This window comes from Candidatus Allofournierella merdavium, assembly GCF_944382735.1.
In the GTDB taxonomy this organism is placed as follows: domain Bacteria; phylum Bacillota; class Clostridia; order Oscillospirales; family Ruminococcaceae; genus Allofournierella_A; species Allofournierella_A merdavium.
Genome location: NZ_CALWND010000015.1, coordinates 1 through 49,250 on the forward strand (window position 1 = coordinate 1; position 49,250 = coordinate 49,250).

The following is a 49,250-nucleotide window of genomic DNA, read 5'->3' on the forward strand; positions in this document are numbered from 1 at the left end:
GGGGATGCCCTTGAAGTACCAGATGTGGCTGACGGGGGCGGCCAGCTCGATGTGGCCCATGCGCTCGCGGCGCACCTTGGCCTTGGTGACCTCCACGCCGCAGCGGTCGCAGATCTTGCCCTTGTAGCGGATGCGCTTGTACTTGCCGCAGTGGCACTCCCAGTCCTTCGTGGGCCCGAAGATGCGCTCGCAGAACAGGCCGTCCCGCTCGGGCTTCAGGGTGCGGTAGTTGATGGTCTCGGGCTTTTTCACCTCGCCGTAGCTCCAGGCGCGGATCTGATCGGGAGAAGCCAGGCCGATTTTAATCGAATCGAAATCGTTGTATTCCATTCAATGAACCCTTCCTTATTACTGTTGTCTCGATGTTGACGGGCATTCCGGAACAGCCGCGATCAGAAATCGTCGCCCAGGCCGGCGTCGTCGAAGCTGTCGTCCTCGGTGAAGAGGTCGTCGGGCTCGGCGTCAAAATCCTCGGGCTCGGCGGGCTCGCTGTCCGTGTCCGCCTCCTCGATGCTGTAATCGTCGTTCAGTTCGCTTTCCATCAGCACGTCCTCGCCCATGGGCAGGTCGCGCACATCGAAACCGGCTTCTTCGTCGTCAAAGTTCTGCTTCAGGTCCACAGGGTCGCCGTTGGAATCCTGCACCACAACGTCCAGGCCAAGGCTCTGCAGCTCCTTGATGAGCACGCGGAAGCTCTCGGGGATGCCGGGCTTGGGCACGTCCTGACCCTTCACGATGGCCTCGTAGGTCTTGACACGGCCCACCACGTCGTCACTCTTGACGGTGAGGATCTCCTGCAGGGTGTAGGCGGCGCCGTAGGCTTCCAGCGCCCACACCTCCATCTCGCCGAAGCGCTGGCCGCCGAACTGGGCCTTGCCGCCCAGAGGCTGCTGGGTGACCAGACTGTAGGGGCCGGTGGAGCGGGCGTGGATCTTGTCGTCCACCAGGTGATGCAGCTTGAGGTAGTACATGTAGCCCACGGTGACCCGGTTGTCGAACTTCTCGCCGGTGCGGCCGTCGTAGACGGTGCTCTTGCCGTCCTCGTCCAGTTCGATCTTGGAGAAGTCGATCACATGGCCATTGGTGGGGCTCATGATCTTATCCAGCTTGGTGGGGTACTCCTTGATGTTGTCGCCGCTGCTGTTCTCCTTGGCCAGGCGGAAGCACTCGCGGATGTCCTCCTCGTGGGCGCCGTCGAAGACCGGGGTCATGACCTTCCAGCCCAGGGCCTTGGCGGCGTAGCCCAGATGGACCTCCAGCACCTGACCGATGTTCATACGGCTGGGAACGCCCAGGGGGTTCAGCACGATGTCCAGCGGGGTGCCGTCGGCCAGGAAGGGCATATCCTCCTGGGGCAGGATGCGGGACACAACGCCCTTGTTGCCGTGGCGGCCGGCCATCTTGTCGCCCACGCTGATCTTGCGCTTCTGGGCGATGTAGCAGCGCACCACCTGGCGCACGCCGGGCTGCAGCTCGTCGCAGTTGTCGGGGGTGAACACCTTCACGTCCACGATGATGCCGTACTCGCCGTGGGGCACACGCAGGCTGGTGTCGCGCACCTCGCGGGCCTTCTCGCCGAAGATGGCCCGCAGCAGGCGCTCCTCGGCGGTGAGCTCGGTCTCGCCCTTGGGGGTGACCTTGCCCACCAGGATGTCGCCGGCGGTGACCTCGGCGCCGATGCGGATGATGCCGCGCTCGTCCAGGTCCTTCAGGGCGTCCTCGCCCACGTTGGGGATGTCGCGGGTGATCTCCTCGGGCCCAAGCTTGGTCTCCCGGGCTTCCAGCTCGTACTCCTCGATGTGGATGGAGGTATAGACGTCCTCGCGCACGATCTTCTCGTTGATCAGCACGGCGTCCTCGTAGTTGTAGCCCTCCCAGGTCATGAAGCCGATGAGGGCGTTCTTGCCCAGGCTGATCTCGCCGTTCTTGGTGGAGGGGCCGTCAGCGATGACCTGACCGGCCTTGACCTCCTCGCCCTTGGAGACGATGGGCCGCTGGTTGATGCAGGTGCCCTGGTTGGAGCGCATGAACTTGATCAGTTCGTACTCGTCGGTGGTGGTCTTGGAGGTGCGGATCACGATCTTGTCGGCGTCCACATGCTCCACCACGCCGTCGTTCTTGGCCAGGATGCACACGCCGGAGTCACAGGCGGCCTTGTACTCCATGCCGGTGGCCACGATGGGCTGCTGGGTGATCATGAGAGGCACGGCCTGCCGCTGCATGTTGGAGCCCATCAGGGCGCGGTTGGCGTCGTCGTTCTCCAGGAAGGGGATCATGGCCGTGGCCACGGACACCACCATCTTGGGGCTGACGTCCATGTAGTCCACCTTTTCCCGCTCGATCTCCATGATCTCCTCGCGGCGGCGCACGTTGACGCGGGCGTTGGCAAAGCGGTGCTGCTCGTCCAGGGGCTCGTTGGCCTGGGCCACCACATACTCGTCCTCCACGTCGGCGGTCATATAGACCACCTCGTCGGTGACCACGCCGGTGGCCTTATCCACCTTGCGGTAGGGGGCTTCCACGAAGCCGTACTCGTTGATCTTGGCAAAGGTGGCCAGGTAGCTGATCAGGCCGATGTTGGGGCCTTCAGGGGTCTCGATGGGGCACATGCGGCCGTAGTGGCTGTAGTGCACGTCGCGCACCTCGAACCCGGCGCGGTCACGGGACAGGCCGCCGGGGCCCAGGGCGGACAGGCGCCGCTTGTGGGTGAGTTCGGCCAGGGGGTTGTTCTGGTCCATGAACTGACTCAGGGGGCTGGAACCGAAGAACTCCTTGATGGCCGCCACCACCGGGCGGATGTTGATGAGGCTCTGGGGGGTGGCCTCGCCGGCGTCCTGGGCCTGCAGGGTCATGCGCTCGCGGATGACCCGCTCCATGCGGGAGAAGCCGATGCGGAACTGGTTCTGCAGCAGTTCGCCCACGCTGCGGATGCGGCGGTTGCCCAGATGGTCGATGTCGTCGGTGACGCCCACGCCGTGATCCAGGCCGCACAGGTAGTTGATGGAGGCGAAGATGTCGTCGATGGTGACGGTGCGGCTGATGAGGCGGTCGTGGTTTTTCTCCAGCGCCTCCTTCTGGCCGGCCTCGTCCAGGTTTTCGTCCAGGATGGCGCGCAGCTCGGCAAAGCTGACCTTCTCGTTGATGCCGCACTCGGCCACGTCAAAGCTGAAGAAGGGGGCGGCGTCCACGGTGCCGTTGGTGATGATCTTGACCTCTTTGTCGTCGATGGTCAGGTACACCACGCTCACGCCGGCAGCCTCGGCGGCCTCGGCCGTCTCGCGGGTGATCTTTTCGCCGGCGGAGATCAGCAGCTCGCCGGTGAGCGGGGCCACCACGTCCCGGGCGGCAGTGAAGCCGGCAATGCGCCGGGCCAGGGCCAGCTTCTTGTTCATCTTGTACCGGCCGAAACGGGACAGGTCGTAGCGGCGGGGGTCAAAGAACAGGTTGTTCAGGTGGGTCTGGGCGCTGTCCACCGTGGGGGGCTCGCCGGGGCGCAGCTTGCGGTAGGTCTCCAGCAGGCCCTCCTCGGTGTTGTTGGTGGTGTCCTTCTCCAGGGTGGCCAGGATGCGCTCGTCCTCGCCGAAGAACTCGCGGATCTGGACGTCGGAAGACAGGCCCAGCGCGCGGATGAGCACCGTGACCGGCAGCTTGCGGTTCTTGTCGATGCGCACGTAGAACACATCGTTGGAGTCGGTCTCATACTCCAGCCAGGCGCCCCGGTTGGGGTTCATGGTGGCGGTGTAGAGCTTTTTGCCGGTCTTGTCGTAGCTGGCGCCGAAGTAGACGCCGGGGCTGCGCACCAGCTGGCTGACGATGACGCGCTCGGCGCCGTTGTTCACAAAGGTGCCCGCGTCGGTCATCAGCGGGAAATCGCCCATGAAGATCTCCTGCTCCTTGACCTCGCCGGTCTCCTTGTTCAGCAGCCGCGCGGTGACCCGCAGGGGCGCGGCATAGGTAGCGTCCCGCTCCTTGCACTCTTTGATGGTATACTTGGGCTCGCCCAGCCGGTAGTCGATGAACTCCAGCGCCAGATTGCCGGTGAAGTCCTCGATGGTGGCCACGTCGTGAAAGACCTCTTTCAGGCCCTGGTCCAAAAACCATTTGTACGAGTTTTTCTGCACCTCGATGAGGTTGGGCATATCGATGACCTCATCGATGCGGGAAAAGCTCATACGCTGGGTCTTACCGAGGGTTACGGGCTTGACCTTCATCATAAAAAGCGTCCACTCCTATCCTGTATCTTATACTTATCGGATCCGGGACCCCCCGCCGCCGGTTTTTCGCGCAAAATATTTTGTGCATTTTTCACAAACTTTCAAAAATATTTTGTGGGAAAAGTCGGTTTTAGGGCGTTCTAATCCATTATGCTATATTACAACAGTATAGCCGGGGAAAACCGCGCTGTCAAGCCATTTTCGCCAATTGCGCAAAAAAAGTTCCCGGACGTTAAACGCCCGGGAACGTGTGCTTTTGTTTTGCCGATTTTGCCCGTCCGGGCGTTCCGGGGGTCAGCCGGCGGAGCCCGCCAGGGGGAAGGAGACGCCGTTCACCTCGATCGCGGTGTACTGCGCCGGGTCGATGGCCCGGAACAGCTGGAACACGGTCTTTTCGCCCGAGGCAAAACCCAGGGCGGGAATGCCCTGGCCCGTCTGCTCATACTCCCAGTCGCTCACCAGTGCCTGACGGCTGCCGTCGGCGCCGATGAGAACGACGGAAGCGTCGAAGGCGGGGTTCATCTCATCCTCAGGCAGGCCGTCCAGTTCCAGGTACACCGACACCGGCGAGAGTTCCAGCCGGGCCAGGGGCCAGCCCAGGCCCACATCGGTGCTTTGGTCCGAGACAAGAACGGAGCGGTCCTCGTAATCCAGCCGGAAGGAGAACTCGAACCGGCCGGGCACCACCGCGTCCTCATCGTGGAGGCGGCTGGTGTCGGTGGGGTAGCTGAACAGGTTCCACACGGTCGCCTCCGCCGTTTTGCCCCGCAGTGGCTCGGTGCTGGAGGCCATCATCACAAAGCGCAACTTGTTGTCTGTGGGGTCGTCGTCCGGCAGCATCTGCACATGCTGGACCATGCCGTTGGAGGCGTCGGAGTACAGGGTGCAGTTGTCGAAGCCGTAGTCCAGCGTGCCGTCCAGCACCTGCCCCTGGGGGGCTTCCACGGTGAAGGGCAGATAGATGCAGTAGTCGTCGCCCAGAACGCCCTCCAAGGTGACGGTGCCGCCCGGCAGGGTCTGGCTGAGGCCCAGGCCCTTGCTCATGTCGCCCAGGCTGTCCGCCCCGCCGCCCAGACCCAGGAAGGCGGCGAAGTCGCCGCTCCAGGCGTGGGCGGCCCCCGCGCCCACCGCGAGGCAGGCGGTGAGGGCCGCGGCGGCCGCCAGCACGGCCCACCGCCGGCGGTGGATGCGCACAGCGGGGCGCGGCCCCTTTTCCGCCGCCAGCAGGCGGCGCACCTGCCGTTCTTTCTCCCCTGCCGTTAGCGGCACGGGGGTGTATCCGTCCAGATCCATGGAAACGTGATTCAGCGCGTCGTAGATATCGTTCACTGTGTTTCTCTCCTTTCCTGCAGCTGCCGTGCAAGGCGCTGGCGTGCCCGGCTGAGGCGGGTGTTCAGCGCCCCCACCGTGATGCTGTGCCGCGCCGCCAGCCCTTCGGCGGTCTCTCCGTAATAGTAGCGGGCCAGAAGAAGATCCCGGTCGGCGGTGCTGAGCCCCCGGAACAGGTCCTCCAGTTCCAGCGCCAGATATTCGTCCAGCGTGCCGCCGCCCAGGGCCTCCAGCTGGGCGGCGTCGCCGGCGGGCCGGCTGCGCACCGCCCGGCGCACCGCGTCGATGGCGCGGTAGCGGGCCACTGCCGCCGCCCAGTTTTTGAAGCTGCCCTTTCGGTCGAACCTGTCAATATTCTGCCAGACGGCCAGCAGCGCGTCCGCCAGCACATCCTCTTCGTCCAGCCCGGGGGCGTGGCGGCGGATGACCGACCGCAGCAGCCCGCCGTACTGTTCCACCAGCGCCTCGGCTGCCGCCTCGCTGCGGCGGGCGATGCCCTCCACCAATTCCTGTTCGTTCATGCAGTCCGTTTCGGCCGCCTCCTTTCTTTCTTTTGAGAAGCGCTTTCGCCCCTTAGTACGGCCCGGGGGCCCCGTTTCTTACAGGCGGGCAAAAAAAATGCCGCGGGCAGAACGCTGCCCGCGGCAAGAAGAGATGATGGGAAATCAGTCCAGGAAGTCCTTCAGCTTCTTGGAGCGGCTGGGGTGGCGCAGCTTGCGCAGAGCCTTGGCCTCGATCTGGCGGATGCGCTCGCGGGTGACCTCGAACTCGTGGCCCACCTCCTCCAGGGTGCGGGGACGGCCGTCCTCCAGGCCGAAGCGCAGCCGCAGCACCTTCTCCTCGCGGGGGGTCAGGGTGGACAGCACGCTGGACAGCTGCTCCTTCAGCAGGGTGTGGCTGGCGGCCTCGGCGGGCACAGGGGCGTCCTCGTCGGGGATGAAGTCGCCCAGGTGGCTGTCCTCCTCCTCGCCGATGGGGGTCTCCAGGCTCACCGGCTCCTGGGCGACCCGCATGATCTCCCGCACCTTTTCCACCGGCATGTCCAGCGCCTGACTGATCTCGTCCGCCGTGGGGTCGTGGCCGTTCTGGTGCAGCAGCTGGCTGGACACCTTCTTGACCTTGTTGATGGTCTCCACCATGTGCACCGGGATGCGGATGGTGCGGGCCTGGTCGGCGATGGCGCGGGTGATGGCCTGCCGGATCCACCAGGTAGCGTAGGTGGAGAACTTGAAGCCCTTGGTGTGGTCGAACTTCTCCACCGCCTTGATGAGGCCCAGATTGCCCTCCTGGATCAGGTCCAGGAACTGCATGCCGCGGCCCACATACCGCTTGGCGATGGACACCACCAGCCGCAGGTTGGCCTCGGACAGGCGCTGCTTTGCCTTTTCGCCCTTGCGCAGCACCTCGTCCAGCGCGTCCAGATGCGCGATCTGCTCGGGGGTGAGGCTCTTGCGGGCCTCCTCCAGCTGGGCCTTGCGCTGGGGCTCGGTGAGTTTGATGTTTTTCTCGATCTTCCAGATGTCGGGGAAGGCTTCCTTCTTCTGATCCTCCGCCTGGGAGCCGGCCAGGATGTCCAGCGCCAGCTGCACCTCCTCGTCGCTGCTGAGCAGCGGCACCCGGCCGATCTCTTTTAAGTACACTTTTACAGGGTCGTCGATGGCCACGCCTTCGGCGGACAGGGAGTTCTCGAACTCGTCCACGCTGTCCTCGGTGAGGGTGAACGCGTCGTTGTCCGGCTCGTCGGCGATCTCGATGCCGTGGCTCTCCATGGTCTCGTAGAGCTTGTCGATCTGCTCCACGTCGAAGCCGCTCTCCTCGATGGCGTCGTTGATCTCCTTGGTGGTCAGCTTGCCGTTGCGCTTGCCGGTCTCGATCAGTTCGCGGATCAGATTCTTCTTTTCTGCCATAATGGAACGTCCTCCTGGGTTTTCATCCTTTTTTGGGTGCTATCGCAGGGCCGCGCGGCCCGTGGGATCAATGTTCAGGCGTTTTCAGCCCTTTTTGCGGCGCAGCTGCTCCATGTATTCCTCCAGCTGTTCACCGGTCATGCCGCCGGCCGAAGCGCTCTTGGGCACGCTCTGCTCCAGCCGGTCCAGGTACATCTCCACATCCCGCCGGCCCAGGCCCACGTCGTAGTTGCGGGCCAAGAGCAGCGAGAGGCGGCTCACCGTCTCCTCCGGCAGGGCGGCGGCCAGAGAGGCCAGATCGGGCTGGAGGCCCTGGCGGTGCTCCTCCAGCACGGCGGCGTAGGCGGCCGCCATGTCCTGCATCAAAAACTGCTCCGGCTTCACCCGGTCCTGGGCCAGGGGGATGAGGGAGGGGTCGCGGATGAGGGCTGCCACCAGCTGCTGCTCGGCGCTGGCCACGCCCAAAGCCTTTTCGCCTCCCGGCGCGTTGTAGGGCAGCTTGATGTCCGCCCCGGCGCCGGTGTTCAAAAGGTCTTGTTCCCGCTGGCGCTGGGCCCGGCGCCGGTTTGTGCGCACCGCCGCCTCCAGCTGGGCCATCACGCCGGCCTTGGCCACATCGGTCTCCTCCGCCAGCCGCCCGGCGTAGACCTCCCGCTCGGTGGGGGTAAGCCGGCCGGCCAGCAGGCGGATGGCTTCCTTGATGTACTCCACCCGGTCCGCCGGGCGGGCCAGGTCATACTTTTCCCGCACCTTGGCCAGTTTATACTCGATGGCGTTGGAAGTGCCGTTCAACAGCTGTTCGAACCGCTCCCGGCCGTACTTTTTGATGAACTCGTCCGGGTCCTTCGCGCCGGGGATGTTCAGCACCGACACCTTCACCGGGCTGTCGGCAAAGAGGCCCAGGCTGCGGGCGGTGGCCTTCTGGCCCGCCTCGTCGGAGTCGTAGCAGAGCACCACCTCGTCGGCGTACTCCCCCAGCATCCGCACCTGGTCGGGCGTGAGGGCGGTGCCGCAGGCGGCCACCGCGGTGTCGAAGCCCGCCTGGTGCAGGCTGATCACATCCATGTAGCCCTCGCAGAGGATGTAGCGCCGGCTGGTGCTCTTTTTGGCGATGTTTAAGGCGAACATCGCCTTGCTTTTCTTATAGACCAGCGTCTCGGGGCTGTTGATGTACTTAGGTTTTTCGTCCCCCAGCACCCGGCCGCCGAAGGCGATGACGTTGCCCCGCAGATCGAAGATGGGGGTCATCACCCGGCCCCGGAACACGTCGTAGACGTTGCCCTTCTCGCTGCGCTTTTCAAGGCCGGAGGCCAGCATCTCCTCCTCGGTGTAGCCTTTATTCCGCAGATGGCGGCGCAGCGCGCCGAAATCGTCGGGCGAATAGCCCAGACCGAAGCGGCGGATGGTGGCGTCGGACAGGCCCCGCCCCCGCCAGTAGGCCCGGGCGGTGCGGGCGGCGTCGTTGTCCGCGTTGAGCTGCTCGTAGAAAAAGCGGGCGGCCTCCTTGTTGATGGCCAGTACCCGGCTGCGCAGCCGGCCGGTCTTGTCATCCTCCTCGGGCATGGGCATGCCCGCCCGGCCCGCCAGCATCTTCACCGCTTCCACATAGTCCAGGTTGTTGATCTTGCGCACGAAGGTGATCACGTCGCCCCCCGCCCCGCAACCGAAGCAGTAAAAACTCTGGGTCTCGGGGTAGACCACGAAGGAGGGGGTCTTTTCGCTGTGGAAGGGGCACAGGCCGGTGTGGGTGCGGCCCCGGTGGCGCAGCTGCACATAGCCGCTGACGATGTCGGTGATGTCACTGCGGCGCACCACCTCGTCGATGTATTCCCGCGGGATCATCCGCCCTCACCTCCTCCGCGCGGCGCTTTTGTCAGAGAATATGCCACTTTTTCGGCACGAACAGATCTTCGAACATGCGGATGGCGAACTCGTCGCTCATGCCGCTGATATAATCGGTGACGGCCCGGTCGGCCCCCTCCTGGTAAGCGATCTGCAAAAAGCCGTCGGGCAGAAGGCCCGGGTCCTCCAGCATCCGCTCATAGAGCTCGGCGATGACCTTCTCCACCTTCTGCTCCTCCCGCTTGGCCTCTTTGTCCACATAGACGGTGGAGTACATGAAGTCGTGGAGCGCCTCGTAGGCCTCCCCCACCAGCGGGCTAAAAGCCAGGCCCGCCGCGCCGCTGTTGGCCACCAGGTCCTGAATGAGGGTGGAGATGCGGCGGCTCTTGGTATCACCCAGCACCTGCACGATCTCGACGGGCAGGGCCTGGGGCGAGAGCACCCCGGCGGTGATGGCGTCCTCGATGTCGTGGTTCATGTAGGCGATGCGGTCGGCATAGCGCACCGCCTGGCCCTCCAGGGTGGCGGCCCATTTGCCCTTGGTGTGGCAGATGATGCCGTTGCGCACCTCCCAGGTGAGGTTGAGGCCGTGGAAGTTCTTTTCCAGCTTGTCCACCACCCGCACGCTCTGGTGGTAGTGCTTGAAGCCCCCCGGGCACAGCTTGTTCAGCGCCCGTTCGCCCGCGTGGCCGAAGGGGGTGTGCCCCAGATCGTGCCCCAGGGCGATGGCCTCGGTGAGGTCCTCGTTGAGGCGCAGCGCCCGGGCGATGGTGCGGGCGATCTGGCTGACCTCCAGCGTGTGGGTGAGCCGGGTGCGGTAGTGGTCCCCCTCCGGCGAGAGGAACACCTGGGTCTTTTGCTTGAGGCGCCGGAAACTCTTGCAGTGGATGATGCGGTCCCGGTCCCGCTGGTAGCAGGTGCGCAAGGGACACTCCTCCTCCGGCACAAGGCGGCCGCGGCTTCGGCTGCTCTGGGCCGCCCAGGGCGCAAGGGTCTGCGCCTCCACCTGTTCGGTGTATTCCCGCGGGTCGTTTGGCATGGGGTCACCCTCCTTTCTGCCAGGGGCAAAACTTGTGGTATATTTTATATACGATGCAATCGGGCAAAACCCTTTAAAAAAATCAAAATTTTTTCGCGCCGGCCCCGTTCACAGCGGAGCGTAAAAGGGCGGGGTGATCTGCGGCGCCGCCGCGCCCCGGCTGAGCTGGGCAAAGGCGGGCAGCAGCGGCTCTTCCGCCCCCGCGGGCAGCAGGGCGGTGAGGGTGACCCGGTCGGCGAAGACAGGCTCGTCCAGCCGGCCGCCCGCGCCCTGCAAAAGCTGGACCGCCCGCTCGTAGAGGGCGTAGTCCACCGACACCGTGAGGCGCACGCAGGCCCGCACCGTGACCACCTTCGCGGCGGCCAGCGCGGCGGCGGCGCTGGCGGTGTAAGCGCGCACCAGGCCGCCGGTGCCCAGCAAAATGCCGCCGAAGTAGCGGGTGACCACCACGATGCAGTCGGTCAGCCCCGCGTGGCGGATGGCCTCCAGCACCGGCAGGCCGGCGGTCTTGGCAGGCTCGCCGTCGTCGGAATAGCGGGTGCGGGCCCCCTGGCGCAGCACATAGGCGTAGACGTTGTGGCGGGCGGTGCGGTGGGCGGCGCGCACCTCTTCCAGCACGGCCAGGGCCTTTTCCTCGCTGTCGGCAAAGGCGGCCAGAGCGATGAAGCGGCTGTGCTTTTCCTCCACCTCGGCGGTGGAGCGCCCGGCGATGGTGCGGTAGTCCTCCATGAACGCTCTCCCCCTCAAAAGGCGACAAAAAAGGCGGTTTGTGACCAAACCGCCTTTTCACTGGATTGCTTACTTCTTCAGGCCGAAACGCTTGTTGAAGCGGTCCACACGGCCGCCGGTGTCCACCAGCTTCTGCTTGCCGGTGTAGAAGGGATGGCACTTGGAGCAGACTTCCACATGGATCTCCGGCTTGGTGGAGCGGGTATGGATGACCTCACCGCAGGCGCAGGTGATGGTGCAGTCCATATACTTGGGATGGATGCCCTGTTTCATTACGGTTCACCTCTTTCTGGTTCATGACTCAAGGGGCCATGCTCTTTACATGCGCCCATCACAACCTTCAATGGGAGGCTACCAGCGTGCGCCATCCTGTGCGCACGGAGCAGCCATCGGAACGATTGCCAAAGAATTATAGCACAAGCCGGAGGGCGTGTCAAGCGGTTTTGGGCCGGGCGGCGTCCTCACCGGCTCCTTGTGCCGCTTCGGCAGGCGCGGGGCGGCCGGCGGCCTGCCGCCGGGACGCTTCATCGGCCATCTGCAGACCAACCAGATGAACAAGCCGGTTTGGCCCGCCGGGGCCCGTCAGGCGATGGCGAAATCCCCCCGCCGGTACTCCCAGGCGCCGTCCCCGCTCTGCCGCGCGGTGCAGCCGGCGTAAAGAATGGCCGCCAGGCCGCCCCGCCATTTCTGCGCGTCAAAGCACAGGTCCTTCCCCGCCCCGGCGTCCTGTGCGGCCCTCAGTTCCAGGTAGCAGCCCTTTTCCCAGGAAAGGGTCTCTTCGTCCACATAGCCCGCCCGGCACAGTTCCTGCCAGCTGTAATCCATGGGCGGGGGCAGCCGGTGCAGTTCGGCAAAGCGCCAGGCCGCGGCGGCCCGTTCGGCGGCATTGGGCACCAGCGCCTCGTCGATGTACACCGACAACTGCTCGATGCCCTCGTTCAAGGCCGTGTCCTCACTCCAGAGGTCCTCCAGCGCCTCGAGGGCAAGGCCCACCCGGTCGTCGGCTCCCTCGCGCACCGCCGCCAGCCGGTTGACCTGATAAAAGCCGCCGGGGTAACTCTCCTGTATCCCGCCGGTAAAATACACCGTGACCAACATACCGTCCCGAAGGTCGGCGGCGCTCGCATCCTCCCCGTCCAGCGTGACAGGCACATCCGCGGCGCTCATGCGGTAAAGGCTTCCCCCCTCCCGCTGTTCGGACAGCATCAGACTGCCGCTTTCCGCCCCGTCGGCAATGCGGCAGACCATTGACTCCTCCCCCGCTTCGGTGGCCGGTGCCGGCGAGCCGGCGCCGGGCGCCGGGGCGGCGCAGCCCGCCAGGCACACCGCGAGCAGCAAAGCCAAAAAACGTCTCACAGGCAAAGCCCCCTTTTATTGTATATTTTCCAGTGCGCCATTCGCATAGCGGCTCAAGGCTTCACAGGGTTCGTATTTTGCTTTATACCCTGTTCCATTGATCACAACGAACAGGGCGCAAACCATGACTTCCTGCCGGGAGCCGTCCGCCATCGCCAGGGTAAACGTGACAGACTGGCCGCTGTACGCCCGGAATGCGTCGCTTTTTTGCCAGACCACCAGTTGCCGGAGGCATCCGGCCAGTTCGCCGCGGTCTTTGATCTCCACCGTCTCGTCCGGCGGGGTCAGATGCACCGTCGCCGAGACGATATCCGCGGCGTTCAGGTCTTTATAAGGTCTCCAGCCCCTCAAAGCAAACAGCAGCACGCCCGCCGCGAGCAGGCCGCCCGCGATGAAAGACCATCGTCTCTTCACAGCACATCCCCCCTTCTGTAAAGGAAACGCCCGCGCGCCGTCCATTATTGCGCAAAGAAAGGAAAAACCGCCCCGCAAAAAGGCGGGGCGGTTCGATGGTGCAGGTCAGGTTCAGGCCAGCAGGGGCTTGAGGGCGGCGGCCAGGGCCTCCTTCTGGGCCTCGGCCTCGGCCAGGTCCTTGCCCAGGGTGGTGAAGTAGGTCTTGATCTTGGGCTCGGTGCCGCTGGGGCGCACCACCACGGTGGCGCCGCCCTCCAGCGCATAAATCAGCACGTTGGCGGCGGGCAGGTCGATGGGGGTCGTCTTGCCGGTGGCGACCTCGGTGAGGGTGCGGGCCTGGTAGTCGGCCACGGTGACTACCTTGTGGCCGGCAAATTCCGTCGGGGGCTCGCTGCGCAGCTTCTGCATGATGCCGGCCATCTTGTCCATGCCGGACAGGCCGGGGAACTCGTAGGAGTCCACCTTGTTCAGGTAGCGGCCGTACTGGGCATAGATGCGCTCCAGTTCCTCCTTGATGGAGGAGCCGACGCTGCGGTAGTAGGCGGCCATCTCGCAGATGAGCATGCTGCCGATGATGGCGTCCTTGTCCCGCACATAGCTGCCGGCCAGGTAGCCATAGCTCTCCTCAAAGCCGAAGATGAACCGCTCCACCTCGCCCGCGGCCTCCAGCCGGGCGATCTGGTCGCCGATCCACTTGAAGCCGGTGAGCACGTTGCGGCACTCCACGCCGTAGTGGGCGGCCACCACGTCCGCCAGCGGGGTGGACACGATGCTCTTGACCATCACCGGCTTTTCGGGCATGGTGCCCTTCTCGATGCGGCCGGCGCAGATGTAGTCCAGCAGCAGCACGCCCACCTCGTTGCCGGTGAGCAGCTGGTAACTGCCGTCCTTGCAGCGCACGGCAATGCCCACCCGGTCGGCGTCCGGGTCGGTGGCCAGCATCAGATCCGCGCCGGACTTTTCCGCCAACTCCAGCCCCAGGCGCAGCGCCTCGAAGATCTCGGGGTTGGGATAGGGGCAGGTGGGGAAGTTGCCGTCCGGGTTTTTCTGCTCGGGCACCACGGTGATGTCGGTGATGCCGATGTCGCCCAGCACGCGGGTCACCGGCACAAGGCCGCTGCCGTTCAGCGGGCTGTACACCAGCTTGAGCCCCGCTTTGGCGCACAGGCCCGGCCGCACCTGGCGGCTCTCGATGGCGGCATACAGGGCCTCATAGCAGTCCTCGCCCACATACTCGATCAGGCCGGCGGCCATCGCCTCGTCAAAGGGCATGGTCCTGGCGCCGCTGAGCACGTCGGTCTTCTGGATCTCGGCGTAGACCACGTCGGCGGCCTCGTCGGTCATCTGGCAGCCGTCCGGTCCGTAGGCCTTGTAGCCGTTGTATTTGGCCGGGTTGTGGCTGGCGGTGACCATGATGCCGGCGTTGCAGTGGTAGTAGCGGGTGGCAAAACTCAACGCGGGCACCGGCATCAGCGCCTTGTAGATGCGCACCTTCACCCCGTTGGCGGCCAGCACCTCGGCGGCGGCTTTGGCGAACACGTCGCTCTTGATGCGGCTGTCGTAGCTGATGGCCACCGTCTGGCTGCCGCCCTGGGTGCGGACCCAGTTGGCAAGGCCCTGGGTGGCCTGGCGCACCACATACACGTTCATCCGGTTGGTGCCGGCGCCGATGACTCCCCGCAGGCCGGCGGTGCCGAACTTCAGCGCCACGGCGAACCGATCCTTGATGGCATCGTCGTCGCCGGCGATGCTCTCCAGTTCCGGCTTGAGGTCGGGGTCGTACAGAGGATAAGCGAGCCAGCGCCCGTACTCGTCTTTATACATAACTTCCACCTGCTTTTTAAAGTTTTCGACACTTTTTGTGGAAAGTATCCAGTTGTATTTATTGTAGCTGTGGCAGCGTGGAATGTCAACAAAAAAGGGGGCGTTTTCCGCCGCTGTCCCGGTGGCATTTGGGGGGCCGGTGTGCTATACTTAACAAAGAATTTTTCCACTGGGAGGCGGAATCTTGAAAGAGTATTTTGATCTGTTCTGGACCTTTGCCAAGATCGGCGGGGTCACCTTTGGCGGCGGCTACGCCATGCTGCCCATTCTGCAGCGGGAATGCGTGGACAAGCGCGGCTGGGCCACCGAGGAGGAAATGGCGGACTATTTTGCCATTGGCCAGTGCACCCCGGGCATCATCGCGGTGAATGTCTCCACCTTCATCGGCAACAAGCGCAAAGGCGTACTGGGCGGCATCGTCGCCACCGTGGGCTTCACCTTCTTCCCCATCATCCTGCTGTCGCTGGTGGCGGCGGGCCTGGGCTACCTGCTCACCTACCCCATCGTGCGCAGCGCCTTCGGCGGCGTGCGGGTGTGCGTGTGCGTGCTGATCCTGAACGCGGTGCTGCGGCTGTGGAAGAAATCGGTGCTGGACAAGCGCACACTGGGCATCTTCCTCGTGATCTTCCTGCTCTCGGTGTTCGGCGGGCTCTTGCCCGTTGCCATCTCCCCCGCCGTCTATGTGGTGGCGGCCGCCCTGGCCGGCCTGGTGCTGGCCCCGAAAACCGCGCAGAAGGAGGGTGAATGACCATGATCCTGACCCTTTTGCGGCTTTTTTACGAGTTTGTCAAGGTGGGCCTGTTCGCCATCGGCGGCGGGCTCGCCACCCTGCCCTTCCTGTATGACATGGCCGACACCATCGGCTGGTTCACCGCCTCCGACGTGGCCAACATGATCGCGGTGAGCGAGAGCACCCCCGGCGCTCTGGGCATCAACATGGCCACCTATGCCGGCTACATCACCGCCGGCGTGCCCGGCGGCATCATCGCCACCCTGGGCCTCATCAGCCCCTCCATCGTCATCATCCTCATCATCGCCCGGATGCTGAACAAGTTCAAGGACAACCCCCTGGTGCAGAAGGGGCTCTACGGGCTGCGGCCCGCCTCGGTGGCGCTGGTGGCCGCCGCGGGCGTGAGCGTGGCCGAGGTGACGCTGGTGAGCCTGCCCTCCATCCAGGCGGGCGCATGGGGCAGCGCCGTGGTCTGGCCGGCGGTGATCCTGGGCGCGGTGATCTTCATCGGCCAGCGCAAATTCCCCAAGATCCACCCGGTGGCTTTCATCGTGTTCGCGGGCATCGTGGGGGCGGTGTTCCGCTTCCCCGCCTGATCCATTCCTGTTTCAATGCCCAGAGGAGGCGACGGTATGTTTGCACGGGTGAACAGCTTCGGGGTGCAGGGCCTTGCGGGCTTTGCTGTCACCGCCGAGGCGGACATCAGCGGCGGCCTGCCCCAGTTCAGCATCGTGGGCCTGCCGGACAGCGCGGTGAAGGAATCCGCCGACCGGGTGCGCAGCGCCGCGAAAAACCTGGGATACACCTGGCCGGCCAGCCGCATCACGGTGAACCTGGCCCCGGCACGGCTGCGCAAGACCGGACCGGTGTACGACCTGCCGGTGCTGCTGGCCCTTTTGTGCGCCAGCGGCCAGCTGCCGGCTGTGGACGCCGGCTGCGCCTTTGTGGGGGAGCTTTCGCTGAGCGGGGCGCTGCGCCCGGTGACCGGCATGCTGCCCATGGCGCTGGCCGCCGCGAAGGCGGGCGTGACGACCCTGTTCGTGCCCGCCGAGAACGCCGCCGAGGCGGCGGCGGTGGAAGGGCTCACCGTGCTGGGCGCCGCCACCGCCGGCGAGGTGGTGGCTCACCTGCGGGGGGAGGCGCGGCTCTCCCCCACTCCGCCGCAGCCCTTTGTGCCGCAGGATACATGGGAAGGGCTGGACTTCGCGGATGTAAAAGGCCAGCTGGCGGCCCGCCGGGGGCTGGAGATCGCCGCCGCGGGCGGCCACAACCTGCTGATGATCGGCCCGCCGGGCACCGGCAAAAGCATGCTGGCCAAGCGCATGCCCGGCATCCTGCCGCCGCTGACCCCGGAGGAGGCGCTGGAGTGCACCGCCATCTGTTCGGTGGCGGGCCTTTTGCCCGCGGGCACCGGCCTTGTGCGCCAGCGGCCCTTCCGCAGCCCCCATCACAGCGTCAGCGCGGCGGCGCTGGCGGGCGGCGGCGCCAACGCCCGCCCGGGCGAGGTGAGCCTGGCCCACAACGGCGTGCTGTTTCTGGACGAACTGCCGGAGTTTCACCGGGACGCGCTGGAGGTGCTGCGGCAGCCGGTGGAGGACGGCAAGGTGACGGTGAGCCGGGCCGCGGCCACGGTGACCTGGCCAAGCCGGTTTATCCTGCTGGCGGCCATGAACCCCTGCAAATGCGGCTATTTCGGCCACCCCACCCGGGCCTGCACCTGCACCCCCAGCGCCATCGAGCGCTACCGCCACCGGGTGAGCGGCCCGCTGCTGGACCGCATCGACCTGCATGTGGAGGTGGGGCCGGTGCAGTACGACGAACTGGCCGGCAGCCAGCAGGCCGAGTGCAGTGCCGACATCCGCAAACGGGTCATCGCCGCCCGGGCCGTCCAGTCCGCCCGCTACGCCGGCGAGGGCATCCGCTGTAACAGCGAGTTGTCGGGGCGGCTGCTGCGCCGCTACTGCCAGCCGGACGCGGCGGCCGCCGCCCTGCTCCAGGCGGCCTTCGACCGGCTGGGGCTCTCCGCCCGGGCCTACGACCGCATCCTCAAGGTCAGCCGCACCATCGCCGACCTGGCGGGCTGCGAGCAGATCGGCGCGGTGCATCTGGCCGAGGCGCTGCAATACCGCTCGCTGGACCGCAAATACTGGTACGACAAATGAGCGTTTCGCCGCGCGCCTTGCCTTTTGCCGGGGAATGTGCTACTATATGAGAACGGTCGGTTCCGGCCGGATCCTGCCACCGGGTAGAGAATGCTGCGGCATTCGTTTGCGCATCGTTAGGTCTTTGAAGATGCGCAGGCGGATGCCGTTTTTTTGGAGGGTACCGATTGAACGCACTCGCTTTGCACAACTATTTTTCCCGGGCGGAAAAGCTGCTCTGGCTTTCCTCCGTGACCCTGATCCTTGCCGCCTTTCTGGCCTTTGACCGGGGAAACCTCACCGCGCTGGCGGCCTCCCTCATCGGCGTCACCTCTCTTTTGTTCAACGCCAAGGGCAATCCCGTGGGGCAGGTCATCGGCATCGCCTTCTGCCTGCTCTACGGCTTCATATCCTGGCACTACGCCTATTACGGCGAGATGATCACCTATCTGGGCATGACCTTCCCCATGTCGGTGGTGACGCTGGTGATCTGGCTGCGCAACCCCTACAACGGCGACCGGATGTGTGTGCAGGTGAACCGGCTGCGGCCGTTGGACCTGCTCTGGCTGGCGGTGGTGACGGCGGCGGTCACGGTGGTGTTCGGTTTCCTGCTGCGGGCGCTGAACACCGCGAACCTGGTACCCAGCATCGTGTCCATCTCCACCAGCACCATCGCGGTGTACCTCTCCTGGCGGCGCAGCCCCTGGTTCGCCGTGGGCTACGCCCTCAACGACCTGGTGCTGATCGTGCTTTGGGCGCTGGCCGCGGCCGAGGACCCGGGGGCGGTGTCCATGCTCATGTGCTTTATCGCCTTCCTGGCCAACGACCTCTACGGGTTCCGCAACTGGCGGCGGATGCTGCGCCAGCAGACCGCCTGATCCTGGCAGTCAAAACGGCCGCCGGGCCGTCCCCCCTTCCCGAGGGACGGCCCGGCGGCCTTGCTTTTTATGTCAGCGGGCGTAGCCGGTGGCGGGATCCACCACGCTGCGCAGCGGCTGCCCGGCGAAAAACCGGCGCAGATTTTCCTCACACAGTTCCACCACCCGCTCCAGCGTCTCCGGCTGGGCGTACTGCCCCGACACATGGGGCGTGAGGATGGTGTTGGGGGCGCTCCACAGCGGGTGATCCGCCGGCAGCGGCTCCGGGTCGGTGACGTCCAGCGCGGCCCCGCCGAGCCGCCCCCTCTCCAGGGCGCGGCAGAGAGCGTCGGTGTCCACCGCGCTGCCCCGGCCCACGTTGAGCACCACCGCCCCCTGCTTCAAAAGGCCGATGCGGCGGGCGTCCAGGGTGTGCCGGGTGGCGTCGCCCCCCGGCAGGCACAGGGCCACCACGTCGGCGGCGGGCAGCAGCTCGTCCAGCCGGTCGGGGCCGTACACCCTCAGGACCCAGTCAGGGGCTGCGGCGGGGCGGCGGCGCACCCCCACCACCTCGGCCCCCAGGGCGGCGGCCCGCCGGCCAAAGGAGCGGCCGATGTCCCCGAAGCCCACCACCAGCACCCGGCTGCCGGCCAGCAGCCGGATAAAGCCCAGGGGCTGCCACCGGTGTCCCCTCTGGTTTTCCAGATAGTCCGGCAGCCGCCGGAACAGCGCCAGCAGCGCCGCCAGCATATACTCGGCGATCACCGTGCCGTAGGCCCCGGTGGCGTTGGTGAGCACCGCCCCCGCCGGCAGCCGGCCGGGGACGCAGTAGCCCTCGGTGCCGGCGTTGTTCAGCTGGAGCCAGCGCAGCGACCGGCAATGGCGCAGCTGGGCGGGGTCGGCCAGGTTGCCCAGGATGATCTGCGCCCATTCCAGGTCGGCGGGGCCCGCCGCCGCCTTTTCCACAAAGCGCATCGGATGGCCCGGCGCGGCGGCGGCAAGACGCGCCCGCTGGCCGTCGTTCAGCGGCAGGGTGACAAGGATGTTCATGGATCGCACTCCTTCTGCGGTTTGCCTGCAAAAGCGCCGCGGCCAGCGCAAAAGGTCCGGGCAGAAACCCCTGCCCGGACCCGGCGGCGCGCAGGCGCGCTCATTGTTTTTCCTGTGTTGTTTCGTCCCGCTTTTTCTCGCCGAAGCGGTATTCGGTGCCGTTCAACAGGCGCCGGATGTTGGCCCGGTGCATCCAGACCACCAGCACGGCCATGGCCAGGGCGCACAGGGTGGTGAACAGCACGTCCCGCCCGGCGTACCAGCTGTAAAGGCCGGTAAAGACGGGATAGAGCACCGCCACCGTCACCGAGGCGAGGCTGACGATGCGGCTCGCGAAGGCGATGGAAAAGAAGACCACCGCCAGCGCCAGCAGCACCACCGGCTCGCTGGCCAGGATGGCCCCGGCGGCCACCGCCACGCCCTTGCCGCCCTTGAAGCCGAACCACACCGGCCACAGATGGCCGCACACCGCGCCGATGGCCGCCAGATACCCGGCATAGACGCCGTTGACCGCCACGCCGCCGGTGAGCAGCGTGCCCGCCCAGCGGCAGAGCATCACCGCCGCCACCCCCTTGAGCATGTCGCCCGCCAGGGTGAGGGCCGCGGCCTTTTTGCCGTAGGTGCGCAGGATGTTGGTGGTGCCTGCGTTGCCGCTGCCCTTGGTGCGGATGTCCTCGTGGTAGAGGCAGCGGCTCACCACCACGCCGAAGTTGATGCTGCCGAAGAGATAGCCCACCAGCAGCGGGATGGCGCCCATAAAGAGCACCGCCTGGGTCAGAGTCATGGTCTGCACCCTCCTTTGCGTTGATGCGCGGGCATCACTTGGTGCTGCCGTCGCCCCGCTCGCGGACGATCAGCCGCACGGGGGTGCCCTCCAGCCCGAAGGTCTCCCGGATCTGGTTCTCGATGTAGCGCTGGTAGGAGAAGTGGAACAGGTCCTTGCGGTTCACAAAGCACACAAACGTGGGCGGGCGGGTGGAGATCTGGGTCATGTAGTAGATCTTCAGCCTCCGGCCCTTGTCGCTGGGGGGCTGCACCCGGGCGGTGGCCCGGGCCAGCAGCTCGTTGAGCATGCCGGTGGTCACCCGCAGGGCGTTCTGCTCGTCCACATACTTGATGAGCTGGAACAGCCGGTCCACCCGCTGCCCGGTCTTGGCGCTGATGAAGATGATGGGCGCGTAACTCATGAAGCTGAAGTCGTTCATCAGCTTCTTGCGCACGGCGTCCATGGTCTTGTCGTCCTTTTCCACCGCGTCCCACTTGTTCACCGCGATGATGCAGGCCTTTCCCTGCTCGTGGGCGTAGCCGGCCACCTTGCTGTCCTGCTCGGTGAAGCCCTCCACCGCGTCGATCATAATCACGCACACCCGGCTGCGCTCCACCGCCGCCAGGCTGCGCAACACGCTGTAGCGCTCCACGCCGCTCTCCACCTTGCCCCGCTTGCGCAGGCCGGCGGTGTCGGTGAAGACAAAGCTGCCGTACTGGTTGTCCACCCGGCTGTCGATGGCGTCGCGGGTGGTGCCGGCCTCGTTGGCCACGATCATCCGCTCCTCGCCCAGGATGTAGTTCACCAGGCTGGATTTGCCCACGTTGGGCCGGCCGATCACCGCCACGGTGATGCGCTCGTCCTCCTCGGCGCCGTCCTGGGCGTCGGGCAGGTGGGCGCACACCGCGTCCAGCAGATCGCCGGTGCCGTGGCCGTGCACGCTGGACACCGGGAACACCTCGCCCAGCCCCAGGCTGTAAAAATCGTAGAGTTCCAGCGGCGGCTCGCCCACCTTGTCGCACTTGTTCACCGCCAGCACCACCGGCTTGCCGCTGCGCATGAGCATGGCGGCCACGTCCCGGTCCTGGGCGGTGACGCCGGCGTTGATGTCGGTGACCATGATGATGCAGTCCGCCGCGTCGATGGCCACCTGGGCCTGCTGGCGGATGTGGGCCAGGATGCCGTCCGCCTCGTTGGGGTCGATGCCGCCGGTGTCCACCAGCAGAAATTCCCGGTTCTGCCACTCGCACTCGCCGAAGATGCGGTCCCGGGTGACGCCGGGGGTGTCCTCCACGATGGCCAGCCGCTGGCCGACCAGTTTATTGAACAGGGTCGATTTGCCCACATTGGGGCGGCCGACCACTGCCACGATGGGTTTTCCCATATTGTTTCGCCTCCGTTCGTCGGTTGGGATGGGTGCGCTTTACGACAGCCGGAAGCCCAGCAGCGCCCGGGCCAGCGCCCCGCCGCCGCAGGGCAGCAGGTGCACCTTCACCCCCAGGGCCTTTTCCAGCCTGGGGATGGTCCAGTCGTCCAGAAAGCGGTCCTTCTCGTCCCGCAGCATCACCTCGGGCACGCCCAGATGCCGGCTTTTCAATTTCCCCTTGCACTGGGCCACGATGTCGGTGGCGGTGACAAGGCCGGTCACGCTCACGTTGCCGCCGAAAAAATCGTTGCGCACCGGGTACACCGTCAGCCGCACCTGGGGGTAGCGCCGGCTCAGCGCATCGGCCGCCTGGCCGATGAGGGGCGCCGCCAGCGTGCCGGTGACCAGATCCATTTTGCGGGGCAGCACCGGCCAGCGGGGCCGGTGGGCGCGCAGTTCCTCGAAAAACTCCTCGTGGAACAGCCGCCACATCCCCACCCCGTTTTCCAGCTGGGGATAATCCTCGTAAAAAGCGTCCGGCGGCACGGGCCGCCCGGCGCAGAGGTACCACTCGTCGCCGGGATACACCAGCCGGCAGCCGTACTGCTCCTTGCAGCGGTTGCCCCAGCGCTCCAGGATGTCCAGCACCTCGCGGCTGGAGGCCGCGTCGTAGGCCGTCAGCGGGTAGAGGCCCTTGCGGTAGCGGGTCAGCCCGCTGGGCACCGCGGCGATGCTGGCCGCCGCCGGGTACAGCCGGCACAGATCGCTCAGCGTTTTCTCCAGCGCCGCGCCGTCGTTGATGCCCCGGCAGAGCACCAGCTGAAAGTTCATCTGGATGCCCGCCTGGGCAAACCGGTCCAGATACTCCAGCACCCGCCCCGCGTTCTTGTTGGCCATCATCCGCACCCGCAGGTCCGGGTCGGTGGTGTGCACCGAGATGTTGATGGGCGAGATGTGCATCTTGACGATGCGCTCGGCCTCCCGCTCGGAGAGGTTCGTGAGGGTGATATAGTTGCCGAACAGAAAGGAGAGGCGCTCGTCGTCGTCCTTGAAATAGAGCGTTTCCCGCAGGCCCTTGGGCATCTGGTCGATGAAGCAGAACATGCAGTGGTTGGCGCAGGAGTGCTTTTTGTCGATCAGATAGGTCTCAAACTCACAGCCGAAGGGCTCATACTCCCCCTTCTCCGCCTGCAGGTATTCCAGCTTCCCGCCCCGCTGCACCGCCAGGCGCAGCGAAGGGCCGGAGGTGTAGAACTGGTAGTCCAGCATGTCGTTGATCTCGTTGCCGTCGGCGCTGAGCAGGGTGTCGCCGGCACGCAGGCCCAGTTTTTCCGCCGCCGAGCCCTTGTCCACACTTTTGATGCGAACCGCCATTTCCTTCTTGCCGCCTTTCTGCCGGATTTCAAAAGAAAAAGGGGAAGGCGCTGCCCTCCCCTTACTTCTGCGGGAAGCGGATCACGCTTCCTTCTTGACGATTTCCTTGCCCTTGTAGTAGCCGCAGTTGCCGCATACCTGATGGGGGAGCTTGTACTCGCCGCACTGGCTGCATTTGACCAGAGCGGGGGCCTCCAGCTTCCACACAGAGGAGCGACGCTTGTCGCGCCGTGCCTTGGAAACCTTTCTCTTGGGTACTGCCATTTTAAGCACCTCCTCTAATGTGAATCTTCGCTTAGCAGTTGTTTTAATATAGCAAGCCCTTGGTTTGCGGCAGGCGTTTCGGCCTCTGCCGTACAGCAGGAACAGCCTGCCGCTTTGGGTTGTCCGCAAACGGGGCATAGCCCTTGACAATCCGGGCTGCAAAGCAGCACGGTGGGGAACTCCAGCACCAGTTCCTGAAAGGCGAGCTCGTCAATGTCAAGCACGCCCTGTTCGCTGATGGGAAGTTCCAGCTCGTCGCTTTCGAGATCGGCCTGGCCCACGGACCAGTGCCGCTGGATGCTGCACGAGCAGGACGCGGGCGCAAGGCACCGCGCGCAGGGGGCGGTCACCTCAGCCTGGAGGGCAAGATGCAGCTGCGCTTTGCCGTTTTCGTCCAGCGCGGCGCCAAACTCGCCGGTGACCGGCCCGACCGGTTCATAGCCCGGCCAGTCCCAACCGGAAAGGTCGCATTCCAGCGCCGCCGTGTAGGGCACGCGCCCGGTGCGCAGGAACTGTTTCAGGTCAAAATGCATACTTCACCTCAAAAAGACCGCCTAACTATTATATCCAATGCGCCCTTCTTTGTCAACACATAATTTTAAAGCGGGGGCCATTTTTTTGACCCCCGCCCCAAACGCACCTCTGCGCGCCTTACAGGTACTTCTTCACGTCTTCGGGCAGGTCCTCGGCCGCCGCGGAGATGGTGATGGTCACGTTGGTGCCGGCGGTGGCGGCCAGGCCCTCCACCTTGGCCAGGAACGCGCCCAGGCCGGCCAGGTCGTGATTGCAGGTCTTCATGATGCCGTCGATGAACAGCTCGGTGATATCGTAATTGCCGGCCAGTACGCCCGCCACAAAACCATAAAGCATCTCGTAACCGCTGATGCCGTATCCGTCAAGGTCCACCAGGCGGGCGGCATGGTCGATGTCGTAGGTCAGCTGCATGGACTTCTCAAGCACGACCACGTTGCCGGCGGTGCTCTTGGTCACGGCATTGATGTGCTCGATCATCGTCTTGGTCTTGCCGGTGCCTTTGGTGCCAACGATCAGTTTAATCATATAGAGGGTACCTCCTTTATTTTTCAGGACGCGGACGAATGGGCCCGCGCCCATACGGCTCATGTGTTATTGCAGCTTCGCTTCCAGTTCGGCCTTGCGGTCCTCGTAGCCGGGCTTGCCCAGCAGCGCGAACATGTTCTTCTTGTAACTCTCCACGCCGGGCTGATCGAAGGGGTTCACGCCCAGCATATAGCCGCTGATGGCGCAGGCCCGCTCGAAGAAGTAGATCAGCCAGCCCAGGTCGTACTCGGAAAGGCCGGGCACCTCCAGCAGGATGTTGGGCACGTTGCCGTCGGTGTGGGCCAGCACGGTGCCCTGCATCGCCTTCTGGTTCACCACGCTCATGTTCTGGCCGGCCAGGAAGTTCAGCCCGTCCCGGTTCTCGGCGTCCTCCTCGATGAACAGGTCCTTCGCGGGGGCGGCGATGTTCACCACCGTCTCGAACATAATGCGGCTGCCCTCCTGGACGAACTGGCCCATGCTGTGCAGGTCGGTGGAGAAGATCACGCTGGTGGGCATCAGGCCCTTGTTGTCCTTGCCTTCGCTCTCGCCGTAAAGCTGCTTGTACCACTCGTTCATCATGGTAAAGTTTGGCTCGTAGGCGGCCATCAATTCAACGCTCTTGCCCTTGCGGTACAGAATGTTGCGGGCGGCGGCGTATTTGTAGCAGTCGTTGTCCGGCGTGCAGGCGGAATACTCGGCCCGGGCGTCCGCCGCGCCCTGCATCAGCCGGTCGATGTCGCAGCCGGCGCAGGCGATGGGCAGAAGGCCCACGGCGGTGAGCACCGAGTAGCGGCCGCCCACGTCGTCGGGCACCACAAAGGTGGGCCAGCCCTCCTCGTCCGCCTCTTGTTTCAGGGTACCGCGGGTCTTGTCGGTGGTGGCGTAGATGCGGTTTTTGGCCTCCTCCTTGCCATAGCGGTCCTCCAGGTACTTTTTGAAGACCCGGAAGGCCAGCGCCGGCTCGGTGGTGGTGCCGGACTTGGAGATCACGTTCACGCTCACCCGTTTGCCCTCGCAGCAGGCCAGGATGTCGTTCAGATAAGCCGGCGAGATGGAGTTGCCGGCGAAGAAGATCTGGGGCGTATCCTTGCAGGTGCAGTTGTACATCTGGCCCTTGATGGCCTCGATGGCGGCACGGGCGCCCAGGTAGGAGCCGCCGATGCCGATGACCACCAGCACGTCGGAATCCGAGCGGATCTTGGCCGCCGCGGCCTTGATGCGGGCGAACTCCTCCTTGTCGTAGTTGACGGGCAGATCCACCCAGCCCAGAAAATCGTTGCCGGGGCCGGTGCGCTCCTCCAACAGTTTGTGGGCCGTTTCCACCTGGGGCCAGATGGCGCCCCACTCGCCCTCGTTCACAAAGCCCTTCAGGTGTTTTCCGTTGAATTTCACGCTCATGTTATGCTCTCCCGTCCTCTTGCCCGGCCCGCCGCCGGGGCTGTCTGTCCGGGCGGCAAAAGCCGGGTGTTTGTTTGTAATAACTATACCGTTTTGCCCGTATAAAGTCAAGGTGGGCAGGCCGGGATTTGCCAAAAAATCAGAGGGCGATCAGCGCGCTCAGCAGCCGCTCAAACCCCAGGCGCGCCGTCATGGGCTGCACCTCTTCAGCCGCCGTGACCGGCCAGGCGCCCAGCGCCGTCTCGCCGGAATACACCGTCACCGTGCCCACCTGCTGCCCCTCGGCCAGCGGGGCGGCGAGGGTCTGGGGCAGTTCCAGCACGGCGGAGAGGGACGCGCCCTCCCCTTTTTTTACCAGCAGCTTTTCGGGCGCCGCGTAGCGCAGGCCCACCGTCTCCCGGGCGCCGCCGGTCACCGGCAGGCTGGCCGGGGCGTTTTCCGGCGCGGGGGCGGCGGCGTTTTCAAAATTCGCAAAGCCGTAGTCCAGCAGGGCGGTGGCGGCGTCGAACCGCTCGCCGCTGGACGCCGCCCCCAGCACCACCGCCAGCAGGTCAAGGCCGTCCCGGCTGGCGCTGGCGGAGATGCACACCCCCGCGCCGCTGGTGGTGCCGGTCTTGAGGCCGGTGATGCCCTGGTAGCGCTTGAGCAGCTTGTTGGTGTTGAGCAACTGGGTGGTGCCGCCCCGCAGCGTGTCCATCCAGATCGTTGTGTACCCGGTGATCTGCGGGTGTTTCAGCAGCATCTCCCGGCTCATGATGGCCACGTCCCGGGCGGTGGACAGGTGCCCCTCCTCGTCCAGCCCGCAGGCGTTTTTAAAGGTGGTGTTCGCCATGCCCAGCGCCGCGGCCTTCTGGTTCATCTGCTCCACAAAAGCCGGCTCCGAACCGCCGATGAACTCCGCCACCGCCACCGCCGCGTCGTTGGCGCTGGACACGCAGATGGCCTTGATCATCTCGTCCAGGGTGAAGGTCTCCCCCGGCTCCAGCCAGATCTGGCTGCCGCCCATGTTGTAGGCGTGGTCGGAGACGGGCACCGTGTCCTGCAGGCTCACCTTCCCCGCCTCGATGGCCTCAAAGGTGAGCAGCAGGGTCATCACCTTGGTGATGGAGGCGATGGGCATGGGGGTGTCCGGCTCCTTTTCATAGAGCACCGTGCCGCTGGACAGGTCGATCAGCAGCGCGGCGCGGCAGGGCACGTCGAAGTCGGGCAGGGCAAAGCGCCCGGTGGAGAGCGTCTCGGCCGAGGCGGGCAGACACATCGCCGCCGCCAGCACCAGGCACAGCGCCAGGGCCAGCAGTCTTTTTTTCAGCATAAAGACATCTTCCTCTCTTTTCACAGGCCCGGGGGCCGGTTTTGTCTATGGTATGTATATGCCGCCCGGGGGGAGATATAGCCCCGCGCCCTTGCGAATTTGCCCGCCGGGCCGTATAATAGGCCCAGAACACCCGCCGTTTTCGGCGTTTTGCAAAGGAGACACATTCATGCGCGTGAGCTTTTACACCCTGGGCTGCAAGGTGAACCAGAACGAGACCGGGGCGCTGGAGCAGCTGTTTTTGCGCCGGGGCTATACCCTCGCGGCCGAGGGCGAGGCGGCGGACGTCTATGTGGTGAACAGCTGCACGGTCACCGCCGGGGGCGACAAGAAGAGCCGCCAGTGGCTGCGGCGGGCCAAGCGCCGCAACCCGGACGCGGTGACGGTGCTGGCGGGCTGCTACCCCCAGGCGTTTCCCGAGGAGGCCGCGGGCCTGGAGGAAGCGGACGTGGTGGTGGGCAACGTGGGCCGGGCCGCCATGCTGGAGGACATCCAGAAAGCGCTGGACAGCGGCGAGCGGGTGGTGGACGTGCGCGCCCACGAGAAGGGCGAGCGGTTCGAGGAACTGCCCATGGAGAGTTTCGAGGGCCACACCCGGGCCTTCATCAAGGTGCAGGACGGCTGCAACCGCCGCTGCGCCTACTGCGTCATCCCCCGGGCCCGGGGCGCCAGCCGCAGCCGCAGCGAGGCCAGTGTGCTGGCGGAACTGGCGGCGCTGGCCTCCGCCGGTTATAAAGAGGTGGTGCTCAGCGGCATCAACCTGCCCAGCTACGGCAAAGACACCGGCACCGATCTCGTGAGCCTGATCGAGGCCGCGGCCAAGGTGGAGGGCATCCAGCGCATCCGGCTGGGGAGCCTTGAGCCGGACCTGCTGGACGACGAGTCCATCGCCCGGATGGCGGCGGTGCCTCAGCTGTGCCCCCAGTTCCACCTCTCGCTGCAGAGCGGCTGCACCGCCACGTTGCGGCGGATGCGCCGGGTGTACACCGCCGACGAGTACGCCCGGGTGGTGGAAAAGCTGCGGGCGGCCTACGGCGGCGCGGCCAGCTTCACCACCGACGTGATCGTGGGCTTTGCCGGCGAGACGGAGGAGGAGTTCTGCGAGAGCCTGGCCTTCGTGCAGGCCCAGCGCTTTTTGAAGGTGCATGTGTTCCCCTACTCCCGCCGGGCGGGCACGCCGGCGGCGGATTTCCCCGACCAGCTCACCGAGGCGGAGAAGGCCGACCGGGTGCACCGGATGCAGACGGCGGCGGACGCGGTGCGAAACGACCTTGCCCGGGCAATGGCGGGCAGCGAGGACACCGTGCTGCTGGAAAAGCCGCTGAGCGCCAGCCTTTTCACCGGCTACACCCGGCTGTATCTGCCGGTGGCGGTGAAGGCCCCCGGCGCGGCGGCGGGGCAGATCCTGCCGGTGCGACTGCTGGACTGGGACGGCGAGCGCGCCCGGGCCGAGGCCCTTTGACGGAACAGACAGAAAGCGGCGCTTTCCCTTTGGCGTGGAGGGAAGGCGCCGCTTATTATCGTTATTGCCGGTTTCCCGCCGGGGCGCGGCGGGCGGCCAGCACCTCCCGCAGCTGACGCCCCGCCCCCAGGGGCAGCAGAAAGAGGCAGAACAGCCCGCCGGTGGCCGCACCGCTGCACGCCACCTGCCACAGATCGCCCGCCGGGGCCGCGATGCGCACCAAGGTCTGCCCCAAAGCCGCCGCCGCGGCAAAAAGCAGCGCCGGCTGGAAAAACCACTCGAACCACCGTGTGCGGATGCCGGTGACCTTGCGGATGCGGAAGATGTTCAGCAGCGCCGAGGTCACGTTGGAGGCCCACATCACCGCCAAAAAACCCGCCATGCCCAGGCGGGGCATGAGCAGCAGCACCAGCGCGATGCGCAGCACCGAGTCCCAGAGGCTGAAGCGGAAGGTGGCCACCTCCTCCCCCAGGCCCTTGAGGATGGAGTCGCCCATGGCGTCCAGATACATCCCGGGCAGCACCGGGGCCAGCACCAGCAGGTAAAGGCCCACGCTCTCGTCGTGGTAGAGCAGGCGCGCCAGCGGCGCCGCGTTCAGGGCGATGAGCCCGCCCGCCAGCACCGAAAACAGGTTGGTGAACAGCATGATGCGGCCCACCAGCGTCTCCAGCGTGCGGCGCTGGCCCAGGATGTGCGCCCGGGTGATCTCCGGCAGCAGCAGGGTGGCCAGCGGCGTTAAAAAGGAGAAGGGAAAGAGCAGCACCGGCATGGCCATGCCCTTGAGCGCGCCAAACTGGGCCAGGCTCTCCGCCCGGCTGCCGAGAAAGGCCAGCAGACAGGCGGGCACCAGCATATTCTCCGCCGTGTGGAGGGCGCTGTCCAGGCAGCGGCCTCCCTCCACCGGCAGCAGGATGTGCCGGATGCGCCCGCCGGTGTCCGGCGGGGGAACGGGGTGCACATCGCCGAACAGGCGGCGGGCATCTTTGCGGCAGTCGTGCCAAAGCAGCAGGCAGGCCAGCGCCTCGCTGACGGTGTTGCCCGCCACCAGCGCGGCACAGGCGTACTGCGCGCCCCACGCGCCCGCCGCCGGCAGCACCGCCGCCGCCATGGCGATGCGCACCGCCTGCTCAAAGACCTGGCTTTTCACCCCGGGGCCCACCCGCTGCCGGGCGAAGAAATACCCCTTGTACACCGCCGCCAATGCCATGAAGGGCAGGCTGGGGGCCAGCACCAGCAGGCTCAGGGCGGCGCGCGCGTCCCCCAAAGCGAGGCGGGCCAGCGGCTGCGCCAGAGCCCCCTGGGCCGCCCCCGCGGCAAGGCCCAGCCACAGCGCCAGGTGTGTCAGCCGGGCCATCACGCCGGCGGCCCGGGCGGGCACCGGGCGGGCCAGTTCCTCGGCGGCCAGGCGGGTGGCAGCCACCGAGATGCCCGCCGTGGCGGCGGTGATGCTCATGCCGTAGACCGTGAAGATCAGCTGATAAAGGCCCATCCCCTCGGCTCCCAGCAGCCCCGCGATGTACACCCGCAGCACCATGCCCGCCGCCCGCAGGCCCAGGCCGGTGACCGTGAGGATCGCCGCGTTTTTCAGATAACTGCGCACACCGGCCATGGATCCGCCCCCCTGTTTGTCTCGCTCCATTCTTATGCGCACGGCGGCAAAAAGTATGCCCCGCCACCTTTTCTTCCCCGCCGGTTTGTGCTACTATTAAGAGGACTACAACAGGAGGTTTTTGTATGATCGAAACGATCCGACAGGCGGCCGCCTTCCTGCGGGAGAGGCTGCCCGCCGCGCCCCAGGTGGGGCTGGTGCTGGGCAGCGGCCTGGGCGGCCTTGCAGACCGGCTGGAAAACCCGGTGTACATCCCCTATGCCGAGATCCCGGGCTTTGCGGTGTCCACCGCGCCGGGCCACGCCGGGCGCTTTGCGGCCGGGCTGCTGGCGGGCAAACAGGTGCTGTGCATGCAGGGCCGGCTGCACTTTTACGAGGGGCACTCCATGGAGGACATCGTCTTCCCCGTGCGGGTGATGAAGGAGCTGGGCATCGGGGCGCTCATCCTCACCAACGCCGCCGGGGGCGTGAACCTGGACTTTGCGGTGGGCGACCTGATGGTCATCGAGGACCACATCAACTTTATGGGCCGCAACCCCCTCACCGGCCCCAACGACGAGGCGGTGGGCCCCCGCTTTTGCGACATGACCTTCGCCTACACCCCCGCGCTGCGCCAGCTGGCGCTGGAGGTGGCCGCCCAGCAGGGCATCCAGGTGCGCACCGGCGTGTATCTGGGCTATATGGGCCCCAGCTATGAGACCCCGGCGGAGATCCGCGCCTTCCGCACCCTGGGTGCCGACGCGGTGGGCATGAGCACCGTGCCCGAGGTGATCGCCGCCAGCCACTGCGGCCTGCCGGTGCTGGCCATCAGCCTGATCACCAACATGGCGGAGGGCATTGAAAAGAAGAAGCTTTCGGGCGAGGAGGTCATCGCCATCGCCGACCGGCGCGCCCAGGTCCTGCAGGGCCTGGTGCAGGGCGTGGTGGCGCGGCTGTGACCCGTCGTTCCGCGAGATAAAGGAGAGGAAAAGCCAATGAGCGAATGCACCCATGATTGCAGCAGCTGTTCCGCCAATTGCGCCAGCCGCCAGAACCCCCAGGACTTTCACGAACCGCCCCACCAGCTGAGCAGCATCAAAAAGGTCATCGGCGTGGTGAGCGGCAAGGGCGGCGTGGGCAAGAGCATGACCAGCGCCCTGCTGGCGGTGGAGATGCGCCGCCGGGGCTACCGGGTGGGCGTGCTGGACGCCGACATCACCGGCCCCTCCATCCCCAAGCTCTTCGGCATCCACGGCCGGGCGCTGGGGGATGAAAACGGCATCTGGCCCATCCAGAGCCGCACCGGCATCGACGTGATGAGCGTGAACCTTTTGCTGGAAAACGAGGAGGACCCGGTGGTGTGGCGCGGGCCGGTGATTGCCGGGGCGGTGAAGCAGTTCTGGCAGGAGGTCATCTGGAAGGATGTGGACTTCCTGTTCGTGGACATGCCTCCGGGAACCGGCGACGTGCCCCTGACCGTGTTCCAGACCCTGCCGGTGGACGGCATTGTGGTGGTGACCAGCCCGCAGGAACTGGTGAGCATGATCGTGGGCAAGGCCGTGAAGATGGCCCAGATGATGAACATCCCCATCCTGGGCGTGGTGGAGAACATGAGTTACCTGGTCTGCCCCGACTGCGGCAAAAAGATCTCCGTCTTCGGCGACAGCCATCTGGAAGAGACTGCCCAAAAGTTCGGCGTGAAGGTGCTGGCGAAGATGCCGCTGGACCCGCAGCTGACCGCCTGCGCCGACGGCGGCGCCATCGAGACCTATGTGACCGACGCGCTGAGCGGCGCGGCGGACGCGGTACAGGCCTTGCTGGGTGACGCGCAATGAAAAAGCGTCCCGGCCTGTGGCGGCAGCTGCGCCAGGGGCTCAGCCCCCTGCTGGTGATCACTTGGCTGGTGGTGCTGGCGGTGGTGTTCGGCCTGGCCGTTTTCAGCTGGCAGGCGTTCCTGTAAAACGAAACGGGCGGGGCTGTGTTCCGGCACAGCCCCCTTTTTGAGCGCGCGGCCGCATGCGGCGGCGCTTCCGTCCCCGGGAACGGCCGGGCGCTGCGGCGCCGCGCAGAGCGGTCCGCCGCGGTCCCCGCACTTTTGGAGCGGGGCCAACCAGTAAAAAAAGCCCTCGTGCCATGGCACGAGGGCTTTTTTTACTGGTTACAGCGCAAAGCTGTTTGTTCTCGTTCTCCGGAGCAAAGGCTCAGCCGTATGCCCGCATCCTTTGGAGAATGTCGTAAATCTGTTCAAAAGCCTCCGCCTTGTGGGAGGGGACCCAGTTGTTCCGCTCCTCGTCGTAGACCTTCCACGACTTTTCCTCCTGCGCCCAGGCCCAGAGATCGACCCGGCTGGCGCCATGCTCAAACTTGGGCACGAAGCCTCCGGCGGGCAGGTCCTCCCAGTTGAGGGTGGTGCAGCTGAAGGCGTTTTCCGCCGTGAGTTTCACCATCCCCTGATAGGCCGAGTGGCCCAGGATCTGCAGGTCCTCGGCGTTGATGGCCCCCATCTCCCGCAGGTCATCCAGAAACGCGTCGTACTGCGCCCGGGTCATGGAGCGGGGATCGTACTTTTCCGCCAGAGCCTTCCATTCCCCGGAGGTCATGGTCTCATCCAGATCGGGCTGTTCTTCATGGGTGCCGGGGTTGCGGGCAAAGTAGTCCGCGAAATACGCGTTCATGGCCGCCCGATCCTCCTCGTCCCTGGGCACCACAATGCTGGCCGTTGGCGCGGTGCCGTTCACGACCTCGCTCCAACTCACGGTTTTCAGTTGGGAGGCATCGGCCGTATTGGGGGTGTTGGCCGCGTTTTTGTGGGATGTGCGGAGCGTTCTGTCATTCAAAGGCATCATTCCGATGGAACCGATCATAGCTGCATTCCTCGCTTTTCTTCAAAACATATCTCCTGTATTTTTATCGGCACAACTCCCGAAACATATAAGAGAGCCGGGAAATATTTTCAAATTCACTCTGCGGGCATATAACAGCACGCAACGGCGGCACGCGCCTCTCGCACCGTTCCGCTGGCGGCATGCCCCAGAACGCAAGCGCTTTTGGGCAGGGGCCTCATTCCCTTTCGCAAAAGCGTCCGCAACAAAAACAACCGCAGATCATCGCCCTGGATGACCTGCGGCTGTTCTGTTTGTTCCGCGCTTTATTCCACGCCGGTCACTTCGTAGCCCGCGTCGGTGACGGCGGCGGTGAGGGCCGCGTCCTCCACCGGAGCGGACAGGGTGACCTTGGCGCACTTACCCTCCAGGTCGGCCTTGGCGGAAGCCACGCCGGCCACCGCGGCCAGCGCCTTCTCCACCCGGGCGGTGCAGTGGCCGCAGGCCATGCCCTCGATGTGAATGGTCTTTTCAGTCATGGCAGGTTCTCCTTTCGGCTGCGCCGGTGCGGCGCAGGATTCGTTATTTTGCGGCAGGCGCGGCGCGCCCTCGGGCGCGTCGGCCTGTTTCGGCTGGAAGAAGTTGAGCCGCAGCGCGTTGGACACCACGCACACGCTGGAAAGGCTCATGGCGGCGGCCCCGATCATGGGGTTGAGCACCAGCCCGAGGCTGTAAAGAGCCCCCGCCGCCACCGGGATACCGATGCTGTTGTAGAAGAAGGCCCAGAACAGGTTCTCCCGGATGTTGCGGATGGTGGCCCGGGAGAGGCGCAGGGCGTTCACCAGGTCCCACAGGTCGCTCTTCATCAGCACCACGTCGGCGCTGTCGATGGCCACGTCGGTGCCCGCGCCGATGGCGACGCCCACGTCCGCCCGCACCAGGGCCGGCGCGTCGTTGATGCCGTCGCCCACCATGGCCACCCGCCTGCCCTGCTGCTGCAGGGCGCGCACCTGAGCCTCCTTGTCCTGGGGCAGCACCTCGGCCACCACCTGCCCGATGCCCAGCTTCGCCCGGATGGCCTCGGCGGTGCGGGCGTTGTCGCCGGTAAGCATGATGACCGAAAGGCCCATGGCCTGCAATTCCCGGACGGCGGCGGCGCTGGTGGGCTTCACCGGGTCGGCGGCGGCCACCAGCCCCAGCAGTTTACCCTCGGCGGCAAAGTAGAGGGGCGTTTTGCCCTCCTGTGCCAGCCGCTCGGCCTCGGGGGCCGCCCAGGCGGTGTCCACCCCCTGCTCCTCCATCAGCCGCAGGTTGCCCGCAAGGCACTGCCGGCCCTCCACCACGGCCCGCACGCCCCGGCCGGGCAGGGCTTCGAACTGCTGTGTCTCGGGCAGAGCCACCTCCTTCGCGGCGGCCAGGATGGCCTCCGCCAGCGGGTGCTCGCTGGGCTTTTCCAGCGCGGCGGCCAGCCGCAGCAGCTGCTGTTTGTCCACACCGGGTGCGGGCAGCAGGTCGGTGACGACGGGCCGGCCCTCGGTGATGGTGCCGGTCTTGTCCAGCACCACGGTGTCGATCTTGTGGGCGTTCTCCAGCGCCTCGGCGTTTTTATACAGGATGCCCATCCGGGCGCCTTTTCCCGTGCCCACCATGATGGCCACCGGGGTGGCCAGGCCCAGGGCGCAGGGGCAGCTGATGACCAGCACCGAGATGGCACGGGCCAGGGCGAACTCCATCGTCTGCCCCAGGGCCAGCCAGACGCCAAAAGCAACAAGGGCGATGGCGATGACCACCGGCACGAACACGCCGCTGACCTTGTCCGCCAGCTTGGCGATGGGGGCCTTGGTGGCGCCGGCGTCCTGCACCAGGGCGATGATCTGGGCGAGGGTGGTGTCCTGCCCCACCTTTTCCGCCCGGAAGGTGAAGCTGCCCGCCCGGTTGATGGAGGCGGCGATGACCCGCGCGCCCGGGGCCTTTTCCGCCGGGATGCTCTCGCCGGTGACGGCGGATTCGTCCACGCTGGAAAGGCCGGTGAGCACCGTGCCGTCCACCGGGATGCGCATGCCCGGCTTGATGACCACCGTGTCCCCCACGGCCACTTCCCCGGCGGGGATCTCGGTCTCCACGCCACCCCGCAGCACCAGCGCGGTGTCCGGCGCCAGATCCATCAGGGCGCGGATGGCGGCGCCGGTGCGGCCCTTGGCCCGGGCCTCCAGAAACTTGCCCAGGGTGATGAGGGTGAGGATGGTGCCCGCCGACTCAAAGTAGAGGTCCATGCGGTAGCGGTCCACCAGCGCCAGGTCCCCCGTGCCCAGGCCCCAGCCGATGCGGTAGAGGGCGAACAGGCCGTAGACCACCGCCGCGGCGCTGCCCAGGGCGATGAGGCTGTCCATGTTGGGGCTGCGGTGCCACAGGCTCTTAAAGCCGGCGGAATAGAACTTGCGGTTCACATACAGGATGGGCAGCACCAGCAGAAACTGGGTGAGAGCAAAGGCCACCGCGCCCTCCCGCCCGTGGAAGAAGGCGGGCAGCGGCAGGCCCATCATGTGCCCCATGGAGATGTACATCAGCGGGATGAGGAAGGCCAGCGACACCGCCAGCCGTTTTTTCATCCAGCGCAGCTCCGCCTCGGCGGGGTCCTCCCCCGCCGGGGCCGCCTTGGCGGGGGAGGCACTGCCCGCCTGGGCCATCGGGCAGGCGCCGTAGCCCGCCTTTTCCACCGCGGCGCAGATGTCCGCCTCGCTCACGGCGGCGTCGTCGTATTCCACCTGCATGGAGTTGGCCAGCAGGTTCACCTGGGCCGTCTCCACGCCCTCCAGCTTGTTCACCGCCCGCTCCACCGCCGCCGAGCAGGCGGCGCAGCTCATGCCGGTGACGTCAAATTTCTGTTTCATCCCTTGGTTCTCCTTCGCATGCACAGCAGCAGCCCGCCTGCGGGGCGGGCGCGCCGAACAGTTCCTTCAGTTTTCGGGCCTGCCCCTCCAGCCGTTCCGCCTCCGCGGCCTGGCCCTGAGCCCGCCGGGTGGCGGCAAAGCTGGTGAGGGTGTGGTCCAGTGCGGCCAGCTGGGCGGCCAGGGCGCTCTCCTCCAGACGGGCGGCCCCGGCAAGGTCGCCCATCCGCCGCAGGATGTCCGCCCGCAGGCCCAGCCCCTCCTGGTTGCAGCTGGGCAGGTTGCCCAGCGCCGCCAGCGCCCGGTCGTATTGTTCCCGGTCGGCGTAGAGTTTCGCCAGCATCCGCCAGGCGGCGCGGCGCTGCTCCTCGTCGGGCAGTTCCACCGCCCGCTCAAAGGCCTCGGCGGCGGCGTCCCGCAGCTGCGCGCGGGCCGCCTCGTCATCGGTCTTATCCCCGAAGCCCGCCAGCAGAAAGCCCAGCCGGAACCGCAGCGTCAGGTCACCGGGGTACTCCCGCAGCCGCCGGCGGCAGTATTCCAGCGCGCCGCGCCAGTCGCCGCCGGCGAACATCTCCCGCGCCGCATTGCACAGCGCGTCGATCTCCTCGCCAGTGAGCTCCGGCCGAAAGCCCAGCAGCTCGTCGGCACTGCAGCCCAGCGCCCGGGCCAGCGGGCAGAGCAGGGCCACGTCCGGCAGCGCGCCGCCGGTCTCCCACTTGCTCACCGCCGCGCTGCTGACCCCCAGCTGCGCCGCCAGCTGCCCCTGGGTCAGGCCCTTCGCCCGCCGCAGCCGCTGCACCGTCTCGCCGATGGTGTTCATGCCCGTCACGCCCCTTTCGTTCCTTTCCCATCTTACCACAGCCCCCGCCGGGGCACAATGGAGCCGCCTTCAAACCGGTGGATGATTTTTTCAACCATTATTTGAATCGTGTAGCAAAAAACGGCGCGGGCTGAAACTCAGCCCGCGCCGCCGTTGGCTCTGCGGTTTGATCAGGTGTCCTGCAGTTCGCCCTTGCTGGCGGCCTTCAGGTAGGCGTTGATGAAGCCGTCCAGATCGCCGTCCATCACCGCCTGCACGTTGCCGTTCTCGTAGCCGGTGCGGTGGTCCTTCACCAGGGTGTAGGGCATGAACACATAGCTGCGGATCTGATGGCCCCAGGCGATCTCCTTCTGGACGCCCTTGATGTCGCTGATCTTGTCCAGATGCTCCTGTTCCTTGATCTGGTACAGCTTGGAGGCCAGCATCTTCATGGCGGTGTCCCGGTTCTGGAACTGGCTGCGCTCGGTCTGGCAGCTGACCACGATGCCGGTGGGCTTGTGGATCAGGCGCACCGCGCTGGAGGTCTTGTTGATGTGCTGGCCGCCCGCGCCGGAGGAGCGGTAGACCTGCATCTCGATGTCCTCGGGGCGGATCTCCACCTGGATGCTGTCGTCCAGTTCGGGCATGACCTCCAGGCTGGCAAAGCTAGTCTGACGGCGGCTCTGGCTGTCGAAGGGAGAGACGCGCACCAGCCGGTGCACCCCGTTCTCGCCCTTCAGCAGGCCGTAGGCGTTGGGGCCCTCCACCAGGATGGAGGCGCTCTTGAGGCCGGCCTCGTCGCCGTCCTGGTAATCCAGGGTGCTCACCTTGAAGCCGTGGGCAACGCCCCAGCGGTTGTACATCCGGAAGAGCATGTCCGCCCAGTCCTGGGCCTCGGTGCCGCCGGTGCCCGCGTGGAAGGTGAGGATGGCGTTGTTCTTGTCATACTGGCCGCTGAGCAGGGTGATGAGCTGCAGCTCCTCCACGGCTTTCGCCACCGCGTTCACCGACTCCTCCGCCTCGGGGATGAGGGAGGGGTCGTTCTCCTCCTCGCACAGCAGCACCATGGTGTCCGCGTCGTCGCACAGGGTCTTGAGTTTGGCGTACCGCTCCAGCTTGCCCTTGAGCGCGCTCATCTCGCTGAACACCTTGCCGCTGGCCTCGGTGTCGTCGTAAAAGCCGGGCATGGTCATCTTGTGCTCCAGCTCGGCCACCCGCTTTTCGCTGGCGTCGATGGCCAGCGCGTCGCCCAGTTCCGCCACGGCCTGCCGGTGCTCGCCCATCTGCATTTTCAGTTCGTCAATGGTGATCATATCGCAATTCCCTTCTGTGTGCTCTAAACATATCCCATAGTAGTATAGCCGAAACCCGGCGCAAAGTAAAGGGTTTTGCCCTCCGCCCCATTTGCATTTTGCCCCTGTTTGCGCTACAATAGCATCAAATACCGTCTGCCGGCCACCGGGCCGGCGAAAAGGAGTTTTTATGGCTGATTACACCGGCTGCAAGTGCCCTGTCTGCCAGCAGCCTTTTGCCGAGGGGGACGACCTGGTGGTCTGCCCCGAGTGCGGCACGCCCTACCACCGCGCCTGCTATCAGAAAAACGCCGGCTGCCTGTTTGCCGACCGGCACGGCGCCGGCTTCGAGTGGAAGCCCGCCCCCGGCGAGATGCCGGGCCGGGACGGCGGGCCCGGCGCGGGGGCGGAGATCCCCTGTCCCGCCTGCGGGGCGATGAACTCGGCGGGGGGGCTGTTCTGTGAGAGCTGCGGCGCGCCGCTGCGCGCCGGCGGCCCCCGGTACGCTCCCGGCGGCCCGGCCCCCTCTTACGGGCCGGCCTCCTACGGGCCGCAGACCGCGCCCCGGCCGGACCCCTTTCAAAGCCCCCAGGCCGCCATGGGCCAGCTGCATCCGGAGGACGATCTGGGCGGCGTGAAGGCGCGGGACTGGGCGGCCTTTCTCGGCCCCAACGCCGGCTATTACCTGATGAATTTCAAGCGGATGGCTGTGACCGGTCAGAAGCTGGCGGTGTCCTTCTCGGCATTCTTCTTCGGGCCCTTCTATTTCTTCTACCGCAAGATGTGGCTGCCCGCGGCCGTGTTCCTGGCCACCGACGTGCTGTTTGCCTACATCCCCCAGCTGATTCAGTTTATGGTGCTGGGCGGCAGCCCGCTGGTGGCAGGGCTCGACCTGGATCTCTTCTCCCAGGTGCTGAACGTGCTGCGGGTGGTGAATCTCGCCATTCAGTTCCTGGAGGGGCTGCTTGCCGTGTACTGGTACCGGCGCATCGGTGAGCAGCGCATCGCCCGCGTGCTGCAAAGCTGCGACTCCGCCACAGCGCCCGCCGCTCTGGCCAGGGCGGGCGGCGTGAGCCTCACCGCCCTGGTGGTGAGCCTGTCGGTGGTGCTGGGGATTTACTTCGTGCTCTCCTTCACCGCGCTGGCGCCCCTGATGGCCACCCCGCTGGCGGGCATGGCGGTCTGACGCAAAAAACCCCGAAAACCCGTCAAACAGCGGTTGACAGCCGCCGCTTTGATTGGTATAATAAATTGCTGCCCTTTAAAAGGGTGGCTATCCTTGCCCCGCAAGGGGCCATATGTCCAAAAGGAGGTGCACAGAAATGGCAAAGTACGAGACCATGCTGGTTACCAGCGCCGCCCTCGACGAGGAGGCTTCCGCCGCTCTGGTGGGCAAGTTCAAGACCCTGATCGAGGCGAATGGTACCATCGATTCTGTTGACGAGTGGGGCAAACGCCGCCTGGCCTACCCCATCAACGACGAGGAAGAAGGCGTGTACACGGTGATCAAGTTCACCAGCGAGCCCGCGTTCCCCGCCGAGCTGGATCGCGTTTACAAGATCACCGACGGCGTTCTTCGCACGATGATCGTGGCCGAAGCCGAATAAGGAGGCCAACCCATGCTGAATGTTGTAGCTTTGATGGGCCGGCTGGTGGCCGACCCGGAACTGCGCCACACCCCCCAGGGCGTGAGCGTGACCACCTTCACCATTGCGGTGGATCGCAGCTTTGTGCGTCAGGGTGAACAGCGGCAGGCCGATTTCATCGACATCGTCTGCTGGCGTTCCAGCGCCGAGTTCGTCTGCAAGTATTTCCAGAAAGGTTCGCTGATCGCCGTGAACGGCTCGATCCAGACCCGGACCTATCAGGACAAGAACGGCAACAACCGCAAGGCGTTTGAGATCGTGGCCGACAACGTTCATTTCGCCGGCAGCAAGTCCAGCGGCAACACCGGCTCCGGCGCCGGCAGCTACGCGCCCCGGCAGGAAGCTCCCCGCGAGGCGGCCCAGGAGGCCCCCACCTACTCCGCCGGCAGCAACGAGGATTTTGCTGTGATCGACGACGGCGAGGATCTTCCGTTCTAACGAATCGAATTCTGACAGGAGGTAACCAGCCATGGCTTTTGAGAAGACCGAAGGCCGGCCCCAGCGCCCCGTGCGCCGCGGCCGCAAGAAGGTCTGCAGCTTTTGTGTAGACCGCATTGAGCACATCGACTACAAGGATGTTGCCCGCCTGCGCAAGTATGTCAGCGAGCGTGCGAAGATCATTCCCCGCCGCGTGACCGGCACCTGCGCCTTCCATCAGCGGGAGCTGACCGTCGCCATCAAGCGCGCCCGTCACGTTGCCCTGATGCCCTATGTGAGCGATTGATGTTCACTCCCGGCGCCCCCGCCCCCTTGGGCGGGGGCGCTTTTTGTCGTTCGGGCCGGCGGCCTGCCCATCTTTTCCCGGATAAAGGCAGCACGGCAGGAGTTTCCTCCTGCCGGGCTGTTTGCAACTCAGGTACCGGGCGCGGGCGTGGGGGCCGGGGAAGGCGTGGGCGCCGGCGTCGCCTCGGGCGGATTGATGACCACCCGCTCCTTGGCGATGTAGACGTTCACCGTCACCTCGTTCACGTCGATGAATGTGCCCGCCTCCACATCGGTGCGCACCACGCAGTCGCTGGCGTAGTCGCCGTTGTTCTCGATCATAAAGAAGCTGGCCTTGATGTTGCTGGCCGCCAGCTCCTTCTCGGCGCTCTCCCGGGTGAAACCGATGATGTTGGGCATCTCCACCTTTTCCGGCCCCTTGCTGATGACCAGTTCGATCAGGGGCTGCGTCTCGGTGGTGGTGGTGCCCTCCTCCGGGGTCTGGCGGATCACCACTCCCTGCGCGTAATCGGAACTGTATTCCTGGGCGGTGATGGCAAAGCGATAGTTGGCGCTGAACTGCGGATCGCTCTGCAGCTGGCTGTAGGTGTAGCCGGTGAAGTCGGGCACCAGCACCGCCTCCGGCGTCTCGCTGCTGGCCGGCTGGCTGGTGCTGGTGACGGGCTGACCGCTCTCCCGGCCCAGGATGCTCCACAAGAGCAGCGCGAAGAGCACCGCGATGACCACCAGACTGCCCGCCAAAAGGCTTTTGCCGCTGACCGCCCACTCCCGGCCGGTGGGATGGCTCAGGCTCTCCGCCGCCCGCTCGCTCATCAGCGCGCCCATCAGTTCCGGCACATTCTGGATGCGCTGGGCGGGGTCCAGTTCCAGGGCGCCCTCCAGCACGGCGGACACGTGCCCCGGTACCGACGGCTCCAGCTGCCGCGCAGCCGGCAGGCTGTCGCTCACCAGCCGCTGCCGGGCGCTCACCGGCGCCTGGCCGGTGACCAGGCGGTAGAACACCGCGGCCAGGCCGTACACGTCGGTATAACGGCCCTCGAACTCGGCGGCGGAGTACTGTTCGGGGGCGGAGTATCCCTCGTACAGCTGGCTTTTCAACTCCCCGCCCTCGGTGCGCAGGCCCAGTGTACCGTAGCCGCACAGCCGGGCGGTGCCGCCGCCGGTGAGCAGGATGTTTTCCGGGGAAATGCCCCGGTGCACCAGCCCCGCCTTGTGCAGGGCAGCCACACCCTCCATCACCGCCTGCATCATGCTGCGCGCCTGGGCCGCCGGGATGCAGCCGGGATGCTCGCTGAGATAGTGGCTCAGGGTCTCGCCTCCCACCTGCTCCAGCACGGCATACACCGTGTTGTTGGCCTCCACCACGTCCAGCACGGCGGCCAGGCCGGTGGCCGGGGTGATGCGCATGATGCTGCGGTACAGGTCGGCAAAGTCCATCCGGGTGGTCTTGAACAGCACCTCCTTGCCCTCCTTGGGCAGGATGGAACCCGCGGCATCCCGCCCCTCGCTGAGGGTCACCGGGAAGTATTCCTTCAGGATCACCCGCACGCCGCCGCTGTTTTCCAGCGCGGCGTACATCACGCCTTCGCCGTCGGTGAAGATGTGCCGTCCCACGGTGTAGCGCCCGGCCAGCAGGCTGGCAAAGGGCAGCGTGCCCGGGGGGTTTGAGTTCCGCAGGCTCTTGTCACAAAAGGGGCACCGGTCCTTGCCCGGCTCCACCCGGGAAAGGCAGTGGGGGCAGAGAATGACGTCGGCCATCGCCATCGTCCTCCTTTGTTCGCGATGATAGAAAGCGCCCGCCCGTCACCCGAACCGGGGCGGACGGACAGGCGCCGGGCGCGGAGGGGCGGATCAGCGATCCAGGTCCTCCTCGTTTTCCAGGTTGTGCCAGGTGTTCTGCACGTCGTCGTCGTCGTCCAGCGCGTCCAGCAGTTTCGCCATCAGTTTCTGGTTCTCCTCGTCGGTGATGGCGGTGGTGGTGGCGGGCACCATCTCCACCTCGGCGGAGATAAAGCTGTACCCTTTATCCTCCAGGGCCTGCCGCACGTCGGAGAACTTGTCCGGGTCGCAGGTGACCTCCACCACGTCGTCGCCCATGTCAAAGTCCTCGGCGCCGGCGTCGAAGCAGTCCTCCATGACCTTCTCCTCGTCCAGGCCCTCGCCATCCAGCACGATGACGCCCTTCTGGGTGAACATAAAGCTCACACAGCCCATGTTGCCCAGGTTGCCGCCGAACTTGTCGAAGTAGTGGCGCAGGTTAGCCGCGGTGCGGTTGCGGTTGTCGGTGAGGGTCTCCACCATCATGGCCACGCCGCAGGGGCCGTAGCCTTCGTAGGTGATGGCCTCGTAGTTGTCCTTCTCGCCGCCCTCGGCCCGCTTGATGATGCGCTGGATGTTGTCGTTGGGCACGTTCAGGCTCTTGGCCTTGGCGATCAGGTCCCGCAGCTTGCCGTTGGAGTTGGGGTCACCGCCGCCGGCGCGCACCGCCACCGCGATCTCACGGCCCACCTTGGTGAAGATCTTCGCCTTCTGGCCGTCGGTCTTTTCCTTCTTGCGCTTGATGTTGTTCCATTTGCTGTGTCCGGACATATTCGGATTCCTCCTATTAGATCTTGGGCCATTTTTGCCCAAACAATTGCCTGTAACTAAATAATTTTATCATATCCCGCGGGGGATGGCAAGGGGCGGTGGGTGCTGCGGGCGGGCGTGAACGGGCAAAAAAGGCCGAATGTCTCGTTCTGTGCCCTTTTGCCGGTCCGGTGGGTCAGAGATCCAGTTCCATGTTCACCGATTTCTCGGCAAAACCGTACGCCCGGTAGAGTTTCATGGCCCGCGCGTTCTGCGCGTTCACCTGCAATTCCAGGCCGCAGCAGCCCCGCCGCCGGGCAAGCTTCTTGCACTCGTCCAGCAGGCGGCGGCCGATGCCCCGGCCCCGGTGCGCCTCGTCCACCGCGATGGAGTCGATGAAAAGGGTCTTGCGTTCCACCTTCACCGGGCCTTCCGCCTGCCGCTCGGCAAAGATCACAAGGCCGGTGACGGCGCCTTCCTCCTCCCACACCAGCACCTGACCGCCGCGCACCAGTTCATCGAAATAGTCCGGCGTCAACACCGTGACTCCGGCGCGGTAGACGTCCGGCCGCCAGCCGGCGTGCAGCCGCTGCACCTGCTCCATGATGGACTCCGCCGCTTCGTAGTCATTCATCACCGCGCTTCGGATCATCTTCCCTGCCTCCCTGTCATTTGAGGTTGCGCAGCGCCTTGGGGTAGTGGTTCTTCACCCGGCCGCCGCTCACCTTTCCCCCGCCCAGGGGCAGGCCGTCTACCAGCACGGCGCACCAGCCGTTCTGCGCGGTGCGCGCCTCGATCTCCTCGCCCCGCAACCAGGCCTCCACCCTTTCGTCGCCCAAAGTCAGTTCCTCCCGGTTTTCGCAGCCCGGGCCGAAGGCCATGAACAGATGGTGGGCGGGCTCAAAACGGCCCTTCTGCGCCCGGCCCAGCGCCACGCCGCAGCGGGCGACACTCAGCTTGAGGCCGTCCCCCTGCCAGGCGGGCGGCGGCAGGAACAGCCGCTCGGCTGCCGCCAGGGTGGCCCGGTCTTTCAGTGCCGGGAAATACTCCGCCGCGAAGGCCAGCCACTCGGCGCAGGGCTTGGCCGGCCGGGCGGGCTTTGCCCGCCGGGGAGCCGCAACGGGGGCGTCCGGGCTTTTCTGCAGCTTGGCCATGAAGTGCCCCTCGCCCCCCTGGGCGGGCCAGATGCGGCGGGTCTTCGCCGCCGGGAAGGGATATTCACCGCAGCGGTTTTCTTCGCCGGAGCCGCCGAAGGCGACACCGCAGTCCAAAAGGGAAAATTCCGGGTGCAGCGCCAGAAAGCGGCCGATCTGCCCCTCGTCCTCCTCGGGGGCGAAGGTGCAGGTGGAGTAGACCAGCAGCCCGCCGGGGGCCAGCGCCGCCGCGGCGTTTTCCAGGATCTCCGCACCCAGCGTCGCGCACCGGGCTACCAGGCCGGGGCTGTGCTGGGCGACGGCCTGGGGCTCCTTGCGGAACATCCCCTCGCCGGAACAGGGGGCGTCCACCAGCACCCGGTCGAACCAGCCGGGCAGGGCCGCCGCGATGCGGGCGGTGTCGCCGGTGGTGACGACGGAATTCACCGGACCCATCCGCTCCAGGTTGCTCAGCAGCGCCTGGGCGCGGGCGGCATCGTACTCGTTGCTCACCAGCACCCCCTGCCCTTCCAGCGCCGCCGCCAGCTGGCTGCTCTTGCCGCCGGGCGCGGCGCACAGGTCCAGCACCCGCTGGCCGGGCCGCACCTCCAGCAGCGCCGCCGGGGCGCTGGCCGAGGGCTCCTGCAGATAAAACGCCCCCGCGTGGTGATAGGGGTGTTTGCCCAGCCGCAGTTCGCTGTCTCCCAGCACAAAGCCCTCGGCGCAGAAGGGGGATGGCGTCAGCGGCACATCCAGCCGGGCGGCCAGCCATTCCGGCGCGCAGCGCAGCCGGTTCACCGTCAGGCCCCGGGCGGGCGCCTGTGGCGCGTTGAACAGCGCGTCGAACCGCTCGCCCAGCAGCGCCCGCTCCCTTGCCTCAAAATATTCCGGGTACATACTTCACCGCCTTTGCATAACCGCCCCGCAGCGGGACAGAATAGGAACGAAGGGGCAGACGATCAGCCGCCCCCGTCATGGAAAGGAGACAAACATCATGGAAAACCGCAATACCAAGACCAGCAGCCAGAACGCCAAGACCACTTCTCAGTACGACAAGACCGACGCGAAGAACGCGGTCACGAACTCGGTGAACGGCAAGTCCACCAACGCCGCCAAGAACGGCGCCAAGAACTGCACCAGCACCAAAGGCACCAAATAAGCAGATTCTGACCACAAAAAGGGGCCGGACGGGATCAACCGTCCGGCCCCCGCTTTCTGCGTTTCCCGTGCTTATTCCGCGGGCTTTTCCTGCGGGTCAAAGCCCGCCCACAGCGCTTCGAACAACTCGTCGATGCGCCCGGTCTGCCCGGTGAGGTACAGCCAGCCCAGCAGCGCCTCAAAGCCGGTGGAGGCGCGGTATTCCTGCGGGGTGGCGTGTTTTGCCACCGTGGCCTTGCTGGCGTTGCGCCCCCGGCGCAGCACCGCCTGCTCGGCCTCGGTGAGCAGGGGCTCGATGACCTGCAGCGCACGGCTCTGCCCCTTGGCGGATACATACTGTACGCACACCCCATGCAGTTTGCCCGGGGTGAGCCGGGTGCGTTCCACCAGGCGGCGACGCACCAGCAGTTCCAGCACGCCGTCCCCCACAAAGGCCAGGTTCAGCGGCGACTGCTCGTGGATGTCCACCGGCGTTTCGCTCTCCAGATACAAATGTTCCCACTCCTTTTCGCGGGCACTGCCCGCCCTCTCAGAAGATATAATCGAACTCGTACTCGCCGATCTTGATGGTGTCGTCCTCCTGCACGCCCTGGGCCACCAGGTCGTTCAGGATGCCGCTGTCCCCCAGCTGGCGCTGGAAGTACTGCAGGCTCTCATAGTCGTCCACATCGCTGCCGGCCAGAATGCGCTCCAGCCAGGGCGCGTCGATGGTGAACTCGTGCTCGCCGGTCTTTTCAATGGTGTAATTCCGTTCACCCACCGGCACCGCCTGGGGCACATATTCCGTCTCGTAGGTCTGCACCGGAGGCAGAGTCTGCAGCTTCTCCCACACAAGGCCGGGCAGGGTCTTGAGGCCCTGGTTCGCCGCGGCAGAGATAGGCAGGAATTCCAGGCCCTTGCCCTCGATGTAGCTGCGGAAGGCCGCGATCTGTTCCTCGGTGGCGATGTCGCATTTGTTGCCCAGCACGATCTGGGGCCGGGCCGCCAGTTCGGCGCTGAAGTTTTTGAGTTCCGCGTTGATCTTTTCAAAATCCTCCACCGGGTCGCGCCCCTCGCAGCCGGAGACGTCCACCACATGCAGCAGCAGGCGGCAGCGCTCCACATGGCGCAAAAAGTCGTGGCCCAGGCCCACGCCCTCGCTGGCGCCCTCGATCAGGCCGGGGATGTCGGCGGCCACAAAGCTCTGCTCCGGGCCCACACGCACCACGCCCAGCACCGGGGAGAGGGTGGTGAAGTGGTAGTTGGCGATCTTGGGCTTGGCCGCGCTGATGACGCTGATCAGGGTGGATTTGCCCACATTGGGGAAGCCGATCAGCCCCACGTCGGCGATCAGTTTCAGTTCCAGGCGCACCTCAAACTCCTGGCCGGGCAGGCCGGGCTTGGCGAATTTGGGGATCTGGCGGGTGGGGGTGGCGAAGTGGGTGTTGCCCCAGCCGCCCCGGCCGCCCTTGGCCACCACCACCGGCTCGTTGCCGGAAATATCCGCCATCACCAGGCCGGTGTTCGCCTCCTTCACCAGGGTGCCCCGGGGCACACGGATGACAAGGTCGGGGGCGTTCTTGCCACTGCAGCGGGCCGCGCCGCCGTTCTGGCCGGCTTCGGCCACATACTTGCGCTTGTAGCGGAAATCCATCAGGGTGGAGAGGTTGTCGTCGGCCACAAACACCACGTTGCCGCCCCGGCCGCCGTCGCCGCCGTCGGGGCCGCCGGCCGCCACGAACTTCTCCCGGTGAAAACTCACCGCGCCGTCGCCGCCCTTGCCGGCCTTGATGGTGATCTTGGCCACATCTACAAACATGGACATGTCGTTCTCCTTTATCCAGCCGACGGCTGGGTCATCGGGCGCAGCGCGCCCCTTTCAGTATTCCCGGCCCGGGCGCGGCTTAAAACCGCCCTGCCGGGAGAAGAAAAAGCCGCAGGGGCTGACCCCTGCGGCTTTGCAAACCATTACTGGCGGACGCTGACCTTCTTGCGGTCGCGGCCCATGCGCTCAAAGCTGACCTTGCCGTCAACCAGGGCGAACAGGGTGTCGTCGCTGCCCTTGCCCACGTTCTCACCGGGGTGAATGTGGGTGCCACGCTGACGAACCAGAATGTTGCCGGCCAGCACGAACTGACCGTCGGCGCGCTTGACGCCCAGACGCTTGGACTCGGAATCGCGGCCGTTCTTAGTAGAACCTACGCCTTTTTTATGTGCCATTGTGTTACAACCTCCAATCCTTAACCGTTGATCGCGGTGATCTCGACCTTGGTGTAGGGCTGACGATGGCCCATACGGCGGGCGCTGCCCTTCTTGGCCCGATAGGTGATGATGTTCAGCTTCTTGCCCTTGCCGTTCTTGACGACCTTGGCCTCGACGCTGGCGCCCTCCACGTTGGGAGTGCCCACCTTGGTGTCGCCTTCGCCGCCCACAGCCAGGACGTTCTCGAACTTGACAGTGGAGCCTTCCTCGGCGTTCAGCTTCTCCACGAAGACCACGTCGCCCTGCTGGACGCGGTACTGCTTGCCACCGGTAACGATGATCGCGTACATAGTTTTTGCCTCTCTTATACAAGTCTCGCTGGACGATAGGGCGGGTGGATGTTACACACCTCTTAGCTGCCCAAACCATGCGGCTTTAATACTATACCACAAACGCACGCGGATTGCAAGGCTTTTTTGCGGGCAAACAGCCATTTTTTGCCTTTATCAGGCCATTTTTCGGGCAGTTTCCCCTGTAACATCCCTTCGCCCTGCCTGTGGGCAGGAGACGGTCTCATTCGGCCAGCACCAGCGCTTCCAGCTCGCCCACGTCGTCCAAAAACCAGTCGGCGTTCCGGCACATAAAGTGGCGGATGCTCTCCACAGCGCAGCCCCAACCGGCAAAAGCGAAGGGGACGCCGCAGGTTTTGGCCATCTGCCAGCCGGGCTTGAGGTCGTCCACCATCAGCAACTGGCCGGGGCCGAGCGCGAATCGCTCCATGATCTGCTTCAGCGGCCAGGGGGACGGCTTGCGCTTTTGCGGGCCCAGGTCCCAGCCAAAGACCAGATCCGGCTCAAAGCCAAAGTGCTTGCGATAATCCCGCCGGATGATCTCCTCCGTGGAATGGCTCACCGAGCACACAATCCCTCCTTGCTCCCGGTAGCGCCGCAGAAGCCGATCCATCCCGTCAAAGGCAGGCGGGATATGAGCGGCCAGCCAGGCGCGCCAGACCTCCTCCTGGAATGCCGTCTCCTCATCGGTGAAGTGCAGGATATCCCGGCAGATGGCCTCAAACCCCGGATCAAAGTTGTAGGCGATAAACTGCTCCAAAGACCAATGTATCTCCGGCCGCAGTGTTTCCAATGCTTCCATGAAAGCCGGGTAATGGATGGTGGGCGTACTGCGCACCACCGTGTCGTCGTGGTCCAGTACAAGGCAGGAAAATTTAAGCATCGGCGCACGGCGCCTCCTTTCGCCCCTTTATCATCGCACAAACCGGCAAAAAAGAAAAGCCCCCATGCACTGCCTGACTTCGATTTCTTCGCCCCCTGCTTTGTGCTGCAGGGGGCGGCCCACACATTTCCAGGCGCAGTGCCGCCGCTACCACAGCCTGCAGGCCGACGCGCTCTTACGCTTCGCCGCCAAACAAAAGGTCGGAAAGACTGGGACGGGTCGACGACCGCACCCTGCGAAGGTAAAATTCCCCGGACGCGGTCGCAAGTGTTGCGTTGTGTTCGCGTTTTCTCTCCCGGGCCCGCCCCTCAAACCATCGGCTCACGCTGCCCTGTCCGTTAGCCGCAACTGCCCCGCACCGCCGGCGTACCGTGCAGACGTTGTCAAAAGAGCCGTCCCCCCGCTCGCAGCCGCGAGGAGGTGGCCCACCCTGGCCGCGACGTTAAGCGGGCAGCCGGCACGCGCCGCCGATGTACATTTAGACGCTGCCAGAAGAAGCGTTCCCCCGCCTGCAGCCGCAAAGAGGATTGTCGTGTCCTTTCCCCGGGAGTCTTGCCGCAGAGCATCCTTCGCCCGGGCCTTTTCCCCGGACGCCTTTGCCGCCCATTCCTCGTCGGCGCCGGTCCTCCAGGGAGGCGGATGGCAGAGGCGCGCCACGCCGTCCCGGGCATAACAAAAAGGCCCCTGCCAAACTGGCAAGGGCCTTAAAAAAGGCAAAGAGAAAGCCGGCACCTACCTATTTTCCCAGGTCGTCTCCAACCAAGTATCTTCGGCACTACGGAG

The 49,250-nt window shown here is 65.6% G+C and carries 48 protein-coding genes and 1 pseudogene; 13 read left to right on the plus strand and 36 right to left on the minus strand.

Annotated features, from left to right (window positions below; all coding sequences use genetic code 11):
* The 12 genes from ACH2A7_RS11425 to ACH2A7_RS11480 all read right to left on the minus strand — a co-directional run.
* Positions 1–330: hypothetical protein (locus ACH2A7_RS11425; RefSeq protein ID WP_394962061.1), on the minus strand; the 330-nt coding region annotated here is incomplete at its 3' end.
* A gap of 62 nt (positions 331–392) precedes the next feature.
* Positions 393–4,214 carry a DNA-directed RNA polymerase subunit beta gene (locus ACH2A7_RS11430; RefSeq protein WP_394962062.1) on the minus strand — a complete coding sequence of 1,274 codons (3,822 nt, stop codon included), beginning with the start codon at positions 4,212–4,214 and terminating at the stop codon, positions 393–395.
* A gap of 294 nt (positions 4,215–4,508) precedes the next feature.
* A complete protein-coding gene (locus tag ACH2A7_RS11435; RefSeq protein WP_394962063.1) occupies positions 4,509–5,543 on the minus strand; it encodes a hypothetical protein in 1,035 nt (344 codons plus the stop codon).
* On the minus strand, positions 5,540–6,064 hold the full coding sequence (locus ACH2A7_RS11440) for an RNA polymerase sigma factor (RefSeq protein ID WP_394962064.1): 525 nt from the start codon (positions 6,062–6,064) through the stop codon (positions 5,540–5,542). The genes ACH2A7_RS11435 and ACH2A7_RS11440 overlap by 4 nt, the downstream gene beginning before the upstream one ends.
* A 144-nt stretch (positions 6,065–6,208) precedes the next feature.
* Positions 6,209–7,450: an RNA polymerase sigma factor RpoD gene (rpoD, locus tag ACH2A7_RS11445; protein ID WP_394962065.1), complete on the minus strand. Its 1,242-nt coding sequence runs from the start codon at positions 7,448–7,450 to the stop codon at positions 6,209–6,211.
* Between the two features lie 84 nt (positions 7,451–7,534).
* Positions 7,535–9,292 (minus strand): DNA primase, encoded by a 1,758-nt coding sequence (dnaG, locus tag ACH2A7_RS11450; RefSeq protein ID WP_394962066.1) that lies wholly within the window; start codon positions 9,290–9,292, stop codon positions 7,535–7,537.
* A 31-nt stretch (positions 9,293–9,323) separates the two neighbouring features.
* Positions 9,324–10,331, minus strand: a complete 1,008-nt coding sequence (locus ACH2A7_RS11455; protein WP_394962067.1) for a deoxyguanosinetriphosphate triphosphohydrolase — start codon at positions 10,329–10,331, stop codon at positions 9,324–9,326.
* A 108-nt stretch (positions 10,332–10,439) separates the two neighbouring features.
* Positions 10,440–11,060 (minus strand): IMPACT family protein, encoded by a 621-nt coding sequence (locus ACH2A7_RS11460; RefSeq protein WP_394962068.1) that lies wholly within the window; start codon positions 11,058–11,060, stop codon positions 10,440–10,442.
* A 69-nt stretch (positions 11,061–11,129) separates the two neighbouring features.
* Positions 11,130–11,333, minus strand: coding sequence for a 50S ribosomal protein L31 (gene rpmE / locus ACH2A7_RS11465; protein WP_177521456.1), 204 nt, complete (start codon positions 11,331–11,333; stop codon positions 11,130–11,132).
* A gap of 309 nt (positions 11,334–11,642) precedes the next feature.
* Positions 11,643–12,416: a hypothetical protein gene (locus tag ACH2A7_RS11470; protein ID WP_394962069.1), complete on the minus strand. Its 774-nt coding sequence runs from the start codon at positions 12,414–12,416 to the stop codon at positions 11,643–11,645.
* 15 nt (positions 12,417–12,431) lie between these two features.
* The gene (locus tag ACH2A7_RS11475; RefSeq protein WP_394962070.1) at positions 12,432–12,830 is read right to left on the minus strand and encodes a hypothetical protein; all 399 of its coding nucleotides are present in this window, start codon (positions 12,828–12,830) and stop codon (positions 12,432–12,434) included.
* A 111-nt stretch (positions 12,831–12,941) separates the two neighbouring features.
* Positions 12,942–14,654, minus strand: a complete 1,713-nt coding sequence (locus ACH2A7_RS11480) for a phospho-sugar mutase (protein WP_394962071.1) — start codon at positions 14,652–14,654, stop codon at positions 12,942–12,944.
* Between the two features lie 184 nt (positions 14,655–14,838).
* Here ACH2A7_RS11480 and ACH2A7_RS11485 point away from each other — a divergent pair, with 184 nt between their 5' ends.
* The 4 genes from ACH2A7_RS11485 to pnuC all read left to right on the plus strand — a co-directional run bounded on the left by ACH2A7_RS11485 (position 14,839) and on the right by pnuC (position 18,403).
* Positions 14,839–15,402, plus strand: a complete 564-nt coding sequence (locus ACH2A7_RS11485) for a chromate transporter (RefSeq protein WP_394962072.1) — start codon at positions 14,839–14,841, stop codon at positions 15,400–15,402.
* Positions 15,399–15,980, plus strand: coding sequence for a chromate transporter (locus ACH2A7_RS11490; protein ID WP_394962073.1), 582 nt, complete (start codon positions 15,399–15,401; stop codon positions 15,978–15,980). Before ACH2A7_RS11485 ends, ACH2A7_RS11490 begins: the two co-directional genes overlap by 4 nt.
* A gap of 36 nt (positions 15,981–16,016) precedes the next feature.
* Entirely contained in the window at positions 16,017–17,546 is a 1,530-nt protein-coding gene (locus ACH2A7_RS11495) for a YifB family Mg chelatase-like AAA ATPase (RefSeq protein WP_394962074.1), read from the plus strand.
* A 167-nt stretch (positions 17,547–17,713) separates the two neighbouring features.
* Positions 17,714–18,403, plus strand: coding sequence for a nicotinamide riboside transporter PnuC (pnuC, locus tag ACH2A7_RS11500; RefSeq protein WP_394962075.1), 690 nt, complete (start codon positions 17,714–17,716; stop codon positions 18,401–18,403).
* A 72-nt stretch (positions 18,404–18,475) separates the two neighbouring features.
* Here pnuC and ACH2A7_RS11505 read toward each other — a convergent pair whose 3' ends face one another.
* The 10 genes and pseudogenes from ACH2A7_RS11505 to ACH2A7_RS11550 form a co-directional block, all read right to left on the minus strand.
* Positions 18,476–19,432: a D-2-hydroxyacid dehydrogenase gene (locus ACH2A7_RS11505; protein WP_394962076.1), complete on the minus strand. Its 957-nt coding sequence runs from the start codon at positions 19,430–19,432 to the stop codon at positions 18,476–18,478.
* A 100-nt stretch (positions 19,433–19,532) separates the two neighbouring features.
* Positions 19,533–20,216, minus strand: a complete 684-nt coding sequence (gene plsY / locus ACH2A7_RS11510) for a glycerol-3-phosphate 1-O-acyltransferase PlsY (protein WP_394962077.1) — start codon at positions 20,214–20,216, stop codon at positions 19,533–19,535.
* Positions 20,217–20,250: 34 nt separating this feature from the next.
* Positions 20,251–21,582 (minus strand): ribosome biogenesis GTPase Der, encoded by a 1,332-nt coding sequence (gene der / locus ACH2A7_RS11515; protein ID WP_394962078.1) that lies wholly within the window; start codon positions 21,580–21,582, stop codon positions 20,251–20,253.
* A gap of 39 nt (positions 21,583–21,621) precedes the next feature.
* Positions 21,622–22,785 carry a DUF512 domain-containing protein gene (locus ACH2A7_RS11520; RefSeq protein WP_394962104.1) on the minus strand — a complete coding sequence of 388 codons (1,164 nt, stop codon included), beginning with the start codon at positions 22,783–22,785 and terminating at the stop codon, positions 21,622–21,624.
* Between the two features lie 3 nt (positions 22,786–22,788).
* Positions 22,789–22,968 (minus strand): annotated as a pseudogene (locus tag ACH2A7_RS11525) (PDZ domain-containing protein); the annotation flags it as partial.
* A 51-nt stretch (positions 22,969–23,019) separates the two neighbouring features.
* Positions 23,020–23,202 carry a 50S ribosomal protein L32 gene (gene rpmF, locus ACH2A7_RS11530; RefSeq protein ID WP_177521942.1) on the minus strand — a complete coding sequence of 61 codons (183 nt, stop codon included), beginning with the start codon at positions 23,200–23,202 and terminating at the stop codon, positions 23,020–23,022.
* Positions 23,203–23,216: 14 nt separating this feature from the next.
* Positions 23,217–23,735 (minus strand): YceD family protein, encoded by a 519-nt coding sequence (locus ACH2A7_RS11535; protein ID WP_394962079.1) that lies wholly within the window; start codon positions 23,733–23,735, stop codon positions 23,217–23,219.
* A 118-nt stretch (positions 23,736–23,853) separates the two neighbouring features.
* The gene (locus ACH2A7_RS11540; RefSeq protein ID WP_394962080.1) at positions 23,854–24,261 is read right to left on the minus strand and encodes a hypothetical protein; all 408 of its coding nucleotides are present in this window, start codon (positions 24,259–24,261) and stop codon (positions 23,854–23,856) included.
* 66 nt (positions 24,262–24,327) lie between these two features.
* Complete coding sequence (locus tag ACH2A7_RS11545) at positions 24,328–25,662, minus strand: glucose-6-phosphate isomerase (protein ID WP_394962081.1); 1,335 nt, start codon at positions 25,660–25,662, stop codon at positions 24,328–24,330.
* A gap of 139 nt (positions 25,663–25,801) precedes the next feature.
* Complete coding sequence (locus ACH2A7_RS11550) at positions 25,802–26,974, minus strand: D-alanyl-D-alanine carboxypeptidase family protein (protein WP_394962082.1); 1,173 nt, start codon at positions 26,972–26,974, stop codon at positions 25,802–25,804.
* 169 nt (positions 26,975–27,143) lie between these two features.
* Here ACH2A7_RS11550 and mtaB point away from each other — a divergent pair, with 169 nt between their 5' ends.
* On the plus strand, positions 27,144–28,436 hold the full coding sequence (gene mtaB / locus ACH2A7_RS11555) for a tRNA (N(6)-L-threonylcarbamoyladenosine(37)-C(2))-methylthiotransferase MtaB (protein WP_394962083.1): 1,293 nt from the start codon (positions 27,144–27,146) through the stop codon (positions 28,434–28,436).
* Positions 28,437–28,497: 61 nt separating this feature from the next.
* Here the strand turns inward: mtaB and ACH2A7_RS11560 are convergent, their stop codons facing one another.
* The gene (locus ACH2A7_RS11560; RefSeq protein WP_394962084.1) at positions 28,498–30,045 is read right to left on the minus strand and encodes a polysaccharide biosynthesis C-terminal domain-containing protein; all 1,548 of its coding nucleotides are present in this window, start codon (positions 30,043–30,045) and stop codon (positions 28,498–28,500) included.
* Positions 30,046–30,170: 125 nt separating this feature from the next.
* On the opposite strand from ACH2A7_RS11560, the gene ACH2A7_RS11565 reads away from it, so the two are divergent.
* Genes ACH2A7_RS11565 through ACH2A7_RS11575 form a run of 3 tightly spaced genes read left to right on the plus strand, consistent with a single transcriptional unit; the run spans position 30,171 to position 31,984 of the window.
* The gene (locus tag ACH2A7_RS11565) at positions 30,171–30,983 is read left to right on the plus strand and encodes a purine-nucleoside phosphorylase (protein WP_394962085.1); all 813 of its coding nucleotides are present in this window, start codon (positions 30,171–30,173) and stop codon (positions 30,981–30,983) included.
* Between the two features lie 36 nt (positions 30,984–31,019).
* Positions 31,020–31,859, plus strand: coding sequence for a P-loop NTPase (locus ACH2A7_RS11570; protein WP_394962086.1), 840 nt, complete (start codon positions 31,020–31,022; stop codon positions 31,857–31,859).
* Positions 31,856–31,984 (plus strand): hypothetical protein, encoded by a 129-nt coding sequence (locus ACH2A7_RS11575; RefSeq protein WP_394962087.1) that lies wholly within the window; start codon positions 31,856–31,858, stop codon positions 31,982–31,984. Before ACH2A7_RS11570 ends, ACH2A7_RS11575 begins: the two co-directional genes overlap by 4 nt.
* A gap of 241 nt (positions 31,985–32,225) precedes the next feature.
* Here ACH2A7_RS11575 and ACH2A7_RS11580 read toward each other — a convergent pair whose 3' ends face one another.
* From ACH2A7_RS11580 to prfB, 4 genes are all read right to left on the minus strand, one after another.
* On the minus strand, positions 32,226–32,888 hold the full coding sequence (locus ACH2A7_RS11580) for a hypothetical protein (protein ID WP_394962088.1): 663 nt from the start codon (positions 32,886–32,888) through the stop codon (positions 32,226–32,228).
* 284 nt (positions 32,889–33,172) lie between these two features.
* Positions 33,173–35,737 (minus strand): heavy metal translocating P-type ATPase, encoded by a 2,565-nt coding sequence (locus tag ACH2A7_RS11585; RefSeq protein ID WP_394962089.1) that lies wholly within the window; start codon positions 35,735–35,737, stop codon positions 33,173–33,175.
* Positions 35,721–36,554: a helix-turn-helix domain-containing protein gene (locus ACH2A7_RS11590; RefSeq protein WP_394962090.1), complete on the minus strand. Its 834-nt coding sequence runs from the start codon at positions 36,552–36,554 to the stop codon at positions 35,721–35,723. The genes ACH2A7_RS11585 and ACH2A7_RS11590 overlap by 17 nt, the downstream gene beginning before the upstream one ends.
* Positions 36,555–36,724: 170 nt before the next feature.
* A complete protein-coding gene (prfB, locus tag ACH2A7_RS11595; RefSeq protein ID WP_394962091.1) occupies positions 36,725–37,846 on the minus strand; it encodes a peptide chain release factor 2 in 1,122 nt (373 codons plus the stop codon).
* Positions 37,847–38,015: 169 nt separating this feature from the next.
* Between prfB and ACH2A7_RS11600 the strand changes: the two genes are divergently transcribed.
* The 4 genes from ACH2A7_RS11600 to rpsR all read left to right on the plus strand — a co-directional run bounded on the left by ACH2A7_RS11600 (position 38,016) and on the right by rpsR (position 40,195).
* Positions 38,016–39,011: an RING finger protein gene (locus tag ACH2A7_RS11600; protein ID WP_394962092.1), complete on the plus strand. Its 996-nt coding sequence runs from the start codon at positions 38,016–38,018 to the stop codon at positions 39,009–39,011.
* A gap of 136 nt (positions 39,012–39,147) precedes the next feature.
* Positions 39,148–39,432 (plus strand): 30S ribosomal protein S6, encoded by a 285-nt coding sequence (gene rpsF, locus ACH2A7_RS11605; protein ID WP_394962093.1) that lies wholly within the window; start codon positions 39,148–39,150, stop codon positions 39,430–39,432.
* 12 nt (positions 39,433–39,444) lie between these two features.
* The gene (locus ACH2A7_RS11610; RefSeq protein ID WP_394962094.1) at positions 39,445–39,909 is read left to right on the plus strand and encodes a single-stranded DNA-binding protein; all 465 of its coding nucleotides are present in this window, start codon (positions 39,445–39,447) and stop codon (positions 39,907–39,909) included.
* 31 nt (positions 39,910–39,940) lie between these two features.
* Entirely contained in the window at positions 39,941–40,195 is a 255-nt protein-coding gene (rpsR, locus tag ACH2A7_RS11615) for a 30S ribosomal protein S18 (RefSeq protein ID WP_394962095.1), read from the plus strand.
* A gap of 128 nt (positions 40,196–40,323) precedes the next feature.
* Here the strand turns inward: rpsR and ACH2A7_RS11620 are convergent, their stop codons facing one another.
* The 4 genes from ACH2A7_RS11620 to ACH2A7_RS11635 all read right to left on the minus strand — a co-directional run bounded on the left by ACH2A7_RS11620 (position 40,324) and on the right by ACH2A7_RS11635 (position 44,792).
* The gene (locus tag ACH2A7_RS11620; protein ID WP_394962096.1) at positions 40,324–41,952 is read right to left on the minus strand and encodes a PASTA domain-containing protein; all 1,629 of its coding nucleotides are present in this window, start codon (positions 41,950–41,952) and stop codon (positions 40,324–40,326) included.
* 93 nt (positions 41,953–42,045) lie between these two features.
* Complete coding sequence (locus tag ACH2A7_RS11625) at positions 42,046–42,783, minus strand: YebC/PmpR family DNA-binding transcriptional regulator (protein WP_394962097.1); 738 nt, start codon at positions 42,781–42,783, stop codon at positions 42,046–42,048.
* 175 nt (positions 42,784–42,958) lie between these two features.
* Positions 42,959–43,414: a GNAT family N-acetyltransferase gene (locus ACH2A7_RS11630; RefSeq protein ID WP_394962098.1), complete on the minus strand. Its 456-nt coding sequence runs from the start codon at positions 43,412–43,414 to the stop codon at positions 42,959–42,961.
* Between the two features lie 16 nt (positions 43,415–43,430).
* Positions 43,431–44,792 carry an RsmB/NOP family class I SAM-dependent RNA methyltransferase gene (locus ACH2A7_RS11635; RefSeq protein WP_394962099.1) on the minus strand — a complete coding sequence of 454 codons (1,362 nt, stop codon included), beginning with the start codon at positions 44,790–44,792 and terminating at the stop codon, positions 43,431–43,433.
* 97 nt (positions 44,793–44,889) lie between these two features.
* Between ACH2A7_RS11635 and ACH2A7_RS11640 the strand changes: the two genes are divergently transcribed.
* Positions 44,890–45,054 (plus strand): hypothetical protein, encoded by a 165-nt coding sequence (locus tag ACH2A7_RS11640; protein WP_394962100.1) that lies wholly within the window; start codon positions 44,890–44,892, stop codon positions 45,052–45,054.
* Positions 45,055–45,125: 71 nt separating this feature from the next.
* Here the strand turns inward: ACH2A7_RS11640 and ACH2A7_RS11645 are convergent, their stop codons facing one another.
* From ACH2A7_RS11645 to ACH2A7_RS11665, 5 genes are all read right to left on the minus strand, one after another.
* A complete protein-coding gene (locus tag ACH2A7_RS11645; RefSeq protein WP_394962101.1) occupies positions 45,126–45,545 on the minus strand; it encodes a Mini-ribonuclease 3 in 420 nt (139 codons plus the stop codon).
* Positions 45,546–45,582: 37 nt separating this feature from the next.
* Positions 45,583–46,851 (minus strand): GTPase ObgE, encoded by a 1,269-nt coding sequence (gene obgE / locus ACH2A7_RS11650; RefSeq protein WP_394962105.1) that lies wholly within the window; start codon positions 46,849–46,851, stop codon positions 45,583–45,585.
* Between the two features lie 149 nt (positions 46,852–47,000).
* Entirely contained in the window at positions 47,001–47,252 is a 252-nt protein-coding gene (gene rpmA, locus ACH2A7_RS11655) for a 50S ribosomal protein L27 (protein WP_177522778.1), read from the minus strand.
* Between the two features lie 20 nt (positions 47,253–47,272).
* Positions 47,273–47,584, minus strand: a complete 312-nt coding sequence (rplU, locus tag ACH2A7_RS11660) for a 50S ribosomal protein L21 (RefSeq protein ID WP_394962102.1) — start codon at positions 47,582–47,584, stop codon at positions 47,273–47,275.
* 223 nt (positions 47,585–47,807) lie between these two features.
* Positions 47,808–48,467 carry an HAD family hydrolase gene (locus ACH2A7_RS11665; RefSeq protein ID WP_394962103.1) on the minus strand — a complete coding sequence of 220 codons (660 nt, stop codon included), beginning with the start codon at positions 48,465–48,467 and terminating at the stop codon, positions 47,808–47,810.
* Between the last annotated feature and the right edge of the window lie 783 nt (positions 48,468–49,250).

Excerpts from the sequence above, each read along its gene's own strand:
- ACH2A7_RS11585 (WP_394962089.1), bottom strand. The coding sequence starts at position 35,737 with ATGAAACAGAAATTTGACGTCACCGGCATGAGCTGCGCCGCCTGCTCG.
- ACH2A7_RS11455 (WP_394962067.1), bottom strand. The coding sequence starts at position 10,331 with ATGCCAAACGACCCGCGGGAATACACCGAACAGGTGGAGGCGCAGACC.
- ACH2A7_RS11635 (WP_394962099.1), bottom strand. The coding sequence starts at position 44,792 with ATGTACCCGGAATATTTTGAGGCAAGGGAGCGGGCGCTGCTGGGCGAG.
- rpmE (WP_177521456.1), bottom strand. The coding sequence starts at position 11,333 with ATGAAACAGGGCATCCATCCCAAGTATATGGACTGCACCATCACCTGC.
- mtaB (WP_394962083.1), top strand. The coding sequence starts at position 27,144 with ATGCGCGTGAGCTTTTACACCCTGGGCTGCAAGGTGAACCAGAACGAG.
- ACH2A7_RS11480 (WP_394962071.1), bottom strand. The coding sequence starts at position 14,654 with ATGTATAAAGACGAGTACGGGCGCTGGCTCGCTTATCCTCTGTACGAC.
- ACH2A7_RS11630 (WP_394962098.1), bottom strand. The coding sequence starts at position 43,414 with ATGATCCGAAGCGCGGTGATGAATGACTACGAAGCGGCGGAGTCCATC.
- ACH2A7_RS11440 (WP_394962064.1), bottom strand. The coding sequence starts at position 6,064 with ATGAACGAACAGGAATTGGTGGAGGGCATCGCCCGCCGCAGCGAGGCG.
- rplU (WP_394962102.1), bottom strand. The coding sequence starts at position 47,584 with ATGTACGCGATCATCGTTACCGGTGGCAAGCAGTACCGCGTCCAGCAG.
- prfB (WP_394962091.1), bottom strand. The coding sequence starts at position 37,846 with ATGATCACCATTGACGAACTGAAAATGCAGATGGGCGAGCACCGGCAG.
- ACH2A7_RS11640 (WP_394962100.1), top strand. The coding sequence starts at position 44,890 with ATGGAAAACCGCAATACCAAGACCAGCAGCCAGAACGCCAAGACCACT.
- ACH2A7_RS11550 (WP_394962082.1), bottom strand. The coding sequence starts at position 26,974 with ATGCTGAAAAAAAGACTGCTGGCCCTGGCGCTGTGCCTGGTGCTGGCG.
- ACH2A7_RS11535 (WP_394962079.1), bottom strand. The coding sequence starts at position 23,735 with ATGCATTTTGACCTGAAACAGTTCCTGCGCACCGGGCGCGTGCCCTAC.
- ACH2A7_RS11570 (WP_394962086.1), top strand. The coding sequence starts at position 31,020 with ATGAGCGAATGCACCCATGATTGCAGCAGCTGTTCCGCCAATTGCGCC.
- ACH2A7_RS11545 (WP_394962081.1), bottom strand. The coding sequence starts at position 25,662 with ATGAGCGTGAAATTCAACGGAAAACACCTGAAGGGCTTTGTGAACGAG.
- ACH2A7_RS11505 (WP_394962076.1), bottom strand. The coding sequence starts at position 19,432 with ATGAACATCCTTGTCACCCTGCCGCTGAACGACGGCCAGCGGGCGCGT.
- plsY (WP_394962077.1), bottom strand. The coding sequence starts at position 20,216 with ATGACTCTGACCCAGGCGGTGCTCTTTATGGGCGCCATCCCGCTGCTG.
- ACH2A7_RS11665 (WP_394962103.1), bottom strand. The coding sequence starts at position 48,467 with ATGCTTAAATTTTCCTGCCTTGTACTGGACCACGACGACACGGTGGTG.
- ACH2A7_RS11460 (WP_394962068.1), bottom strand. The coding sequence starts at position 11,060 with ATGGAGGACTACCGCACCATCGCCGGGCGCTCCACCGCCGAGGTGGAG.
- ACH2A7_RS11560 (WP_394962084.1), bottom strand. The coding sequence starts at position 30,045 with ATGGCCGGTGTGCGCAGTTATCTGAAAAACGCGGCGATCCTCACGGTC.
- ACH2A7_RS11600 (WP_394962092.1), top strand. The coding sequence starts at position 38,016 with ATGGCTGATTACACCGGCTGCAAGTGCCCTGTCTGCCAGCAGCCTTTT.
- ACH2A7_RS11565 (WP_394962085.1), top strand. The coding sequence starts at position 30,171 with ATGATCGAAACGATCCGACAGGCGGCCGCCTTCCTGCGGGAGAGGCTG.
- der (WP_394962078.1), bottom strand. The coding sequence starts at position 21,582 with ATGGGAAAACCCATCGTGGCAGTGGTCGGCCGCCCCAATGTGGGCAAA.
- ACH2A7_RS11430 (WP_394962062.1), bottom strand. The coding sequence starts at position 4,214 with ATGATGAAGGTCAAGCCCGTAACCCTCGGTAAGACCCAGCGTATGAGC.
- ACH2A7_RS11575 (WP_394962087.1), top strand. The coding sequence starts at position 31,856 with ATGAAAAAGCGTCCCGGCCTGTGGCGGCAGCTGCGCCAGGGGCTCAGC.
- ACH2A7_RS11610 (WP_394962094.1), top strand. The coding sequence starts at position 39,445 with ATGCTGAATGTTGTAGCTTTGATGGGCCGGCTGGTGGCCGACCCGGAA.
- rpsF (WP_394962093.1), top strand. The coding sequence starts at position 39,148 with ATGGCAAAGTACGAGACCATGCTGGTTACCAGCGCCGCCCTCGACGAG.
- rpmF (WP_177521942.1), bottom strand. The coding sequence starts at position 23,202 with ATGGCAGTACCCAAGAGAAAGGTTTCCAAGGCACGGCGCGACAAGCGT.
- rpsR (WP_394962095.1), top strand. The coding sequence starts at position 39,941 with ATGGCTTTTGAGAAGACCGAAGGCCGGCCCCAGCGCCCCGTGCGCCGC.
- ACH2A7_RS11540 (WP_394962080.1), bottom strand. The coding sequence starts at position 24,261 with ATGATTAAACTGATCGTTGGCACCAAAGGCACCGGCAAGACCAAGACG.
- ACH2A7_RS11490 (WP_394962073.1), top strand. The coding sequence starts at position 15,399 with ATGACCATGATCCTGACCCTTTTGCGGCTTTTTTACGAGTTTGTCAAG.
- ACH2A7_RS11590 (WP_394962090.1), bottom strand. The coding sequence starts at position 36,554 with ATGAACACCATCGGCGAGACGGTGCAGCGGCTGCGGCGGGCGAAGGGC.
- ACH2A7_RS11625 (WP_394962097.1), bottom strand. The coding sequence starts at position 42,783 with ATGTCCGGACACAGCAAATGGAACAACATCAAGCGCAAGAAGGAAAAG.
- obgE (WP_394962105.1), bottom strand. The coding sequence starts at position 46,851 with ATGTTTGTAGATGTGGCCAAGATCACCATCAAGGCCGGCAAGGGCGGC.
- rpoD (WP_394962065.1), bottom strand. The coding sequence starts at position 7,450 with ATGGCAGAAAAGAAGAATCTGATCCGCGAACTGATCGAGACCGGCAAG.
- ACH2A7_RS11495 (WP_394962074.1), top strand. The coding sequence starts at position 16,017 with ATGTTTGCACGGGTGAACAGCTTCGGGGTGCAGGGCCTTGCGGGCTTT.
- dnaG (WP_394962066.1), bottom strand. The coding sequence starts at position 9,292 with ATGATCCCGCGGGAATACATCGACGAGGTGGTGCGCCGCAGTGACATC.
- ACH2A7_RS11580 (WP_394962088.1), bottom strand. The coding sequence starts at position 32,888 with ATGATCGGTTCCATCGGAATGATGCCTTTGAATGACAGAACGCTCCGC.
- ACH2A7_RS11620 (WP_394962096.1), bottom strand. The coding sequence starts at position 41,952 with ATGGCCGACGTCATTCTCTGCCCCCACTGCCTTTCCCGGGTGGAGCCG.
- rpmA (WP_177522778.1), bottom strand. The coding sequence starts at position 47,252 with ATGGCACATAAAAAAGGCGTAGGTTCTACTAAGAACGGCCGCGATTCC.